This window comes from Micromonospora sp. WMMA1996 (genome assembly GCF_002573675.1).
GTDB classification, from domain to species: domain Bacteria; phylum Actinomycetota; class Actinomycetes; order Mycobacteriales; family Micromonosporaceae; genus Micromonospora; species Micromonospora sediminicola.
In genome coordinates this window covers 4,012,561-4,070,231 of the sequence record NZ_PDHU01000001.1, presented here as the reverse complement: position 1 = coordinate 4,070,231, position 57,671 = coordinate 4,012,561, and the positions used below count along the sequence as shown (strand labels likewise).

The window sequence follows — 57,671 nt, the reverse complement described above, 5'->3', positions numbered from 1 at the left end:
TCGCTGTTCGAGGAGCACGGCTTCCGGGACATCAAGATCTCGGTCAAGCACAACGACCCGGTGGTGATGATCCGCGCCTACCGGCTGCTCGCCGAGAAGTGCGACTACCCGCTGCACCTGGGCGTCACCGAGGCCGGCCCGGCGTTCCAGGGCACGATCAAGTCGGCGGTGGCGTTCGGCGCGCTGCTGGCCGAGGGCATCGGCGACACCATCCGGGTCTCCCTCTCCGCCCCGCCGGTCGAGGAGATCAAGGTCGGCGCCGCGATCCTGGAGTCGCTGGGCCTGCGCGAGCGCGGCCTGGAGATCGTCTCCTGCCCGTCCTGCGGTCGGGCCCAGGTCGACGTCTACAAGCTCGCCGAGGAGGTCACCGCCGGCCTGGAGGGGCTGCCGGTGCCGCTGCGCGTCGCGGTCATGGGCTGCGTGGTGAACGGTCCGGGCGAGGCCCGCGAGGCCGACCTGGGTGTCGCCTCCGGCAACGGCAAGGGCCAGATCTTCGTCAAGGGCAAGGTCGTCAAGACCGTGCCGGAGGCGCAGATCGTGGAGACGCTGATCGAGGAGGCGCTGCGGATCGCCGACGAGATGGGCGCCGAGATCCCCGAGGAACTGCGGGACCTGGTGCCGGGTGGCGCCACGGTCACCGTGCACTGATCCGCTTTCCGCGTCGCCGTGCGGCCGTCCCCTCCCGGGGGCGGCCGCACGCGCCGTCTCAGGGCCGGGGCACGGCGGCGAAGGGGGAGAGGGTGAACCAGCCGGGCACCGCGCGCCGCACCGTCTCCGGCCCGGCCACCTGCACCGCCCCGCTGCGCAACGCGGCCGGCCACTCCAGGTCGCCCAGCCAGACCTGGACCAGGGCGCGCAGGTCCGCGGTGACGGTCACCGCCACGTCGTGCCCGGGGTCGATGTCGCAGACGTCGGCCTCGCCGGCGGCGATGACCAGCCACCAGTCGCGCTGCGTCGTGGGCACGTCGCGGAAGCGGAACCGCACGACGGTACGCCCCGGCGGAACCGCGTCGTGGTCGACGTGCCGGTGCATGTCCCACAGCAGCAGCTTCGGGTCGAGGTCGGCGTCGCCCAGCTCGCCGATCCAGCGCACGCCCCAGGCGCCGAGCGCCTCCAGCACGGGCCGCAGCTCGCGCCCGGCGGCGGTCGGGACGTAGCGCACGTCGCCGCCGTCGACGCGCCGCTCCACGACGCCGGCCCGGACGAGCTGGTGCAGTCGGCGGGACAGCAGCGTGGGCGACATCCGGGGCAGGCCGCGGCGCAGCTCGTTGAAGCGTTCCGAGCCGCTGACCAACTCCCGGACGACGAGCAGCGTCCACCGCTCGTCGAGCAGCTCCATGGCCTTCGCCACGGGGCAGAACTGGTGGTAGGAGGCCCCCATGGGGGCACGCTACGCCCGGCCCGGCAGCCCGGCCAGCGACCTGTCGGGAGCGGTACAGATCTCGTACTGGGGGCCGGGTCGCCCGATGCCTAGCGTCGCTGGCAGGGACGACAGGTGAGGAGCGAGGCGATGATCGAGGAACAGGAGCGGGACGCGGCCGTGAAGGCCGGGCACCGCCGGATGTGGGCGCTGGGTGACTACGCCGCCGTGGCCGCGCAGGTGATCCCGCAGTTGGGGGCGACGCTGGTCCGGGCGGCCCGGGTGGGGCCGGGTGACCGGGTGCTGGACGTGGCCGCCGGCACCGGCAACGCGGCCCTGCCGGCGGCCCGGACCGGGGCGGAGGTGGTGGCCGGCGACCTGACCCCGGAGCTGCTGGCGATCGGCCGGGCGTCGGCCGAGCGGGAGGGATTGACGCTGACCTGGCAGGAGGCCGACGCCGAGGCGCTGCCGTACGCCGACGGCGAGTTCGACGCCGTGCTCTCCTGCGTCGGCGTGATGTTCGCACCCCGGCACCGGGTCGCCGCCGACGAGCTGCTGCGGGTCTGCCGGCCGGGCGGGACGATCGGACTGGTCAACTGGACGCCGCAGGGCTTCGTGGGCCAGTTGTTCGCGGCCATGCGGCCGTACGCGCCCCCGCCGCCGCCGGGCGCGCAGCCGCCCCCGCTCTGGGGCGACGAGGACCACGTCCGGGAGTTGTTCGGCGACCGGGTCTCCTCGCTCACGCTGGGACGGGACGCGGTGGTCGTGAACCGGTTCGCCTCGCCGGAGCAGTTCCGGGACTTCTTCGCCACCCACTACGGGCCGACGGTGGCGGTCTACCGGGCGAACGCCGGCGACCCGGAGCGGACCGCCGGGCTCGACCGCGCGTTGACCGACCTGGCCGCCCGGCACCTGGAGGGCGGCGTGATGCGGTGGGAGTACCTGCTGGTCACCGCGCGCCGCGCCTGACGGCACGCCGATCGTCGCCCGGCCGGCGTGCCGTCCCGGCGGCGGTGTTCACTCGGACTCGGCGAGGATGGCGTACAGCTTGCGCCGGGTCTCGTCGAGCACCTGGGCGGCCCGGGCGCGCTGGTCGTCGGTGCCGGTGGTCATCACCTGGCGCAACGCGTTCATGGCCTGCGCGCCGGCGTCGCGGATGTCGTGCCAGCTGTTGACGGTCTGCTCGGCGAACTCCGCCCAGGGCGGGGTCTGCGCCGCCTCGGTCGCCTCGGCCCGTCCCTGCTCGGTGAGGGCGAACCGCTTGCGCCCGCCGTCCGAGTCGGCGGCCGTGGCGATGACGCCCTCGTCCTCCAGCAGTTGCAGGGTCGGGTAGATCGAGCCGGGGCTGGGCCGCCAGGCCCCGCCGGTGCGGGAGTCGATCTCCTGGATCATCTCGTAGCCGTGCATCGGCCGCTCGGTGAGCAGCGCCAGCACGGCGCCGCGCACGTTCGGCCGCCGGCCGCGTCCGCGGCCCCGGCCACCCCGGCCCCGCCCGTGACCGTGCGGTCCGGGCGGGAACGGCGGCGGTCCCGGGGGTACGGGCGGGAAGCCGAAGCCGCCGTGGCGGTGCATCTCGTCGTGCATGGTGTGCGCGTGTCGACGGAAACCCATCGGGCTCTCCTTCTGTCGTCGTATCACTGATGCATCAACGATATATCGGCAATGCATCGGCGACAAGACGCTGAGGTGAATCGGGGCTGCAAACCGTACGTACGTCTTGTTAAAGTGCCGGAGTGCGCCTGCTACCCGAACCCGGGCCGTCCCGGACCCTCGCCCTGTCCATGCTGATCAACACCGTCGGTCGAGGCACCTGGCTCACCGCCAGCGCGCTCTTCCTCACCCGCTCGGTCGGGCTCACCGTGGCCCAGGTCGGCGTGGCGCTCACGCTCACCGCACTGGTCAGCCTGGTGGCCAGCGCACCGATGGGCTACCTGGCCGACCGGCTCGGCCCGCGCGGTCTCCAGCTGGCGGCGCTGATCGCCTCGGCCGGCTGCACCGCCGCCCTGGTCGCGGTGCGCTCGTTCGCCGGGTTCCTGGTGGTCGGCGTGCTCATGGCCGTCGCCGACTCGGCCAGCCGGGGCGCGCGGGGGGCGCTGATCGCCGGCGTCGTCCCCGCCGACCAGCGGGTCCGCACGCGGGCCTACCTGCGCGCGGTCACCAACGTCGGGATCTCGGTGGGCGCCGTCCTGGCCGGGTTCGCGCTGGCCGCCGACACCCGCGGCGCGTACGTGACACTGATCCTGCTCGACTGCCTCACCTACCTGCTGGCGGCGGCGGTGCTGCTCCGGCTGCCGGCCGTGCCACCGGTGCCGGCGCCCACGCACGGACCCCGGCTGATCGCCCTGCGGGACCGGCCGTTCCTGGCCTTCACCGTTCTCGACGGGCTGATGTCGATGCACTTCTCGCTGACCAACATCGCCCTGCCGCTCTGGATCGCCGGGCACACTGACGCGCCGCGCTGGCTGGTCTCCGCCTGCCTGCTGGTCAACACCGTGGTGGTGGTGCTCTTCCAGGTCCGCGCCTCGCGGGGCACCGAGGAGCTGACCGGCGCCGGCCGGGCCGCCCGCCGGGCGGGCGCGTTCATCGGGGTGGCCTGTGTGCTGTTCGCGGCCGCGGGTGGCGTACCGGCGGCGGTGGCGGTGCCGCTGCTGCTGGCCGGCGCGCTGGTGCACGTGGTGGGGGAGCTGTGGCACGCGGCGGCCGGCTGGGGCGTCTCGTTCGGCCTCGCCCCGGCCCACGCCCACGGTCAGTACCAGGGGGCGTACGGGATGGGCATGCAGCTCGGGTCGATGGTCGCCCCGGTGGTGGTGACCACGCTCGCGATCGGCTGGGGCGTGCCCGGCTGGCTGCTGCTCGGCGGGTCGTTCCTGCTGCTCGGCGTGCTGGTACCGCCGGTGGTGCGGTGGGCCGCGCGCACCCGGCCGCCGGCAGCGGCGCCGGAACCGGTTCCGGCCGGCTGAGCCGCCGCTCACCGGCCGGTCGCCGGGGTGTCCGGTCGGCCCGCGCGCTCCCGGGTCCATCTGGCAGGCTGGTAACCGTGCTCACGGTGCCGGTACGCCAACTGGGGGAGTCGGAGCGCCGCGCGGTCGAGCGGCTGCTCGACCTCGACCCGTACGCGGGCGCGCAGGTCGCCGAGCGGGTGGCGGCGCGCGGGCTGGCCTGGTGGCGGGCCGAGGCGCGGATCCTCGGCTACGGCTCCCGCCGCAACCTGGAGTCGATCTGCTGGTTGGGCGGCAACCTCACCCCGGTGCTCGCGTCGGAGCCGGCGGTGGCCGCGTTCGCCGAGCAGTTGGGCGCGGAGGAGCGGCTCTGCTCCTCGATCGTGGGGCGCGCCGACGCGGTGCTCGGGCTCTGGGACCGCCTCTCCGCGCACTGGGGGCCGGCCCGGGACGTACGCCCGAACCAGCCGCTGCTGGCCACGGACGCCCTGCCCGCCGTGGCGCCCGACCCGCAGGTGCGCCGGGTGCGCAGCAGCGAGGTCGACCGGCTCTTCCCGGCGGCGGTGGCGATGTACACCGAGGAGGTCGGGGTCTCGCCGCTGGCCGAGGACGGCGGGCGCGGCTACCGGCGGCGGGTGACCGAGCTGGTGCGCGCCGGCCGGGCCTACGCCCGCTTCGTCGACGGCCGGGTGGTCTTCAAGGCCGAGTTGGCCGTGGTGACCCGCCGCACCGCGCAGGTGCAGGGCGTCTGGGTGGCGCCCGAGTGGCGGGGCCGGGGCATCGCCGCCGCCGCCATGGCCGCGGTGGTGCGCGACACGTTGGAGCGGGTCGCGCCGACGGTCAGCCTCTACGTCAACGACTTCAACCTGCCGGCCCGGCGGGTCTACGAGCGCTGCGGCTTCCGCCCGGTCGGCACGCTCGCCACCGTGCTGTTCTGAGGATCACCCTCTCCTCGCGTTGCGTCGAACCGGACACCCGGCGCTATGCTGGTCATGTTTTTGTACTGACCAGTCAGTTTAGTTTCGGGAACGGGTGTCATGACGATCGTCGAGGCCAGCGGGCTCGGGCTGCGGACCCGCCGCGGATGGGTCTACCGGGACGTCGACCTCACCGCCGCCGCCGGTGAGCTGCACGCGGTGACCGGGCCTCCCGGCAGCGGGCGCACCTCGCTGCTGCTCGCCCTGGCCGGGCGCTTCCCGCACAGCCACGGCGAGCTGCGCCGCCGGGGACCGGCCGCGCTCGGCCAGGTGGCCGGCGTGCACGAGCCCGACCCGACGCTCACCGTCGCCGAGCACATCACCGAACGGCTGCTGCTGCTCGGCCCGGTCCCGCGCCGCCGCCGCCAGCTCGTCCCGGTCGCCGCCGTGCGGGCGCGCCGGGCCTACCGCCGCGACGCCTACGCCGCCGCCATCGCCGGCGCCGGCTTCACCGACGCCCCGCTCGACCCCGACCGGTACGGCCGCGACCTCACCCCGGTCGAGCGGCAGGTGCTCGGGCTGGTGCTGGCCAGCCTCGGCGGCCCCAGCCTGATCGTCGCCGACGACGTGGACGCCGGCGCCGACCGCCCCGAACGGGAGTGGATGTGGGCCGCCCTGGAACGCCTCGCCGACCAGGGGTACGCGGTGGTCGTCAGCGCCCGCGCCGTCGAACCCGGGGTGTCCGCCACCGCGCACCGCATCGGTGACCCCGCGCTGCCCGCGCCCGCCCTGACCGGTCCCGCCCCGGCCGGTTCCGCCCCGACCGCTTCCGTTCCGACCGCCGAGGTGCCCGCATGAGCGTGCTGCGACTGGCCCTGTTCGAGCTGCGCCGGATGACCCGCGGCCGGCTGCCGCGCGCCGCGCTCGCCGTGCTCACCGTGGTGCCGCTGCTCTACGGCGCGCTCTACCTCTACGCCTTCTGGGACCCGTACGGGAACCTCGACCGGATCCCGGTCGCCCTGGTCAACGCCGACCGGCCGGCCCGGGCCGGCGACGGCACCGAGGTGCACGCCGGGCGGGACCTCGCTGACGAACTGGTCGACCGCAAGGTCTTCGGCTGGACCGTGACCGACCAGGCCGACGCCACGAAGGGCCTGCGCGACGGCCGCTACCACCTGGTCTTCTCCATCCCCGCCGACTTCTCCGCCACGCTGGCCGCCAGCCCCGAGCCGGACCGCCCGGCCCGGCAGGGCGAGCTGAAGGTGGTGAACGACGACGCCACCAACTACCTCTCCGGGCTGCTCGCCCGCTCGGCGTTCAGCGAGATCCGGGCCGCCGCCGCGGAGAGCACCGCCGCCTCGTACTTCGACAAGATGCTCATCGGCTTCACCGACGCCAAGGCCGAGACCGGCCGGGCCGCCGACGGGGCGGGGAAGATCTCCGACGGGCTCGGCACGTCGCAGCGCGGCGCCGGTCAGCTCGCCGACGGGCTGGGGAGCGCCGAGAACGGGGCCGGGCAGCTCGCCGGCGGCCTGAACCAGTCGGTGCAGGGCGCCGACAAGCTGGCCCGGGGCCTCGACCAGTTGCAGACCGGCGCGGCCCAGCTCGCCGACGGCGCCGGCCGGGCCGCCACCGAGACGAGGGCCGCCGCCGCGAAGGTCGACGCCGCGGCCGACCGGTACGAACCGGTGCTGCGCCGCAACGCCGAGAAGATCCAGCGGGCGGCCACCGCCGTCGCCACCGGCGCGCAGCAGCTCGCCGACGGCCTGGACGCGCTACCCGCCAAGGCCGACGAGGTGGTGCGGACGGCGCAGGAGATCTCCGACCGGCTCGACGCGGTCGCGAAGGAACACCCCGAACTCGCCGACGACAGCGACTTCGCCGCCGCCCGCACGGCCGCCGACCGGGCCGTCACCCAGGCGAAGGCGTTGGGTTCCGCGCTGGACCGGACCGACCTGGCCGCGTTGAGGAAGCAGATGACCGACGTCGCGAAGACCGCCCGCGAGGTGGCCGCCGCCGCGCCGCACCTGGCCGACGACGTCGCCTCCGCCCGGGCCAAGGTCGACGAGCTGGCCGGCGGGCTCACCACGCTGGCCCAGGGCAGCGCCAAGCTCCGCGACGGGCTCGGCGACGCGTCCACCGGCGCCGACCAGTTGCGCGGCGGGCTCTACCGGCTCGCCACCGGCGCCCGGGCGCTCGACGGCGGCCTGGCCCAGCTCGGCACCGGCAGCACCAAGCTGGTCGACGGGCTGACCCGGCTGGAGGGCGGCGCCGGCGACCTCGCCGACGGGCTCGCCGCCGGGGAGAAGAAACTGCCCGGGTACGACGACGCGAGCAGTCGCGCCGACGTGCTCGGCGACCCCGTCGGCCTGATCCGCGACTCGCGACACCCGGCCGGCTCCTACGGCGTGGGCTTCGCGCCCTACTTCCTGGCGCTGGCGCTCTGGGTCGGCGCGATGATCACGTACATGCTGTTGCGGCCGGTCAACCGGCGACACGTGATGTCCGGCGCGCCCGGCTGGCGGGTCGTGCTCGCCGGCTGGCTGCCGGCCGCCGCGATCGGCCTGGCCCAGGTCGCGGTGCTCTACACGGTGGTGACGCTCGCGCTCGGACTGCACCCGGAGCACGGCGCGGCGACGTTCGGGCTGCTCGCGCTCACCTCGCTGGCGTTCACCGCGATCATGCAGCTGGTCGGCGTCGCGCTCGGCCCGGCCGGCCGGCTGGCCGCGCTGGCCCTGCTGATGCTCCAGCTCACCTCCTCCGGCGGCACCTACCCGGTGCAGACCTCACCCGGCTTCTTCCAGGCGATCCACCCCTGGCTGCCGATGACGTACGTGGTGGCCGGCCTGCGGCACACCATCAACGGCGGGCCGGCCGGCCCGGTGGTCAACGGGGCGCTGGTCCTGCTCGCCTTCGGACTCGGCGCCATGGTGCTCACCGTCGGGGCGGCGCGCCGGTCCCGCCGGCTGACCCCGGCCAAACTGCACCCCGAACTGACCATGTGAGGATGGGCCGGTGACGGACGGTCGGTCGCGCCGGCGGGAGGACACCCGCCAGCGTCTCTTCGTGGCGGCGGTGGAGCTCATCGCCGAGCAGGGTTTCTCGGCCACCACGGTGGACGACATCGCGGCCCGGGCCGGGGTGGCCAAGGGGACCGTCTACTACAACTTCGAGTCCAAGACGGTCCTCTTCGAGGAGCTGCTGCGGCACGGCATCGGCCTGCTCACCGCCGAGTTCCGGGCCGCCGTCGACGGGCTGCCGCCGCGCGAGGCGCTCGCCGCCCTGGTCCGGGCCGAGCTGGACTACATCCGCCGCTACCGGGCCTTCGCCCAGCTCCTGCTCTCGGAGATGTGGCGCACCAACCGGGAGTGGCAGCAGACGCTGCGGCTGCTGCGCGGCGAGGCCATCGAGGTGATCGCCGAGACGGTCCGGGCCGGCGTGGACAGCGGCGACCTCCCCGCCGACCTGGACGTGCGGACCGCCAGCTCGGCGCTGTTCGGCGTCGGGCTCGTGGTGGCCGTGGACTGGCTGGTCTTCCAGCCCGATCGGCCGATCGCCGACGTGCAGGAGGCACTGCTCGGCATCGTCCGCCGGGTCGCCCATACCTGACCGGAACGCGGTAATTCGTTTGATCCGCACCGGCCGGACGGGAAGGCTGGGTTCACCGCCCCCACCCGTCCGAGTCCGGAGGACTGTCCTATGCGCCTGCTCCGAGATCTCTGGACCACCGCACCCCGGCGGATGGCGGCCGTCCTGCTGCTGATCGTGCTGGGCGCCGGTGGTCAGGCCGCCGCCTCCGCGCTCGCCGGGCCGGTGCTGGTGCACCGCTCGTCCGGCTGGTTCGTCGCGCTCGCCGTGGCGCTCGTCGCCGCCGTCGTGACCGACCTGCTGATCGGGCTGATCATGGCCCGGCTCACGGCCGACTGGTCCGCCGACGTCCGCCGCCGGCTCTGCCGCGTCGCGCTCGGGCAGGACCTGCCGGCCCTGGAGACCACCCCGGTCGGCGAGCTGCTCGACCGGATCGACAACGACGTCTACCAGGTCGCCGCCGAGATGCGGAACACCGGCGTACGCCTGGCGCAGGGCCTCGCCGTCTGCGCGCTCGCCACGGTCAGCGCGCTGGTCGTCTGGTGGCCCGCCGGCGTCGGGATGGTGCTGCTGACCGCGCTGCTCGCGACCACGCTGCGCCGCCCCACCGCCCGGATCGCCCCGGCCCGGATGGCCGAGGAGGAGGCGTGGTCCGACCTCGCCGCCGTGATGGAGGAGGCGGTGCACGGCCAGGACGACGTGCGCACCAGCCTCGCCCGCCCGTACGTGCTGCGCCTCTACGCCCGCCGGGCGGCCGAGGTGATCGCCCGCTGCGGCCGGGTCTTCCGGCTCTCCGCCCGGGTCACCGCGGTGGCCACCGGCGGGGTCCGGGTCGGCATCGCGGCGGTGGTGCTGGCCGGCGCGTGGGCGCTCGCCACCGGCCGGGTGGACGCCGCCCGGCTCACCGCCATCTGGCTGCTGGCGATCGCGTTCGGCGCGACCGTCGAGCACATCGCCCGCTGGGTGCCGCACCTGCAACAGGCGTTCGGCGCCTGGGGGCGGGTGCAACTGCTGGCCGGCGCGCCGCAGGAACCGGTCGGCGGCGTCGCCCCGGCCGACGGCGACCTGACCGTCCGCGGGCTCACCTTCCGCTACCCGGCCGCCGGGGACGAGCGCGGCCCGGCGCTGCGCGACGTGCGGCTCGACTTCGCCCGCGGCCGCTCGTACGCGCTGGTCGGCCGCACCGGATCGGGCAAGTCGACGCTGGCCAAGGTGCTCACCCGGGCCGTGGAGGTGCCGCGCGGCACCGTCTTCCTGGGCGACACCGACGTGGTCGACCTGGACGTCGAGGAGCTGCGGCGGTGGATCGCCGTGGTGCCCCAGCGCACCGAGATCCTGGCCGGCACGCTCGCCGAGAACGTCGCCCTCTTCGACCCGGAACTGCTCGGCGCCGCCGAGCGGGCGCTCGCCGAACTCGGCCTTGCCGGGTGGATCGCCGAGCTGCCCGACGGCGTGCACACCCGCCTAGGAGATGGCGGCCACGTGCTCTCCGCCGGGCAGGAGCAACTGGTGGCGTTCGCCCGGATCCTGGTCCGGGACCCGCACGTGGTGATCCTCGACGAGGCCACCGCGCGGCTCGACCCGGTCACCGAGAACCGGGTGCGCCAGGCCACCGAGCGGCTGCTCACCGACCGCATCGGCATCGTCATCGCGCACCGGCTCTCCTCGGTGCGGCGCTGCGACGAGGTCGTGGTGATGGCCGACGGCGCGGTGCTGGAGGCCGGTCCGCTGCGCGAGTCCGCCCGCTTCGCCGAGCTGCTCGCCACCAGCCACGCCGGCGCGTACGCGGGCGCCGGCGCCCGCCGCGGCGGCGTGGACCTGCTCGACGCGCCCGACGAGTGGGTCGACGACGCGCCGGTGCTGCCGGCCGACGAGCCGCGCCGCGTCGCCGTGCCGCGCGCCGAACCGCCGCCGGCGCCGCCCGCGCCGCCCGCCCGGACCATGCGGGAGATCCTGCGGCTGGGCATCAACGACCCCCGGTACGGCCTGGTGTCGGTCGCCCTGTTCGTGGTGATGACCCTGCTCGGGCTGGACGGCGCGGTGCTGCCCTGGCTCTGGGCCGACCTGGTCGCCGGCGGCGACCCGTGGCTGCCGGCGCTCGGCATCGCCGCCGCGCTGCTGCTGGTGCTGCCGCTGCCCTACCTGACCAACCTGTGGTTCCCGCAGTGGTGGATCCGCCAGATGCTGCGGATCAGCGCCCGGCTGGTGCACGGGCAGACCGGCGCGCGCCGGGTCAGCGGGCACACCCCGGCCGAGGTGGTGGCCCAGGGCGGCGACACCGACCGGGTGGTGCAGCTCGCCGACAACCTGATGGACCAGTTCATCTCGGTGGCCATCGTGCTCACCATGACGCTGGTCACCGGCAGTGTCGTACCGGCGCTGTTCTTCGTCGGCACGATGGTGGCCTCCGGCCTGGCGGCCACGCTGTTCGGGCCGAAGCTGGAACGCACCGCCGCCGGCACCGTCAAGGCGCGGGCCGCGTTCGCCACCGCGCTGGTCTCCGCGCTCTCCGCCGCCCGGACGGTGAAGCTGGCCGGCGCCACCCGCCCGGTGCTGCGCCACCTCGCCGGGCTGGACGCGGTGCGCAGCGAGCGGCAGCGGCGGGAGATCGCCATGCAGGTGTGGGCCCGGTCCACCCCGTCCGTCGCCAGTGGACTGCTGCCGATCGGGGCCTGGGCGCTCTACCTGGCCGGTGAGTTGTCCGCCGGCGCCACGCTGGTCGCCGTCTCCACCCTCGGCGCGGCCCGCTGGTTCGCCTGGACCACCGCGGCGCTGGTCTCCCAGTACCCGTCGGCGCGGGTGTGGACCCGGCGCACGGTGGCGATGACCGGGACGGCCACCTACTCCGCGGAGGTGCCCGGGCTCGACCTCGCCGCCGGCACCGCGCCGGCGCCCGAGCCGCCGCCCCGGCACCCGCTGCGTCGGCTGGAGCTGGCCGGCTTCGGCGCGCTGCACTCCGACGGCACGCTGGCCGTCCGCGACGTCGACCTGGTGGTCGAGCGCGGGCAGCTGGTGCTGGTGGTCGGGCCGGTCGGCGCCGGCAAGTCCTCGCTGCTGCGCGCGCTCGCCGGCATCGTGCACCACGTCGGCGCGCTGCGCTGGAACGGCGAGCCGGTCACCGAGCCGGAGATGTTCCTGCGCCCCAACCAGGTCGGCTACGTGGGGCAGCTGCCCCGGGTGCTCTCCGGCACCGTGGCCGAGAACATCGCGCTCGGCCACCAGGTCGACGCCGCCGGCGCGGTCTCCACCGCCCAGCTGGAACACGACCTGGCCGCCGCCGGGGGCGGGCTCGGGCTGCTCATCGGGCACAAGGGGACCCGGCTCTCCGGCGGGCAGCTCCAGCGGCTGGCGCTGGCCCGGGCGCTCGCCCCGCGTACCGAGCTGCTGGTCGCCGACGACGTGTCGTCGGCGCTGGACGTGACCACGGAGCTGGCGCTCTGGGCGGCGTTGCGCGAGCACGGGGTGACAGTGGTCGGCTCGACCGCCAAGCGGGCCGCGCTGGTCCGCGCGGACCACGTGGTGGTGCTGGTCGACGGCGTGGTCGCGGCCCAGGGCGCCTGGTCCGACCTGGAGGCCCGCTGGTCGCACCTGGCCGGCTGACCACCGTCCGCCCCGCCCGTCGCGGCGGGGCGGACGGGTGGCGTCAGAAGGCCCGGGCGTACTGGTCGGGCCAGGCCGGGGTGGCGCCCAGTTTGGCGGCGGCGCGGCGCGGCCAGTACGGGTCGCGGAGCAGTTCCCGGCCCAGCAGCACCAGGTCCGCCTCACCGCCGGCGACGATCTGCTCGGCCTGCTCGGGCTCCACGATCAGGCCCACCGCGCCGGTGGGCACGCCGGCGTCGCGGCGGATCCGGGCGGCCAGCGGCACCTGGTAGCCGGGGCCGACGGGCACGGACGCCCGGGCCGCCGCGCCACCGGAGGAGGTGTCGACCAGGTCCACGCCGGCCGCCGCCAGCTCGCCGGCGAGCACCACGCTGTCCTCGACGGTCCAGCCGCCGTCGGTCCAGTCGGTGGCGGAGATTCGGGTCAGCACCGGCACGGCCTCGCCGACCTCGGCGCGGACCGCGCGGGCCACCTCCAGGGTGAACCGCATCCGGGCGGCCCGGTCTCCGCCGTAGCCGTCGGCGCGCCGGTTGGTCAGCGGGGAGAGGAACTCGTGCAGCAGGTAGCCGTGCGCCGCGTGGATCTCCACCGCGGCGAAGCCGGCGTCCAGCGCCCGCCTCGCGGCGGCGGCGAAGGCGGCCACCACGGCGGCGATGCCGGCCTCGTCGAGCGCGGCCGGTGTGCGGTAGTCGGGGACGAACGGGTCGCCGCCCGGGCCGACCGGCGTCCAACCGCCCTCGGCGTCCGGCACGCCGCCGTGGCGCGGGGCCCACGGCCGGTACGTGGAGGCCTTGAACCCGGCGTGTGCGAGCTGCACCGCCGGCACCGCGCCCTGGCCGGCGACGAACGCGGTGACCGGCCGCCACGCGTCGACGTGCGCGTCGGACCAGAGCCCGACGTCCTGCGGGGTGATCCGCCCCTCGGGGACCACGGCGGTCGCCTCGCTGAGCACCAGCCCGGCGCCGCCGACGGCCCGGGAGCCGAGGTGGACGCGGTGCCAGTCGGTGGGCAGCCCGTCCGGGCCGGCGCTGTACTGGCACATCGGCGCCATCGCGATCCGGTTGGGCAGCGTGACGCCGCGCAGGGCGAGCGGCGTGAACAGGGTGCTCATGCGGTTCTCCTCGGGTCATGGAACCGGGTGCGTCCCTCGTCGCCGCGGCGACCAGGAACGCACCCGGATCAGGATGCTCAGGCGGGTACGGGGGCGAGGCGCTCGGCGGCCGGCTCGACGGGCTCGACCAGGTCCCGCTTGCCGGCGGAGTCGTACGCGGCCCGGTCGAGCGTGCCCTCGCGGGCGGCCACGATGGTCGGCACCACGGCCTGCCCGGCCACGTTGGTGGCGGTCCGCATCATGTCCAGGATCGGGTCGATGGCCAGCAGCAGGCCGGCGCCGGCCAGCGGCAGGCCCAGCGTGCTCAGGGTCAGCGTGAGCATGACGATCGCACCGGTCAGGCCGGCGGTGGCGGCCGAGCCGACCACCGAGACGAACGCGATCAGCAGGTAGTCGGTGACGCCGAGGTCGACGCCGAACACCTGCGCCACGAAGATCGCGGCCAGCGCCGGGTAGATGGCGGCGCAGCCGTCCATCTTCGTGGTGGCGCCGAACGGCACGGCGAAGGAGGCGTACTCGCGGGGGACGCCGAGGCGCTCGACCGAGCGCTGGGTCACCGGCATGGTGCCCACCGAGGAGCGGGACACGAAGGCCAGCTGGATGGCGGGCCAGGCGCCGGCGAAGAAGCGCAGCGGGTTGAGTCGGCCGGCCGCGGCGAGCAGCGCCGGGTAGACGACGAACAGCACCAGGGCGCAGCCGACGTAGACGGCGGTGGTGAACTTCGCGAGCGGGGCCAGCAGGTCCCAGCCGTACGAGGCGACGGCGTTGCCGATCAGGCCGAGGGTGCCGAGCGGGGCGAGCCGGATGACCCACCAGAGCGCCTTCTGCACGATGGTGAGCACCGCGCGGTTGAGCGACACGAACGGCTCGGCGGCGTCCCCGACGAGCAGCGCGGCCGCGCCCACCACCAGGGCGAGGAAGACGATCTGCAGGACGTTGCCCTCGACGAAGGCGCCGACCGGGTTGGTCGGCACGATGCCGGTGAGGAAGTCGATCCAGGAGCCGGTGGTCTTCGGCGCGCTGGCGCCGGCCGGGTCCAGGTTGACGCCCCGGCCGGGGTTGGTGAGCAGGCCGAGGCCGATGCCGAGGCTCACCGCGATCAGCGCGGTGACGCCGAACCAGAGCAGCGTCTTGACGGCCAGCCGGGCGGCGTTGGCCACACCGCGCAGGCTGACCACGCTGACCACGATGGCGGTGAAGACCAGCGGCGGCACGGCCAGCTTGAGGAGCTGGACGAAGAGGCCGCCGACGGTGTCGAGGGTGCTGGTCAGCCAGGCGAGGTCGTTGGCGCGGGCGAGGAAGCCGAGCGCCACGCCGAGGACGAGGCCGAGCAGGATCTGCACGGAGAAGGGAATTTTGCGCAGGGCGGAAGCCATGAGATGCGTCCAAGGAGTCCGGGGCGGGAAGGGGGTCGTCGCGGGAGCGGAGCTACGCCGGACAGACGCCGCTGGCCTGCCGTCGGAGGTCGACGTACAGGCGCTCGGTGAGGCACCAGACATTGGTCATCGCCGGCCGACGTTACTCCCGTCGCGCCGTGGATGGAAGGACCGCTCCCCGTGAGGCCCCTTACACACGCAGAGGATCGCGGTGCCCAGACCCCACGCCGCGACCACCCCCAGCAGCACCCGCTCCAGCACCCCCACCAGCGCGCCCCGCCCGACCAGGAGCATGGCCAGCCCGACCGCGCCGGACAGCGGCAGCGCCAGCGCCGCGCCGAGCGCCGCGACCCGCCGCAACGCCGTACCGGCCGCCGGGGAGAGCAGCACCGCCAGCATGGCGAAGACCACCGCGGCGGTCGCCGCGATGCTGGCCCCGCCGTGCACCAGGTCAGCCACCGTGGCGGCCTCGAACGGTGGTAGCGGGCAGCCGGTGCTGCACGTGACCGCGCCGGAGAGCACCGTGGCGACGGCGCCGGTGCCGAGCAGCCCGGGCGCCGCGCGCACCGCCGGCGGCAGCGCCGCGGCGAGCAGCAGCAGCGCCGCGGCCAGGGCGAAGACCCCGATCCGGTACGTCCCGGCGTACCCGCTGTCGGTGACACCGGCCTCGCTGACGTACCCGGTCAGGCCCGGACCGGGGCCGGCGACCAGCGCGACCGTGACCGCGACCACGCCGGCCACCAGGCAGGCGGCGGCGGACCCGGCGGCGACCCGGCGCGAGGTGCGGTCAGCCACGCCCGTGCGGCGTGGTCCAGCCGGACAGGTCCGGACCGAGCGGCACGATCCGGGTCGGGTTGATCATGTCGTGGGTGGCGTAGTAGTGCCGCTTGATGTGGTCGAAATCCACCGTCTCGCCGAAGCCGGGGGTCTGGAACAGGTCCCGGGCGTAGGCCCAGAGCACCGGCATCTCGGTCAGCTTCTGCCGGTTGCACTTGAAGTGCCCGTGGTAGGCCACGTCGAAGCGGACCAGCGTGGTGAACAGCCGGACGTCCGCCTCGGTGATCGCGTCCCCCATCAGGTAGCGCCGCCCGGCCAGCCGCTCGCCCAACGCGTCCAGCCGGGCGAACAGGGCCGTGAACGCCTCGTCGTACGCCTCCTGCGAGGTGGCGAAGCCGCACCGGTAGACGCCGTTGTTGACGTCCCGGTGGATCTCCGCCATCAGCGCGTCCATCTCCGGGCGCAGCTCGACCGGGTAGAGGTCCGGCGCGTCCGGGGCGTGGAACCGTCGCCACTCGGTGGAGAGGTCGAGCGTGAGCTGCGGGTAGTCGTTGGTGACGATCCGCCCGGTGAGCGTGTCGACCAGCGCCGGCACGGTCACCCGGCCGGTGTAGTCGGGATCGGTGGCGAGGTAGGCGTCGGAGAGGAAACCGATGCCCAGCACCGGGTCGAAGCCGTCCGGGTCGAGGGCGAACCGCCACCCGCGCTCGTCCCGGATCGGGTCGACGGTGCCCAGCGAGATCACCTCGTCCAGGCCGAGCAGGCTGCGCACGATCCGGGCCCGGTGCGCCCACGGGCAGGCCCGGCACCAGACCAGCCGGTACCGGCCGGCCTCCAGCGGCCACCGCCCCTGCTCGTCCGGCCCGCCGCCCTCCGGCGAGGTGGAGTGCGGAGTGACCCGCCCGGTGAACCGGTTGGGTTGGCGGACGAACGCGCCGCCGCCGCTGGTCTCTGCGCTGAACTGGGCCCCGGCCATGCCGCCAACCTATCCGCTGCGGGCGCGGATATCCTGGCGCCGGGTGCCCCCGTGACCCGGCGGGCGACCCGCCGACCGACCCCTTCCCACCCCCGAAGGACGTGCGCGCGATGACCGTGGCCTACCTCGTTGCCGGAGTTCGCACCCCGATCGGCCGGTACGCCGGCGCCCTCGCCGGGGTCCGCCCCGACGACCTGGCCGCGCACGTCATCCGCGAGCTGGTGACGCGCCACCCGTCCGTCGACTGGGCCCGCACCGACGACGTGATCCTCGGCTGCGCCAACCAGGCCGGCGAGGACAACCGCAACGTGGCCCGGATGGCCGCGCTGCTCGGCGGCCTGCCGCCGGAGGTGCCGGGCAGCACCGTGAACCGGCTCTGCGGGTCCGGCCTGGACGCGCTCGCCACCGCCGCCCGGGCGATCGTGGCCGGCGAGGCCGACCTGCTGGTGGCCGGCGGCGTGGAGAGCATGAGCCGCGCGCCGTTCGTGATGCCGAAGGCGGCCACGCCGTTCGCCCGCACCGCCGAGGTCTACGACACCACCATCGGCTGGCGGCTGGTGAACCCGCTGATGGAACGCGGCTGGGGCATCGACTCGATGCCGGAGACGGCGGAGAACGTGGCCGCCGAGTACGGCGTGGACCGGGCGGCGCAGGACGCGTTCGCGTACCGCTCGCAGCAGCGGGCCGCGAAGGCGCAGGCCGACGGCCGGCTGGCCGAGGAGATCGTGCCGGTGACCGTGCCGGCCGGCAGGCGGGAGACGAAGCTGGTCGAGGTCGACGAGCACCCGCGGGAGACGTCGCTGGAGAAGCTGGCCGCGCTGCCCACCCCGTTCCGGTCCGGTGGCACGGTGACCGCCGGCAACTCCTCCGGCGTCAACGACGGCGCGGTCGCGCTGCTGGTCGCCTCCGCGGCCGCCGTCGAGCGCTACGGCCTCACCCCGCTGGCCCGGGTACGCGGCGCGGTGGCGGCCGGCGTGCCGCCGCGGATCATGGGGATCGGCCCGGTCCCGGCCACCCGGAAGCTGCTCGACCGCCACGGCGTGGACCTCGCCGACGTCGACGTGGTGGAGCTGAACGAGGCGTTCGCCGCGCAGTCCGTGGCCGTGCTGCGGGAGCTGGGCCTGCCCGAGGACGCCGAGCACGTCAACCCGAACGGCGGGGCGATCGCGCTGGGTCACCCGCTGGGCGCCAGCGGCGCCCGGCTGGCGTTGACCGCCGCGCTGGAGCTGCGGCGTCGGGGTGGCCGGCGGGCGCTGGCGACCATGTGCGTCGGCGTCGGGCAGGGCATCTCGATGCTGCTGGAGTCGGCCGACTGAGCCTCACCGGCGGCATCGCCGCCGGTGGATCTCCCGTTGCTGGTCGTCCGCGCCTAGAGTGGGCTGGACCACATGATCCGCCTCGTGGCGGCGAACGACCTGGGGGACCGAGCGATGCAGACGCCGGACGGACTTCCCGCCGAGATCGACCTGACCCGGCCGAGCGCCGCCCGGGTCTACGACTACTTCCTCGGCGGCGCGCACAACTTCGAGATCGACCGGCAGCTCGCCGAGCAGATCGCGGCCATGACGCCCAACCTGGCGGCCACCATGCGCTCCGGGCGGGAGTTCCTGCGCCGGGCCGTCCGGGTGCTGCTCGACGCCGGCATCGACCAGTTCCTCGACATCGGTTCCGGCATTCCCACCGTGGGCAACGTGCACGAGGTCGCCCAGGCCGCCAACACGCAGGCCCGCATCGTCTACGTGGACATCGACCCGGTCGCGGTGGCGCACAGCCACGAGCTGCTGGCCGGCAACGACCGGGCCACCGCGATCCTGGCCGACCTGCGGGAGCCGAAGCTGATCCTGGACCAGGCCCGGGCCAGCGGCCTGATCGACTTCGACCGGCCGCTGGGCATCCTGCTCGCCGGCGTGGTGCACTTCATCCCGGACGCGGACCGCCCGGCCGACATCCTCGCCACCCTGCGGGCCGCCGCCGCACCGGGCAGCTTCCTGGTCGTGTCGCACTCCACCTTCGAGGACCAGCCGCAGGAGATGCTGGACGCGCAGCGGCTGTCGGCGCGTACCGCCACCGAGATCACGCTCCGCTCGCGGGCCGAGATCACCGGCTTCTTCGGCGACTGGACGATCCTCGAACCGGGCGTGGTGCACATGCCGCTGTGGCGGCCCGACTCGCCGTCCGACGTGGACGAGCACCCGGAACGCTTCGGGGCGTTCGGTGGCGTGGCCCGGCACGACCGCGCTGCCGGCTGAGCCGACATGCGCACCCCGGAGAACGACGGGGGTGACGTCAGCCGTCCCGGCGCCGCCGCGTACGCCGCGGAATGGGCCCGGGCGGTGCGACGCATCGGGTTCGTGCCGCTGAGCGCGGTCGAGACCGAGCGTCTGCTGGTGCCGCTCACCGAGCGGCTGGGCCGGGCGTTGCTCGCCCCGACCTTCTCCGCCCGGCCCGCGGAGGAGGTCGGGCGTGCCCTGGTCGAGGCGCACCTCACCGAGCCCGGCGTGCTCGACTGGTCGGTGCAGGCCCTCGGCGACCGGTTCCTGCCCTGGGTGCTGCCGGCCCGGGAGGAGTCGCCCGAGCTGCGGGAACGGGTCGCGCTGTTGCAGGGCGCGCTCGCCGCCGGGTTCGCCCGGGCCCTGCGCGACCGGGTGTTCAGCCAGCAGGAGCGGATCGCCCGTTCCGCCTGGCAGGCCCGGGACACCGTGGAGCAGGCGCTGCGCGACAGCGAGGCACGCTTCCGGGCGGTCTTCACCGGCGCGGCCATCGGCATCGGCATCGCCGGCGTCGACGGGCAGATCATCGAGGTGAACCAGTCCTTCGCGGACATGCTCGGCTACACCGTCGGCGAGCTGCGGCGGATCAACGTGGCCGCGTTGTTCCACGCCGACGACGCGGCCGGCATGTGGGAGGTCTACCAGGAGCTGATCGAGGGCAAGCGGGACAGCGCCCGGGTGGAGAAGCGCTACTACCGCAAGGACGGCAGCGTGGTCTGGACCGACCTGGCCGTCTCGCTCATCCGCTACGACGACGGCCGTCCCCGCTTCACCGTCGCCATGATCGAGGACATCACCCAGCGGTACGAGCTGCAGCAACGACTGCGCTTCCAGGCGTTGCACGACCCGCTGACCGGGCTGCCCAACCGGACGCTGTTCTTCGAGACGTTGGGCGACGTCTTCGACGCGGCCGGGCCGGAGCAGCGCGTCGGGCTCTGCTTCATCGACCTGGACGGCTTCAAGGCGGTCAACGACAGCCTCGGCCACGACCTGGGCGACCGGCTGCTCAAGGTGATCGCCCGGCGGCTGAGCGACTGCGTGGCCGGTCGGGGGCACCTGGTGGCCCGGATGGGCGGGGACGAGTTCGTCATCCTGGTCGACTCCGACGGCGGCATCGACGACGCGGTGGAGGTGGCCGAGCTGGCCCTGGCCGCGGTCTCCGCGCCGGTGCACGTGGGCGACCAGCAGCTCGCCGTCTCGGCCAGCATCGGCATCGTGGAGTGCCCGGCGGCGGAGACCAGCGTCGCGGAGCTGATGAAGGCCGCGGACACCACGCTCTACTGGGCCAAGGCCGAAGGGCGGGGCCGCTGGGCGGTGTACGACCCGGAGCGCAGCGCCGCCGACATCGCCCGCTCCTCGCTGGCGTCGAACCTGCCGGCCGCGCTGGACCGGGGCGAGTTCGTGCTGCACTACCAGCCGATCGTGTCCCTGCTGGACGGCACGATGGTGGCGGTCGAGGCGCTGGTCCGCTGGCAGCACCCGGAGCTGGGGCTGCTCGGGCCGGACCGGTTCATCGGGCTGGCCGAGGAGACCGGCCTGATCGTCCGGCTCGGCGCCTGGGTGCTGCGCCAGGCATGCCGGGACGCGGAGGGCTGGCGGCGGGCGTTCCCGTCGACCACGCCGGTGGTGAGCGTCAACCTGGCCGCCCGGCAGGCCGACGACCCGGCCATCGTGGAGACCGTGGCCGAGGCGTTGCAGCACACCGGGCTGCCCGCCGCGCTGCTCCAGCTGGAGCTGACCGAGAGCGCGGTGATGGGCAGCGCGGGCGAGCCGCTGCGTGCCCTGCACCAGCTCGCCGACCTCGGGCTGCGGCTGGCCATCGACGACTTCGGCACCGGCTACTCGAACCTGGCGTACCTGCGCCGGCTGCCGATCCACTGCGTGAAGCTGGCCGGCCCGTTCGTCGAGGGGATCCGGGGCGACGGCGCGGACGCGGTCGCCGACCACCGGGACGAGCGGATCGTCGACGCGCTGGTCCGGCTGGCCCACGCGCTGGAGCTGTCGGTGACGGCCGAGGCGGTGGAGACCGAGGTGCAGGCCGAACGGTTGCGGGCGCTGCGCTGCGACACCGGGCAGGGCCGCCTGTTCGGCGCCCCCATGCCCGCCGACGGCATCCGCGCCCGCCTGGAGGGGTAAGGAAGGGCCCCCTGTTAACGCTTCCGGTAGAGGCGGGGGCCCCGCTTAACACCTCGATCATGCAGCGCCTGTGCAGAGAAGAGAGAGAACTCGTGAGTCTGAGCGATTCGCAGGCAGTGGTGTCGGTGGTGGCCGCGCTGGCGATCCTGGCCGGCCTGGCCGGGGTGGTGGTGCCGGGGCTGCCGGCGCTGCCGCTGTGCTGGGGCGGCGTGCTGGTCTGGGCGATCTTCGCCGATGCCGGCCCGGGCCGCTGGGCGGTGCTCGCCGCCGCCACCGTGGTCGCCGCCGGCGGTACCGTGGTCAAGTACCTCTGGCCGGGGCGGAACCTCAAGCGCACCGGCGTACCCACGTCGTCGCTGCTGGCCGGCGGACTGCTCGGCCTGGTCGGGTTCTTCGTGATCCCGGTGGTCGGTCTGCCGATCGGCTTCATCGGCGGCATCTGGGGTGCGGAGCGGCTGCGGCTGGGCAGCAACCAGCTGGCCTGGCCGGCGACGGTGCAGGCGCTCAAGGCGACCGGGTTGTCCATGCTCGTCGAGTTCTCCGCCGGCCTGGTGATCGCCGCGCTCTGGGTGGCGGGCCTGCTGTTCGCCTGACCCGCGGTTCCCCGTCGCGGGGGAGCGCCCTGGCTCGCCGGCGGGAGGCCGTCGGCCGGGCGGATTCCTAGCGTCGGTGGCATGGTTCTCCTCAGCCCCGCCGCCGACGCGCGGACGGCCCGGGTCCGGGCGCTGCTGCTCCTGTCGCGTCCGTGGTTCTGGCCGCTCGGCTGGGCCGCCGCGTATGCCGGCTCGGTGCTCGCCACCCACCGCTGGCTGCCGCCGGCGGCGACGCTGCCGCGCTCGCTGGCCGCCCTGGTGGTGCTCGGGCCGTTGCTCTGGACCGCCGTGCTCGCCGTCAACGACCGGTACGACCTGCCCAGCGACCGGCGGAACCCGCGCAAGGCCAGCGCCCCACTGGTCACCGGCGTGCTCACCGCGGCCGATCTGACGCGCTGGCACCACGGTGCCGCGCTCGCGGCGCTCGTGCTCGCCGCCACGGCGGTCGGACCGGCCTTCGCCCTCGGCACGGCGGTCGTGCTGTGGCTCGGGTGGCTCTACAGCGCGCCGCCGGTGCGACTGAAGACCCGGCCGGGCCTGGACGTCGCCGCCAACGCCCTCGCCGTCGGGGTCCTCGCGCCACTGGCCGGCTGGTCCCTGCACCGGCCGGTCACCGGCTACCCGCTCCTCGTGGCGCTGCTGGGCCTGTTCCTGGTCGCCGCGCTCTACCTGCCGACGACCGTGCTGGACGTCGCCGCCGACCGCGTCGCCGGGGACGTCACCGCGGCGGTGCGCTGGGGTACGCGGGCGTGTCGACGCGCCGGCCTGGTCCTCTGGTCGGCGGCGACCGTGGTGTGGCTCGCGGTCTGCCACCTCGACCTGCTGGTCCGGCGGGAGTCGTGGCTGCTTCAGGACCTGTGGGCGCCGGTGCTGGTCGCCGGCTACGCCGTCGCCGTCCGTCGGCCCACCATCGCCCGGCTGGCCGGGGTCTGCCTGCTCTTCGCGGTGCCGGCCGCCGACTTCCTCACCGCCTGGATCACCGTCGGCCGGACGTGAGAGTGCGGCGGCGCGGGGCGTCCGGGGGTACGGCGGATCGCCGTACATCAGTGAGAGAGAGGTGGACGCCGCGCGCCGCCGCGGACCGGGCGTTGCCGAGCGCCCGGCGCCGGCCCGTCGGGTCGGGCCTGGTCACGGCTTCAAGCATGCCCCGGGCGGGAAGCGGGGACAACGCAATTACCCGGGACGCGTATTGACCACCTTGATCGGCGGGAGCAGACTGCGAGCACTCGTACGGGGACTTCGCCTCGAGGAGGTGTGCAGTGGCCACGACGCCCGCGCCGACCGCCGAGCAGCCGATGGACGACGACGCCCGACGACTCGCCGAACTCGGCTACAAGCAGGAGTTGCGCCGCAAGTGGAGCGGCTTCTCCAACTTCGCCATCTCGTTCTCCATCATCTCGATCCTGGCCGGCTGCTTCACCACGTTCGGCCAGGCGTGGAACAACGGCGGCCCGGTGGCGATCTCCTGGGGCTGGCCGCTGATCTCGCTGTTCATCCTGATCATCGGGTTCTGCCTGGCCGAGCTGGTCTCGGCGTATCCCACGGCGGGCGGGATCTACTGGTGGGCGGCGACCATGGGCCGGCCGGTGCACGGCTGGTTCACCGGCTGGCTCAACCTGATCGGGCTGGTCGCGGTGACCGCGTCGGTCGACTACGGCTGCGCCACGTTCCTCAACCTGACGCTGTCGGCGCTGTTCGACGGCTGGGCCGGCACCGGCCACCAGACGTTCGGGCTGTTCGTGGTGATCCTCGCCCTGCACGGGCTGATCAACATCTACGGGCACCGGATCATCGACGTACTCCAGAACGTCTCGGTCTGGTGGCACGTGGCCGGCGCGGCCGCGGTGGTGCTGATCCTGGTCCTGGTCCCGGACGACCACCAGAGCTTCCGCTTCGTGTTCACCGAGCGGTTCAACAACTCCGGCTTCGGCGACGGGGACACCGGCGGGCTGGCGTTCTGGTTCTACATCCTGCCGCTGGGCTTCCTGCTCACGCAGTACACGATCACCGGCTTCGACGCCTGCGCGCACGTCTCCGAGGAGACCCGGGGCGCGTCCAAGGCCGCCGCGCAGGGGCTGTGGCGGTCGATCTTCTATTCCGCCGTCGGCGGCTGGATCCTGCTGCTCGCGTTCCTGTTCGCGGCCACCGACGTGGACGCGATCAACTCCGCGGGCGGGTTCTCCGGGGCGATCTTCGAGACTGCGCTGACGCCGTTCTTCTTCAAGGCCGTCATCATCATCTCCACCATCGGGCAGTTCTTCTGCGGGATGAGCTGCGTGACCTCGATGTCGCGGATGGCGTACGCGTTCAGCCGGGACCGGGCGGTGCCCGGCTGGCGGCTGTGGTCGAAGGTCAACCGCAACGGCACGCCGGTCAACGCCATCATCGGCGCCACGCTGGCCGGGCTGGTGCTCACCCTGCCCGCGCTCTACCAGCGCGGCGGCATCCCGGTCGCGTTCTACGCGGTGGTGTCGGTGGCGGTGATCGGGCTCTACCTCTCCTTCGTCATCCCGATCTTCCTGCGGCTGCGGATGGGGGACCGGTTCACCCCGGGGCCGTGGACGCTCGGCCGGCGCTACCGGCTGCTCGGCTGGATCGCGGTGGTGGAGATCGCGGTCATCTCGGTCTACTTCGTCCTGCCGATCGTCCCGGCCGGCGTGCCGGGTCACCCCGACTTCTCCTGGACCGCGGTGAACTACGCCCCACTGGCGATCGGTGGCGTGCTGCTCGGCGTCGCTATCTGGTGGTACGCCTCGGCCCGCAGGTGGTTCACCGGCCCCCGTCGTACGGTCGAGGAGCAGGCTCCCACCCCGCCGGCCTGACCCCGTCGCGCGCGGGTCGTGCGGCGGCGGTCGGTGGACGGGACCGCCGGGCCGACAGGTTGCCTTCGAGTGCGCTCGAACTCGTAACGTCGGGTTCGACGACCGGAGCCGGAGGCGGCCCGCACCGACCGGGGCGTGAACCTGAGGAGAGACGGATGACCACCGACACCATTCCCACCCGGCAGCTCTGGACCGACGGGCCCACCGTCGGCGCCGTCGGACTCGGCTGCATGGGTATGAACTGGGCCTACGGTGACGACCCCGGGGCGGAGGACCCGGACCAGGTCATCGGCCACGCTCTCGACCTCGGGGTCACCTTCCTCGACACCGCCGACATGTACGGCCCCTTCACCAACGAGGAGGTCGTCGGCAGGGCCGTCGCCGGCCGGCGCGACGAGGTCGTCCTCGCCACCAAGGGCGGCAACGTCGTCACCGACACCGACGGGGACAACTTCCCCATCGTGCAAGACGGCCGGCCCGAACACCTGCGGCAGGCCATCGACGCGTCCCTGCGCCGGCTCGGAGTCGACCACGTCGACCTGTACTACCTGCACCGGCCCGACCCGAACGTCCCCGTCGAGGACAGCATCGGCGCCATGGCCGAGATGGTCGCCGCCGGCAAGGCCCGTGCCCTCGGGGTCTCCGAGTTCACCGTCGACCAGCTCGACCGCGCCCACGCCGTACACCCGATCAGCGCCGTCCAGTCGGAACTGTCCCTGTGGACCCGCGACCACCTCACCACCAGCCTCGACTGGTGCGTCCGCCACGGTGCCGCGTTCGTGCCGTTCTCCCCGCTCGGCCGCGGATTCCTCACCGGCCGATACCGGGACACCGTCTTCGCCGCCGACGACTTCCGCGGCCGCCTGCCCCGTTTCCACCAGGACAACCGCGCCGCCAACCTCGCCCTCGTCGACCGGGTCGGAGCCATCGCCGCCCGGCACCACGCCACCGCCGGACAGGTGGCCCTCGCCTGGACCCTGGCCCAGGGCGACCACGTCGTGCCGATCCCCGGTACCCGTCGCCGCGCCCGGCTCGACGAGAACGCCGCCGCCGCCCGGCTCCGGCTCACCGACACCGACCTGGCGGAACTCGACGCTCTGCCGGCACCCGCCGGCACCCGCTACTGACCTGGGCGCCACCGGCGACCGACGGGCTGTCCGCGTACCCCAGGGGTCTCAGGCCGAGGGCTGGCGGTGGGTGGGCGGGAAGCGGAGGACGCGGTCGTCGTCGGCTGCCGGCGGGACGCCGCGCGGCTCGCGGTTGCTGGTGGTCACCCAGAGCGCGCCGTCCGGGGCGACCGCCACGGTACGCAGGCGGCCGTACGTCCCGACCAGTTCCGCCACCGGTACGCCGACGTTGCCGGCGGCGTCGACCGGGATCGCCCAGAGCCGGGTGCCGCGCAGCGCGGCCACGTAGAGCGTGCCCCGGCTGAACGCGGCGCCGCTCGGTGAGGCCTGGGCGGGCGGCCAGACGACCACCGGGTCCCGGAACCGGGGGTCGCCGGCGACGCCCTCCACGATCGGCCAGCCGTAGTTGCCGCCCGGCACGATCCGGTTCACCTCGTCCCAGGTGCTCTGGCCGAACTCGGTGGCGAACAGCCGGCCGCCGCGGTCCCAGGCGAGCCCCTGCACGTTGCGGTGGCCGTAGCTGTAGACCGGCGAGCCGGGGAACGGGTTGTCCGCCGGCACGCCGCCGTCCGGGCGGATCCGCAGGATCTTGCCGTTGCGGCTGGTCAGGTCCTGGGAGCGGGCGGGCACCCCGGCGTCGCCGACACCGGCGTAGAGCATGCCGTCGGGGCCGAACGCGATCCGCCCGCCGTCGTGGGAGGTGGCCCGAGGGATGCCACTGACCAGCACCTGCGGGGCCCGGTCCGACCGGAGCCGGAACCGGACGACCCGGATGTCGGTGGCGGTGGTGTAGCAGGCGTAGACCCAGCGGTCCCGGCGGTAGGTGGGGGAGACCGCGAGCCCGAGCAGGCCCGCCTCGCCGCCGGCCACCACGTCGGGGATCCGGGCGACCTGCCGGGCCGGGCGGCCGGGACGGATCCGCAGGATCGTGCCCTGGTTCCGCTGCGCCACCAGCGCGCTGCCGTCGGGCAGGAAGTCCAGACCCCACGGCACCTCCAGTCCGGTGGCGACCACCCGGGGTCGGGTCAGGTCGGGCCCGGATCCGACGGCCCGCCGACCGACGGCGCGCAGGTCGATCGGGACCGACCGCCGGTCGACGGCGCCGGCGGTGGTGGTGGAGCGTTCGGACGCGGCGGCGGGCTGCCGGTCGGCGCGGGCGTCGGTGGCGCCCAGTGCGATCACGAGGACGGCGGCGACGGCCGCGACGATCCGACGACGCATGTGCACTCCTGGCGTTTCGCCCCCGACCTCGTCGGGGCATTGACGGTGATCCGGTTTGCCAGTAGACCTTGGTGATGGAGGCCCCCTGATGAAGAGAACGCCGCTCTCGCTGGAACAGTTGCGGGTCGCCGTCACCGAGGGTGAGATCGACACGGTGGTGCTCGCCCTCACCGACATGCAGGGCCGGTTGCAGGGCAAGCGGTTCCACGCGCCCTACTTCCTCGACCAGGTGGTCACGAACGGCAGCGAGGGGTGCAACTACCTGCTCGCCGTGGACGTGGACATGAACACCGTCGACGGGTACGCGATGTCGAGCTGGGAACGCGGCTACGGCGACTTCGCCATGCGCCCCGACCTGGACACGCTGCGCCGGATGCCCTGGCAGCCCGGCTCCGCGCTGCTGCTGGCCGACCTGGAGTGGCTGGACGGCTCCGGCCCGGTGGTCGCCTCGCCCCGGCAGATCCTGCGCCGGCAGCTCGACCGGCTGGCCGCGCACGGGCTGACCGCGTACGCCGGCACCGAGCTGGAGTTCGTGCTCTACCGCGACTCGTACGAGCAGGCGTGGTCGCGCGGCTACCGCGACCTGACCCCGGCCAACCAGTACAACGTGGACTACTCGCTGCTCGGCACCGCGCGGGTGGAGCCGCTGCTGCGCCGCATCCGCACCGAGATGGCCGCCGCCGGGCTCACCCCGGAGAGCGCCAAGGGCGAGTGCAACCTCGGCCAGCACGAGATCGCCTTCCGCTACGACGAGGCGGTGCGCTGCGCCGACCACCACGTCATCTACAAGAACGGTGCCAAGGAGATCGCCGCCCAGGAGGGCATGGCGATCACGTTCATGGCCAAGCCGAACGAGCGGGAGGGCAACTCCTGCCACATCCACTTCTCGCTGCGCGACGCCGCCGGCAAGTCGGCGATGCTGGGCGACGGGCCGGCACACCTGAGCGTGACCGGGCAGCGGGTGCTGGCCGGGCTGCTCGCCACCATGCGCGAGTTCAGCCTGCTGTTCGCGCCGAACATCAACTCCTACAAGCGTTACCAGCCGGGCTCCTTCGCGCCGACCGCGCTGCGCTGGGGCACCGACAACCGCACCTGCGCGCTGCGGCTGGTCGGGCACGGGCAGGGGATGCGGGTGGAGAACCGGGTGCCGGGGGCGGACGTCAACCCGTACCTGGCGATCGCCGCGCTGGTGGCCGGCGCGGTGCACGGCATCGAGAACGAGCTGGAGCTGGCGGACGAGTGCACCGGCAACGCGTACGACGACCCGGAGGCCGAGCGGGTCCCCGGCACGCTGCGCGACGCGCTCGACCTGTGGCAGCGCTCGGAGGTGGCCCGGACGGCGTTCGGCGACGAGGTGGCAGACCACTACGCCAACCAGGCGAAGGTCGAGCTGACCGCCTTCGACGCCGCCGTCACGGACTGGGAGCTGCGGCGTGGCTTCGAACGCCTCTGACCCCGCCGCCCCGCTCTCCGCGATCTTGCACTTGTGGCCCGTAACTCGCGGCATGGGTGGCTTTTGTCCGGGCACCAACTGCAAGATCGCCGAAGAGGGGGGCGGGCGTGGGTGAGGTGATTTCGCCGGTTGACGGGGGGCGGATCGGGGAGGTCGCGTCCGCGACCGTGGCGGACGTGGATGCCGCCATCGCGCGGGCGGCTGCCGCGTTCGAGACGTGGCGTCGGGTGGCGCCGGGCGACCGGGGGCGGCTGCTGCGGAGGTTCGCCGCCCAGGTCGACGCGCATCTGGAGGAGTTGGCCCTCCTGGAGGTGCGCAACGCCGGGCACACCATCGGCAACGCGCGTTGGGAGGCCGGCAACGTCCGTGACGTGCTCGACTACTACGCGGGCGCGCCGGAACGGCTGACCGGCCAGCAGATCCCGGTGCCCGGCGGGCTCGACGTCACGTTCCACGAGCCGCTCGGCGTGGTCGGCGTGATCGTGCCGTGGAACTTCCCGATGCCGATCGCCGGCTGGGGATTCGCCCCCGCGCTCGCGGCCGGCAACACGGTGGTGCTCAAGCCGGCCGAGCTGACCCCGCTGACCGCGCTGCGCCTGGCCGAGCTGGCCCGCGACGCCGGGCTGCCCGACGGCGTGTTCACCGTGCTGCCCGGGCCGGGCGGCGTGGTCGGCGAACGGTTCGTCACCCACCCGGCCGTCCGCAAGATCTGCTTCACCGGCTCCACCGAGGTCGGCACCCGGATCATGGCCGGCTGCGCCGCCCAGGTGAAGCGGGTGACGCTGGAACTGGGCGGCAAGTCGGCGAACATCGTCTTCGCCGACGCCGACCTGGCGAAGGCGGCGGCCACCGCCCCGTCCGCGGTCTTCGACAACGCTGGCCAGGACTGCTGCGCCCGCTCCCGGATCCTGGTCCAACGCCCGGTGTACGACCGCTTCCTGGAACTGCTCGAACCGGCCGTGCGGGCGTTCCGGGTGGAGGACCCGGCCCGCGAGACCGCCGAGATGGGCCCGCTGATCTCCGCCGGGCACCGGGACCGGGTCGCCGGGTACGTCGACGACGCGGACGTGGCCTTCACCGGCTCGTGCCCCGACGGCCCCGGCTTCTGGCACGCCCCGACCGTGCTGCTCGCCGGCTCCCCGGCGGACCGGCACTGGCGGGAGGAGATCTTCGGCCCGGTCGTCTCGGTGCTCCCGTTCGACGACGAGGCGGACGCGATCCGGCTCGCCAACGACACCGAGTACGGCCTCTCCGGCTCGATCTGGACCCGGGACGTGGGCCGTGCCGTCCGGGTGGCCCGGGCGGTGGAGTCGGGCAACCTGAGCGTCAACTCGCACTCCTCGGTGCGTTACTGGACCCCGTTCGGCGGGATGAAACGCTCCGGCCTCGGCCGCGAGCTGGGCCCGGACGCGCTGCACGCCTTCACCGACGTCAAGAACGTGTTCATCGGCACCGAGGAGTGATCACAGTGCAGGGACGGCTTCAGGACCGGGTGGCCGTGGTGACCGGCGCGGGCAGCGGCATCGGGCTGGCCACCGTGCGGCGCTTCGCCGCCGAGGGTGCCCGGGTGGTCTGCGTGGACATCGACGCCGACGCCGGCACCCGGGCGGCGCGGGAGGTGAACGGGGAGTTCGTCGCCGCGGACGTGGCCGACGAGACGGCGGTCCGTGACCTCTTCGACGGCGTGGTGGACCGGCACGGCCGGGTGGACGTCGCCTTCAACAACGCCGGCATCTCCCCGCCCGACGACGACTCCATCCTGGAGACCGGGCTGGACGCCTGGGAGCGGGTGCTGCGGGTCAACACCACGAGCGTCTACCTGTGCTGCAAGCACGTCATCCCGCACATGCGCCGGCAGGGCAAGGGCTCGATCATCAACACCGCCTCGTTCGTGGCGCTGATGGGCGCCGCCACGTCGCAGATCGCGTACACGGCGAGCAAGGGCGGGGTGCTGGCGATGACCAGGGAGTTGGGCGTGCAGTTCGCCCGCGAGGGCATCCGGGTCAACGCGCTCTGCCCCGGGCCGGTGGCCACCCCGCTGCTGCTGGACCTGTTCGCCAAGGACCCGGAGCGGGCCGCCCGGCGTCTCGTGCACGTGCCGATGGGCCGGTTCGGGGACCCGACCGAGATCGCCGCCGCGGTGGCGTTCCTGGCCAGCGACGACGCCTCGTTCATGACCGCCGCGCAGTTCGTGGTCGACGGCGGCATCACCGGCGCGTACGTGACGCCACTGTGAGCGCGAGGAGTGAGCCGGGGTTGCGAGCCCCGCAGTCGCGATCCGGGCCAGCGCTGTGAGCGCGAGGAGTGAGCCGGGGTTGCGAGCCCCGCAGTCGCGAACCGGGCCAGCACTGTGAGGCGACGGCCGGTCATCGGCGTCACCGCGTACGTCGAGCCGGCCGGCTGGGCGGTGTGGCGGGACGTGCCGGCGACGCTGGTGCCGCACGCGTACGTCCGGGCGGTGACCGCGGCGGGCGGCCGGGCGGTGGTGCTGCCCCCGGACGACGTCGACGCCGACGTGCTCGGGCTGCTGGACGGGCTGCTGCTGGCCGGCGGCGCGGACGTCGGCCCGGAGCGCTACGGGCAGCCGCCCGACCCGCGCACCGAGAGCCGGCCGGACCGCGACGCCGGCGAGGTGGCGCTGCTGACCGCCGCGCTCGCCGCCGACCTGCCGGTGCTGGGCGTGTGCCGGGGGATGCAGCTGCTGGCCGTCGCGTACGGCGGCAGCCTGCACCAGCACCTGCCGGACGTGGTCGGGCACGACGGGCACCGGCCGGCCCCCGGGGTCTACGGGTCGCACCCGGTGCGCTTCGCCCCGGGCAGCCGGGCCGGGACGGTGATGGCCGGTGTGGACCGGGTCAACTCGTACCATCACCAGGCGGTGGCCGACCCCGGCGGCCTGGCGGTCACCGGCTGGGCCGACGACGGGGTGGTGGAGGCGCTGGAGGATCCGGCGCGGCGCTTCGTGCTCGGCGTGCAGTGGCATCCGGAGAACGAGGCCGATCCTCGGCCGGTCACGGCGCTGGTCCAGGCCGCGGTGTCGCGCAGATCACAGCCGGCCGGCCCGGGGCCCCGCCCGACTCGCCCCCGCCCGCCGGTTACGTCAGGATGAGGCGGAGGTAACCAGCGTCCGCCGGTGCCGGTGCGTTACGTTGCTCCTCCGCCGGGGTAGTAGGCGGGGACGGTCGGCGTAACCACGCCGGCCGTCGTGGACATGGCCGGAGCGGGAGGCTGCATGGGCTCGGCCCAGGGGGGCGGGGACGTCGGTCGATCGTCCCCGGCGGCCGGCGAGGCGTCTTTCCCACCGTTGCTGACCGCGGCGTTCGCCGCCGGCGGCGAGATGGGCGAGCGGCTGCGCGGCTTCGACTGGGCCACCACCCCGCTCGGCACCCCGGACCGCTGGCCGGCCGCGCTCTGCCACGCGGTGAGCACCATGCTGGCGTCCCGCGCCCAGATGGTGGTCTTCTGGGGTGCGGAGCACCGGGCCTTCTACAACGACGCCTACCGGCCCACCATCGGCGACAAGCACCCGGCGGTGATCGGGCAGTCCGCCCGGCTGCACTGGGCCGAGACCTGGGACGTCCTCGGCCCGCTGCTCGACGGGGTGCGCGGCACCGGCGTGCCCTACCGGGGCGAGAACCATCCCTTCGTGATCAACCGGCACGGCTTCCTGGAGGACGTCTACTTCGACGTCTCGTACGACCCGATCCGGGACGCCGACGGCACCGTCGAGGGGATCTTCTGCTTCGTCAACGAGACCACCGGCCGGGTGCTCGGCGAGCGCCGGCTGCGGGCCCTGGCCGAGCTGGGCAACGAGCTGGGCGACGTGCCGAGCACGCTCGAACTGGGCCGGGCCGTCGCCCGGGTGCTCGACGCCCACCGGGACGACGTGCCGTTCAGCGCGCTCTGGCTCACTGAGCCCGGCGGCGCCGCCGTGCTCGCCGGCTGCACCGGCACGGATCCGGCCACGGTCGCCGGGCCGCCCCCGGGAATGAGCGCCGGCGAGGAGCTGACCGCGCCGCGCTGGATCGCCACCGCCGACCTGCCCGCCGCCGTCCCGGCCGACGCCGCCGACCAGGCGCTGCTGCTGCCGCTGACCGCCACCAACGAGCCGGCCGGAGTGCTGCTGCTCGGGGTGTCCCGCCGGCTCCCGTTCACCGACGACTACCGCGACTTCGTCGACCTGGTCGCCGCGCAGGTCTCCCGGGCGGTCGGCAAGCAGCGGGCGTACGAGCAGGAGCGGGCCCGGGCCGCCGAGCTGGCCGCGCTCGACCGCGCCAAGACCAACTTCTTCGCCAACGTGAGCCACGAGTTCCGCACCCCGCTCACCCTGGTCCTCGGTCCGCTGGAGGACATGCTCGCCGACCGGGAGCTGCCCGACCGCTACACCGATCGCCTGACCATGATGCACCGCAACGGGCTGCGCCTGCTCAAACTGGTCAACACCGTGCTCGACTTCTCCCGGCTGGAGTCCGGCCGGCTGGCCGCCCGCTACCAGCCCACCGACCTGGCCGACCACACGTCACGGCTGGCCAGCACGTTCCGCTCGGCCACCGAACGGGCCGGACTGCGCCTGGTGGTCGACTGCCCGCCGCTGCGCGCGCCGGTCTACGTGGACCGGGACATGTGGGAGAAGATCGTCCTCAACCTGATCTCGAACGCGGTCAAGTTCACCTTCGACGGCGAGATCCGGGTCCGGGTCCGTTCCGGCGACGGGGCCGCCGTGCTGGAGGTGACCGACACCGGCGTCGGCATCGCGCCGCAGGAGCTGCCGCAGGTCTTCGAGCGGTTCCACCGGGTGGCGGGTGCCCGCTCCCGTACCCACGAGGGCACCGGCATCGGGCTCGCCCTGGTCCGTGAGCTGGTCGAGATGCACGGCGGCACGGTGACCGCGAGCAGCGTCGTCGACCGGGGCACCACCTTCACGGTGACCGTGCCGTTCGGCTACGCGCACCTGCCCGCCGACCGGGTGTCCGCGCTGTCCCCGGTGCCGCTGAGCGAGCCGGAGCAGGCCCGGCTCCACGTCGCCGAGACGGCGCTCTGGACCGACGAGGTGGCCCGACCGGCCGGGCTGCCCGAGCCGTCCGGGACGCCGGGCGCCGCCGGCCGGATCCTGGTCGCCGACGACAACCCCGACCTGCGCGAGCACGTCGGCCGGCTGCTCTCCCCGGCCTACGAGGTGGTGGCCGTGCCGGACGGCGTGGAGGCGCTGCGGCTGGCCGTCGACACCCCGTTCGACCTGGTGCTCAGCGACGTGATGATGCCCCGGCTGGACGGCTTCGGGCTGGTCGCCGCGCTGCGCGCCAACCCGGTCACCCGGCACGTGCCGATCGTGCTGCTCTCCGCGCGGGCCGGCGCCGCCGAGGAGGTCGCCGGCCTCTCGGCCGGCGCGGACGACTACCTGACCAAGCCCTTCTCCAGCCAGGAACTGGTCGCCCGGGTCCGGGCCAACGTCGAGCTGGGACAGTTGCGCGGGCAGATCATCCGCCGGCTGCGGGCGCTCGCCGACGCCGCGGTGGCGATCAACACCGCCCGGTCCACCGCCGAGGTGGTCCGGGTCGCCGCCCGGCACGCGCTCACCCTGGCCGAGGCGGACCGGGTGCTGGTCACCGCGACCGGCGCCCGCCACGAGGAGGACGCCGGCGGCGACCTGCCCGCCGAGCCGTCAGTGGTGCTGCCGCTGACCGGGACCACCGGCGAGCAGCTCGGCGAGCTGCGGGTGTGGCGGGGCGAGGGGGGCGGCGCCGAGCAGGCGGCGCTGACCGAGCTGGCCCGGCTGGTCGGCGTACGGCTGGAGAACGCCCAGCTCTACGAGGCCGAGCACCGGATCGCCACCACGCTCCAGCACAGCCTGCTGCCGCGTACGCTGCCGCAGCTGCCCGGCGCGGTGGTGGCCAGCCGTTACCTGCCCGGCAGCGCGGACGTCGAGGTCGGTGGCGACTGGTACGACGTGATGGGCGCGCCCGACGACGAGATGGTGCTCGTCATCGGCGACGTGGTCGGCAAGGGCGTGCGGGCCGCCGCCGCGATGGGCCAGCTCCGCAACGCGCTGCGGGCGTACGTCCTGGAGGGCTACGACCCGGGCGAGGCGCTGACCCGGCTCAACCAGCTGGTCCACTCCACCGGCAGCGGCTCCTTCGCCACGGTGGTCTGCCTCAGCTTCTCCCCGCGCGACGGCCGGCTGCGGTACGCCAGCGCGGGTCACCCCTCGCCCCTGCTGATCCGAGGAGACGACGTGGCGTTCCTGCACGATCGGGCCCTCGGACCGCCGGTCGGGGCGATCCCCGGCACCACCTACCGGACCGTCGAGGGCGAACTCGCCCCCGGCGGCCGGTTGCTGCTCTACACCGACGGTCTGATCGAGGACCGGACGGCCGGCATCGACGCCGGGCTCGGGCAGCTGCGGCGCGACGCGACCGCGCGCGGCGAGCACGTAGCCGACCTGGTGGACGCGGTGGTGGAACGGGTCGCGGGGCGGACCCGGCACGACGACGTGGCGGTGCTCGCGCTGGAGGCGGCCGAGTTGAACCGCTTCGCGCTGCGCCTGCCCGCCGACCCGACCCGACTCAGCGTGCTGCGCAAGCGGCTGGAGGACTTCCTCGTCGCCCACCAGGTCGGCGAGACGGACCTGTTCGACCTCACCGTGGCGATCTCCGAGGCCGCGGCGAACGCGATCGAGCACCCGATCGACCCGGTCGACCCGTCGATCGAGGTGGAGGTGACCATCGCGGACCGCACGGTCACGGCGACGATCCGGGACAGCGGGCGGTGGCGCGAGTCCAGCGGGTCGAGCTTCCGCGGGCGCGGGCTGGCGCTGATCCAGGCGCTCGGGGAGATGAGCGTGACCCGCACCGAGGACGGCACCGAGCTGACGCTGCGCCGCCGGCTGACCGGGACGGACTGAGCGTCGGCCTCCCCGTCGGTCACCTTCGGGGCAGGCGGGTGGCGAGATCCCGCACCGCCGCGCGGTACGTCTCGTCGAACCGGAACAGGTGGCGTTCGATCGGTGGAGGCACGGTGTCGCCGGGCGCGATGGTCAGCGCCGCCGGGTCGCGTACCAGTCGATCGACGCCGGCGGCGGGATCGTCCGACGCCCTCCGGTCCGAGGGGAAGACCGGACCGCCGACCGGGTCGGTGCGGCGCCACAGGTTGGTCCAGCGCCAGTCGAGGTCGGCGCCGATCCGCCGCAGCATCACGTCGTTGATGTAGGCGGGGAACACGCGGGCGTAGAGCCGCTGCAGCGGGGACGCGAAGGTGAGCAGCGCGAGCCGGGAGCGCGTGGCCGGGGGAAGTTGCAGGGCGGTCACGGCCGCGAGGACGCTGCCGTGACTCTGCCCGGCGAGGACGACGGTGTCCCCGGTGGCGATCAGGTGGCGGACCCGGCGGGTCAGGTCGGGCACGGCCCGTTCGGAGTAGCAGGGCGCGGCGAGCGGGTGGGCGCCCCGCGGCCAGAAGGTCGCCAGTTCCCACAGGATGCCGATCAGGCGGATGCCCCTGGACCGGTAGGCGAACAGGCCGAGAACGCCCAGCAGGAGGGCGAAGGTGCCGATCAGGTAGGCGCCGACGTCGGTGACGAAGACGACCGGCCGCGCCAGTGGTTCACCGCCGAGCAGACGGGCCAGGTCACCGGGGCCGTCGTGCACGATCGCCGATCCCGCGGCACCGAGCGCGATGGTCGCCAGCGCGGCGTACGCGGCCGGCGCCAGCGGCCCGAGCTTGTCCGCCAACTGTGCCGAGACGACCGCGTCGCGTACGGCGTGCACGCGTGCGGGAGGCACCCGGTCCAGGTCGGCGTACTCGGCCCGCAGGGTCCGCATGACCGCGGCCCGGCGCGCCGACCGTCGCCAGAGTCTGCGGGTCAGGACGACGACCGCCGCGAGGACCACCGCCAGGAAGAACCCCAGGGCAGCCCAGCGGAAGGCCACGGGTGGAGTGAGCGGCGGAGCCCCTGGTGGAGTGGGACGCGCCGGAGTGGGGCTGGATCCGCGGTCGAGGTAGTCGGCGGAGAGATAGACCAGGCCGGAGGAGTAGGAGACGGCGAACCCGATCGCGACGAGGATGAGCACCGGCGCCGCGAGCCCGCGCAGCACGGCGGACCCGTTGACATGGTGCCGCCGGGCCGAGACGACCAGGGCGGCCAGCGCGGTCAGCAGCGCCATCTGACTGACGTACACGGTCGCCACGAGCACGTCGTAGCCGGGCAGGTTGTCCGCGGCGTTCCAGGAGTCCCGCGGGACGAGCGAGTAGGCGAGAACGGCTGCGGTCAGGATGCCCGAGGTGCGAGCCAGCGCCCGGGTCACGGCGGTGGTGCGGGCGGTGCTGGTGCGACGCTCGATGCCCGGCAGGCAGCAGATGGCCATCGCCGCCGCGGTGACGAGCAGCACGGCGGCGAACAGGAGGTAACCGGCGAACCGTCGGTCGTGCGGCACCAGCGCGCTGAGGACGGCAGTGTCGAGCGTGCCCAGGGCCGCCACCAGGTGAACGGCGCGGAGATGTCGGACCAGACTGCGGTTGTCCCAGAACGCGGGGTCGTCCAGGCCCTCGATCTCGGTGTCCCCGCCGTCGGGCGCCCCGGTCTCGGGCAGTTGCCAGGTCCGGCTACCCAGGCGCCACAGCGCGGTGATCGCCGCCAGCGGGAGCAGGGCGAGGATGGCGAGTTCCCAGCCGGCGGGCAGCCCGGCCAGCCAGGAGACGAAACGGCGGTCCTGGTAGCAGCGCGGATAACTCAGGCACTGCCAGGCGAGCAGATCGAGAGCCACGCCGACGACCGCCAGCACGTACATCATGGTCAGCGAGACGCACAGGAGCCGGACCACCGCACGGGCCGGCGCTCCGGCACGACCGGTCAACGGCAGGGCCCAGAGCGCGATGTTGCCGAGCATGAAGGGCAGCAGCAACACCAGGGAGAACGTCCGACCCGCCGTTCCGCCGGTCAGGCCGTTCCACCGGTAGGCCTCCAGACGCACGTTCCCGGCCGGCTGCTGGTCCTCCGGGCCGGCGCCAGGACGGTAGAAGCCCGCCTCCACGTCACCGGCGACGAGATGGGCGGGCCGCTCGCCCAGGATCCGGTCGGAGCTGTAACCACCCACGCCGTGCACCCGCAACTCGATCAGACCCACCCAGCCACCGCTTCCGCGTCGAGGACGCGGGTGCCTACCCCTTCACCACCGGGACATGCGCGGGTGATCCCGCCGTCCAGCCTCGGTTTCCGCCCGGACCGGAGTGACGGAAGCCGTAGCGTGGTGGTGGTGAGACGAGGGGATCCGGCGGGCCCGCGCGCGACCCACGACCCGGTCGTAGCGGCGTGGGGCGCGGTGCGGCGGACCGGCTCCGCCACGGCCCGCGACCGACTGGTGCGGCTGCGACTGAGCCTGCTCGTGGCGGTCCAGTCGGGCGTGGCCGCGGCCGGCGCGTGGTGGATCGCCAACGACGTGTTGGACAATCCCCAGCCCCTGTTCGCGCCCGCCGTGGCGGTGGGCACCATCGCCAGTTCGGTGGGTCAGCGCTTCCGCCGGACCCTGTTCCTGGTCGCCGGTGTCGCGGTCGGCATCACCCTCGGCGACCTGTTGGTCTCCTGGGTGGGGCAGGGCCACGTGCAGATCGGTGTCATCGTGGCGGCGTCGATCCTGTTCGCCGTGCTGCTGAGCGGCGAGGGGTCGTTCGTGACCCAGGTCGGTGGCAGCGCCATGGTGATCGCGGTGCTGGCCCCGGCCAACACGAATTTGGCGGTGCCGCGCTTCGTCGACGGCATCGTCGGCGGGGTGGTGGGCATCCTCGTCGCGCTGGTGGTGCTCCCCCTGCACCCGATCCACCGGATCCGGCGCGCCGGTCGACCGTTGCTCGACCGCATCGCCACCGAACTGGACCGGGTGGCCGAGGCCGCCCGGAATCGGGACGCCGAGCTGGCCAAGCGGGCCCTCGACACACTGCGCGGCGTCGACACCTCGGACCTGGACACGGCGCTGTCGGCGGCCGTCGAGGTCGTCCGCATCTCACCGCTGCGGTGGCACAACCACAACTCGCTGGAGGGCTGGAGGCACGGCGCCGCACTGATGATGCGCTCCCTGCTGCAGAGTCGTGACCTCGCGCTCAACCTGGAGAGCGCGCTCCGTAGCGACGAGCCGGTACCGCCCCGGCTCGCGGACGCCGTCGACAGCCTCGCCGAGGCCGTCCGGCACGTGGCCGTGGAGTGGTCGCCGTCGGCCAACCGGCCGTCCCGGTCCCAACGAGCCGCGATGACGGCCATCCGTCAGGCTCAGGAGGCACTCACCAGCGGGCTGCGGATCGGTGGCGTCAACCTGGCGAACGACATCAGCATCATCGCCGTGAACACCATCCGCGCGAGCGGTGTGAGCAAGCACGACGCCGAGACGCTACGGCGCGACCTCGCCCCCGACACCGCCACGGACCCCGGCGAGCGGAAGCCGGCACCAGATCGCCCGCAGGCCGGGCCGGCCGGCCCGCTGACGCACGGTGCGGAAGATCCGCCCTGAACCGGCAGCCGGTTCAGGTGTCCGCCAGCCAGTCCTGATCGCCCAGGCCGGAGATCTCCAGCACGCGTCGGACCTGCCGGGACGGCAGCACGACGAGCGCGCCCGGGAAGCGCTGGGACAGCCGCACCACCGCGTGGATGGCGGCCGAGTCGAAGAAGGTGACCGCGCGCAGGTCGAGCGTGAGCCGCTTGGCGGGCTCGCGGAGCGCGCTCTGGAACATGGTGTCCGCGGTCGCCATGTCGACCTCGCCGGTCACCAGGACACGGAGGTGGTCGCCCTCGCCCTCCGCCGTCACGGTGAAGACGGGCGGTGCACCCCCTTGATCCACGCAGCAACAATGGCACAGCGTTTGCGGCACGGCAACAACCTGGTGGGCGGGGCCGTGGCGGGGGTCACGGGGGTGCCGGCGATAGTCTGAGGACATGACCGTCCGTGCGCCGCTGACCCCCGGCACGCTCTCCCCGTGGCGAGCGGTCCCCGCCCACATTCCGCGCCCCGAGTACGTGGGGAAGAAGCGCCCGCAGGAGTGGCGCGGGTCCCACGTGCAGACGCCGGAGACCATCGAGAAGATGCGGGTGGCCGGTCGGCTCGCGGCCCGGGCCACCCAGCTCGCGGGTGAGCACTGCAAGCCGGGGGTGACCACCGATGAGATCGACCAGGTGGTGCACGAGTTCCTCTGCGACCACGGCGCCTACCCGTCGACGCTGGGCTACAAGGGCTTTCCCAAGTCCTGCTGCACCAGCGTCAACGAGGTGATCTGCCACGGCATCCCCGACTCGACGGTGCTCCAGGACGGCGACATCGTCAACGTCGACGTCACGGCCTACCTGAACGGGGTGCACGGCGACACCGACGCGACCTTCTGCGTCGGTGAGGTGGGCGAGGAGGCCCGCCTGCTGGTCGAGCGGACCCACGCGGCGATGATGCGCGGCATCAAGGCGGTCGCGCCGGGCCGGCAGATCAACGTCATCGGCCGGGTGATCGAGTCCTACGCCAAGCGCTTCGGCTACGGCGTGGTGCGCGACTTCACCGGCCACGGCATCGGCGAGGCCTTCCACAGCGGCCTCTACGTCCCGCACTACGACAGCCCGCGCCCCACCGACCTGATGGAACCTGGGATGACCTTCACCATCGAGCCGATGATCACCCTCGGCACCCACCAGTACGACATGTGGGACGACGGCTGGACGGTGGTCACCAAGGACCGGAGGTGGACGGCGCAGTTCGAGCACACCATCGTCGTGACCGACGACGGCTACGAGATCCTGACCCTGCCGTGACCGACACCCCGGCGGCGCTGCGCGAGGCGCACCACGCGGACGTGTCCGGCGGCTGGCTGCGGCCGGCGGTCTTCGGCGCCATGGACGGTCTGGTCACCAACATCGCGCTGATCGCCGGTGTCGGTGGCGGCGGGGTGTCCCCGCGCAGCGTCGTGCTCACCGGCACGGCCGGCCTGGTGGCCGGCGCCATCTCGATGGGTCTGGGCGAGTACACGAGCGTCCGGTCCGCCAACGAGCAGGTGGCCGCCGAGGTGGCCAAGGAGCGGCGGGAGCTGGAACGGCACCCGGAGGCGGAGGCCCGCGAGCTGGCCGACGCGTGGGTGGCCCGCGGGCTGCCCCGCGACCTGGCCACCCAGGTCGCCGAGGCGGTGCGCGCCAACCCGGAGGAGGCGCTGCGCGTCCACGTCCGGGAGGAGTTGGGCGTCGACCCCGACGACCAGCCCAGCCCGTGGGCGGCGGCGATCTCGTCGTTCATCTGCTTCTCGATCGGCGCCCTGGTGCCGCTGCTGCCGTACCTGCTCGGCTTCACCAGCCTGTGGCTGGCCCTCGGCGTCGGCGGCGTGGGGCTCTTCCTCGCCGGGGCGATCGTGGCCCGGTTCACCTACCGCGCCTGGTGGAGCGGCGGCCTGCGGCAGCTGCTGCTCGGCGCGCTGGCAGCCGGCGCGACCTATCTGATCGGCGCGCTGATCGGGGTTGGTGGCGGTATCGGCTGACGGCCCCGCGCTCAGCCGTCCAGCAGGTCGTCGACGGTGCCGTCGACCGGCCGGCCCCGGGCGGCCAGTTCCTCGGCCTGCCGGGTCAACACCGCGCCCACCTCGGTCATGTCCGCCCCGGCCAGCCCGGTCCGCCGCACCGCGTCCCCCGGATCGCGGAAGTAGGTGCGACTGAACAGCCCCTGCACGGTCGCGGCGGCCAGCCGGGCCTCACCGAGCACGAGCAGCGCCTGGTCGGTCTCGTACCACTCGGCCAGCCGCAGCGCGCGGGCGTGCGCCGCGCTGCCCCGGTACCAGGCCTGCCGCGCGGCGGTGGTGAACTCGGCCGGTCGGGCCCGGGCCAGCCGGGCGAGGTGCTCGTCGCGCAGCTTCGGCAGCCAGCCGGTCGGATCGTGCAGGGCGCGGGTGGTGACGTACCGGTCAGCCGCCAGCGGCCAGCCCGCCGTGATCGTGGTCGCCCGCCGCAGGTAGTCGTCCGCCCCGGCCACGGTCAGGTCGACCAGCACCCCGTCGACGCGGCGGGTGGACGGCCTCGGCCCGGCACCCGGTCGGTAGGTGGCGACGAGCAGCCCCACCTCGCTGTCCCCGCCGCCGTCGTCGTCGCCGTGCGCGAGCGGGCCGTGCACCGCGACCGCGAGCACGTCGGCCGGGAAGCGGCGGAGGACGGCGTCCCCTACCCGCTCGGCCACCCGCCACCGCGGGTCGTCCAGACTCCGTTCGGCGGTCAACGTCCACCTCCATCCGGCGAACAACGCGGCGGCCTCCAGCCACCCCAGTCAGGTCGGCCCGCGCACCCACCTCGCCGCGACCCCGGTGGCAAGGGGGCACCGCGAGGAGGCTCAGACCCGTGCCGTCCGCCGGACCCCTAGGACCGGTTGGCGGTTGGGGCCAGGCGGAAGACCTTGATCTCGCGGCCACCGGCCCGCTCGACGTACGTGCGGTACGCGGGCCACTCCTGCACCAGCCGCTGGAACAGCCGTTCCCGTTCCTCGCCGGTGACCTGCTCGGCGGTGACCGGGATCCGGCGGCCCTTGACGTCCACCTCGGCGCCCGGGTGGGCCATCAGGTTGAACGTCCAGGACGGCTGGTGGCGTTGCCCCCAGTTCGAGCCGATCACCACGTAGGCGTCGCCGTCGGGGACGTAGACCAGGGGGTTGCTGCGGGGCTTGCCGGAGCGGCGGCCGGTGGAGGTGAGCACCAGTGTGGGCACCAGCCCGAAGGCGACCACGCGACCCTTCGTCAGCCGGCCGACGAGCCGGTCGGCGGGGACGAGCAGACGCATGGTGGTGGCGAACCACTGCTGGTGACCGAGGCGGCGGGTGAGGGATCCCAGAGCGGTCACCCGTCCAGTCTGCCGCCCCCGCCGCGCCCCGTCACCCCCCTGCGGACCCCGGTCAGTCGAGGCGACGTTCGACCGGCAGGCGGGAGCGGGTGAGCAGCGCCGCGCCCAGCATCGCCACCAGCGGCACCACCACCAGCACCGTCATGGTCTGGCCGGGCACGGTCAGCGGGTACGGCGGCTGCACCGGCCAGGACTGCGCGTACCGCTGGTTGAGCGCGGCCAGGATGACGGCGGCCGAGCCGAGCCCCGCCACGATGCCCAGCGCCGAGCCGATGCCCGCGATCACCCCGGCCTGCCAGAGCGACAGCACCCGGCGTACCCGGGGGTCGGCGCCGACCGCGGCGAGCGTGGACAGGTCCCGGCGGCCCTCGGCGGCGGCCAGGCCGGTGGCGACCGCGGCGGCGCCGAGCGTGATCACCCCCGACGCGGCGGCCAGCAGGAGCAGCAACGGCCGCTGGTTCGACGGCGGTTGTGCGGTCGCCATCTGGGCGGACAGCTCGACGACCGCGGCCAGTTCCTCGGTCAGCCGCTCACGCTGCCGCTCGGTGGGCGGGCCGGTGGTGTCCACCAGGTAGCCCAGCGGCTCGGCGGCCAGGCCGAGCGTGGTCGCGGCGGCGGGGGAGAGCACCAGCCGGTCGACCGGGAGGCCGCCGCGCAGGACGTACCCGGGCAGGTGCCGGACCGTCGTCCGGCTGTCCGAGGTGCGGTTGACCTCCAGTCGCACCTGCCCGTCCACCAGGTGCCGGGGGTCGGTGACCACGACGCCACCGGCGGCCAGGGCGCGGCGCGCGGCGGCCAGCTCGTCGGCCGGGGCGCCGGTGAGCGCGGCCAGCGCGCCGCCGTCGTCCACCAGCGTCGGCAGCGAGACGTCGTCCGGCTCCCGGAACGGCTGGACGCAGCGGGGGTCGTGCCGGGTCGAGGCGGGACCCTCCTCGTACGGCCCGTACGGGCACCGTTCCGCCGGCGGACGCACGGCGACGGCCATGCAGTAGTCGTCCGGGCCGGCGGGGCGGGCGCACACCGCACCGGCCACCGTGCTGACGGTGGCGCCCGGCAGCACCGTCCGCACCCGCTCGGCGACCGCGCCGGCCGCCGGCGGCGAACCGGTCGCCGGCCCGCCGGCGGGCATGAGGATCATGTTGCCCGGTGGCAGGCCGGGCTGCCAGAGCGCCTGGCTGCGGGCGTCGTCGCTGGCCAGGTAGACGCCGAGCGCCACGCTGCCGGCGACCGCCGCCATCACGGCCGAGATGGCCGGCGCGGCCGACGACCGGTTGCGGCTGGCGTCGCGCAGCGCGAGCCGGGGCGTCAGCGGCAGCAGTCGCCCGGCCCGGGCGAGCAACCCGACCAGCATGGGCGTGCAGAAGACCAGCCCCAGCTCGCCGAGGGCCACGCCGGCCAGCACCCCGGTGGGCGAGGTCCGGGAGGCGGCGTACGCGGCCAGCGCGGTGCCGGCGGCGGTCAGCAGGAGCCCGAGCAGCAACCACCGGCGGCCCGGCCGGGGTGGTTCGCGCCGCCCGGCCAGGCCGGACACCACGTCCTGCCGGGACGCGGCCCAGGCCGGCGCGAGCGCCGCGAGCACCCCGGCCAGCACCGCCACCGCGGCGATCGCGGCCAGCGCGGTCGGGAAGACCCGGTACGCGGCCATCCGCTCCTGGAGCAGGTACTGCTCGACCAGCGGTCGCGCGGCGATCGCCGTCCCGACGCCGAGCAGCAGGCCGAGGGCGGCCCCGCCGGCGCCGAGCACCACCCCGTCGGCGAGCACGATCCGGCGCAGGTGCGCGGCGTCGCCACCGGCCACCGCGACCAGCGCGAGGTCCCGTCGCCGGCGGCGGACGCCGACCGCGAAGGCCGGTCCGACGAGCAGCACCACCTCCAGCAGGCCCAGCCCGCCGACCAGCGCCACGCTGCCGGTCTGCTCGACGTCGGGGATGGACGGACCGCGGGCCAGTTCCTGCCGCCCCGGCAACCTGGTACGGGTGGTCACCTGGACGCCCTGCGCGTTCAGCCGGTCGACGAGCGCGGGGTCCACCGAGCCGGGCAGGTCCACCAGCCAGCTCGACTCGGCCGGTGGACTGTCCGGGGCGAGGTCGGCCAGCGTGACCATCTCGCGCAGGTTGTCGGGGAACTCGACCACGCCGACCACCCGGTAGGTGGTGCCGTCGGTCGTGCGCACCGGCGCGCCGACGCGGGTGTCCAGCCGGCGCAGCGCGGCCGCGTTGACCGCGATCTCGTCCGGGCGCGTCGGGGGGCGGCCCTCGCGTACCCGGGCCAGCGGCCGGGCGAGCGGATCGGTCAGGTCGACGGCCCGGGCGTCCATCGACCTGACCTTGCGCCCGATCCGGGTCTCGAACGACAGCCACCAGCGGACCCGGGTGACCCGGCTGCCGGCGGGCAGGAGCGCCCGCAACTCGTCGGCGGTGACCGGGCGGGTCCGGGGGACCGGGTCGTCCCCGACCGACCAGGCCGACTCGCCCCAGGCGTCCTGCGTGACCGGGGACAGGTCGGTCCAGCGCAGCTCGGCGTCGGCGCCGCCGAGCCGGCGGTCGAGCCGTTCCGCCCGGGTCAGGTCCGACATGTCGTAGCTGGCGGCGGTGAAGCTGAGGCCGAGGACCGGCAGCGCGATCATCGCCAGCACCAGCAGCGTGCGCCGCCGGGACCGCAGCGCCTCGCGCCGGGCGATCCGCAGCGCGGGCCGCCACGACCGGAGCGCGGCGGCGAACCGCCCGCGGTTCACCGGCTGCTGCCGCTGAGCAGGTGCTCGACCCCGACCAGCGGGGCGGTCGAGTCGACCAGCACCCCGTCGCGCAGGAACACCACCCGGTCGGCCCAGCCGGCGTGGCGGGCCTCGTGTGTGACCAGCACGCCGGCCGCGCCGGCGTCCACCCGGCGGCGCAGGAGGTGCAGCACCGCCTCGCCGGCCTGGGAGTCCAGCGCCCCGGTCGGTTCGTCGGCCAGCACCAGCCGGCGCTCGCCGACCAGCGCCCGGGCGATCGCCACCCGCTGCTGCTGGCCGCCGGACATCTGGTCCGGGAAGCGGTCGGCCAGGCCGGCGACGTCCACCTCGCGCAGCGCGGCCAGGGCGAGCCGGCGGGCCGCCCGCACCCCGGTGCCGTCCAACTCCAGGGGGAGGGCCACGTTCTCCACCGCGGTCAGGCTGCCGAGCAGGTTCAGGTCCTGGAAGACGTACCCGATCCGGCGCCGGCGCAGGCGGGCCAGCTCGCGGGCGGCGAGCCCGCCGAGCGCCTCGCCCTCGACCAGCACCTCACCGGCCGTGGGCCGGTCCAGGCCGCCGGCCAGCGCCAGCAGGGTGGACTTGCCGGAGCCGGAGGGGCCCATCACGGCCACCATCTCGCCGGCGGCCACGGTGAGGCTGACGCCGCGCAGCGCGTGCACGGCGGCCTCGCCGCCACCGTGCGTGCGGTGCACCGCACGCAGCTCCAGCACCCCGTCGGTCGGGTTCATCCGCGCCTCCCGTGCCGCCTCACCGGCGGGCTTCGTCGCCGGCCCGGTCCACCGCCTCGGGGTGGTCCGCCGGTCGGGCCGGCGCCGGGCGGTGCCGGACCAGGCTGGTCTCGCAGTGGTCGAGCCAGCGCACCTCGGCCTCGGCCTGGAAGATCATCGCGTCCAGCACCAACCGCCAGGGCAGATCCTCCGGCTTGTCGCTGGCGTACTTCAACCGGGTGAACTCCTGCAGGGCACGCATGGTGGCGCTGCGCTGGGTCTGCACCACCGCGCGGACGTCCACGCCGGGGGTGGTCAGCGCCAACGCCAGCTTGATCGACAGCTCGTCCCGGGGCCGGTCCGCGCGGCTGATCGGCGTGGCGAACCAGAGCGCCAGGTCCGCGCGCCCGGCGTCGGTGATCTCGTACGGCCGCTGCCCGCCCTCGTTCTCCGGCAGTGGGCGGACCAGTCCGTCGCGTTCCAGCCGCGCGAGCGTGGTGTAGACCTGCCCGATGTTCAGCGGCCAGGTCGACCCGGTCGACTCCTCGAACGCGGCACGCAGCTGGTAGCCGTACATCTGGCCGCGTTCGAGCAGGGCGAGCAGGCCGTGACGGATGGACATGGCGTGGAGTATGCATACCTGGTATGCGGCCCGCAACCGCGGGGCTCCAGCGGGTGACCGGGCCCGCGCTCAGGCCGTGCGGCCCGGGAAGGCGACGGTGACCGGAGTCACCCCCGCCGTACGCCGCCAGCGGGTGGCCCGCAACGCGCAGTCGGTGAGCGCGGCAAGTGCGGTGTTGCGGTCGGGGCCGGTGGTGTGCGGCAGCGCGGCCCGCCAGTGCCCGGCGGTCCGCTCCTCGATCTCCACCGCCAGCCGCAGCGCGCCGGCCCGGTCGGTCACCGGGAAGGGCAGCGCGTAGCCGGCCCGGTCGGCGGGCACCTGGCCGGAGCCCTCGGCGAGTTGGAGGAGCAACGCGTCGCGCCGGGACCGGTGGGCCGCCTCGGCGGCGCGGGCGGCCGTGCGGGCCGCGTCGGTGAGGTGCACGCCGATCACCCCGTACGCCCAGATCGCCGCGTACTCGGCGGCGAGCGCGTCGGCGAGGGCCTGGGTCGGGCCGCTGGTCGGGCTCGGGGCGTACCGGCCGGGCAGGGCCTGGCGGCCCTCGCTGCGCTCGGTGCGTTCGCTCACGCTGTGCAAGCCGGGCGTGCGCTCACGGCCCTCGCTGCGCTCGGTGCGTTCGCTCACGCTGTGCAAGCCGGGCGTGCGCTCACGGCCCTCGCTGCGCTCGGTGCGTTCGCTCACTTCAGGGCCTCCACGTGGGTGGCCCGGGCGGCGGCGATCGAGCCGAGCAGCGCGGCCCGCTCGGCCGGCGCGGCGGCGCACGCCTTCGCGGCGTTGGTCCGGCCCTGCTGCTCGGCCCGGCGCAGGTCGGTCAGCACCCCGTCCGGCTCGGTGACCGGCGCGCCCGACGGGTCGGCCGCCGGCGTGCCGGAGGGCGCCGGCCGACCGATCACCCGGCGCAGTTCGTCGGCGTGCGCCCGGTGCGCGTCGGCGATCGGGGTCAGCCGCGCGGCGAGCGCCGGCGCGGCGGTCGCCGCCGCCCGGTAGCGGGCCTCCAGGGCGAGCGCCTCGGCCGCCAACGGCTCCAACGCGTCCGGCGGCGACGGCTCGTCGTCACGGTCGAAAAGATCACAACCAGTCAGCGGCGCGGTCGCGCCACCCAGCGCCACGAGCGCGCCCGCGCGCAGCAGGCGACGCCGGGAATGCCCCGCTCTGACCTGGTCGGATGGTGTTCTGCCGGTCCCCACCGCACAAGTCAACACCATCTCCGCCGCCCCGTGGGGCAGGGTCGTCGGTGCGCCGCCCGGGCCGCCGCCGCGCCCAAGCGTTACGCTCTGCGCAGCCACCGGGCGCGGACGCCCCGGTGGCGTACCGGCATGGCGGGACGACCGCCCGCGCCGGCGCGGGACCAACACGGCCCGGTGGGCCGTGGCAACAGCAGAGAGGTACGCGGAATGACGCAGCGTGGCCGTGCCACCCGGCCGACGGGGCCCAGCGGACGGCCTCGCCGGTCCGACGGCCCCCGCGGCGCGGACCGGGGCGGCGCACCCCGCGGCGACCTCGCCGCGCGCCGGACCCGGCTGCGCGAGGTGATCGAGCCGGTGGTCACCGCTGCCGGCTACGACCTGGAGGACCTCTCCGTCTCCCGGGCCGGCCGGCGGCACGTGGTCCGGGTGATCGTGGACGCCGACGGCGGGATCAACCTGGACGCCGTCGCGGACGTGTCCCGGGCGGTCTCCGCGGCGCTGGACGCGGCCGAGGAGGCCGGCGGCGACATCGTCGCCGGCGAGTACCAGCTGGAGGTCAGCTCCCCCGGTGTGGACCGTCCGCTCACCCTGCCCCGGCACTGGCGACGCAACGTCGGCCGGCTGGTCAAGGTCACCGTGCGCGGCGGGGCCGGCGACCGGCAGCTCACCGGCCGGGTGACGGCCGCCGACGACGAGCGGGTGGAGCTGGAGAGCGACGCCGGGCCCGTCACGCACGCGTACGCCGAACTGGGCCCCGGCCGGGTCCAGGTGGAGTTCTCCCGCCTGGACGACGAGGACCTCGGTGACGACACCGACATCGACGACGACGACGAAGATCTGGAGGACGAGGAGAGGTGAACATCGACCTCGCGGCGCTGCGCGCCCTGGAGCGCGAGCGGGAGATCCCGTTCGACACGATCCTCGCGGCGATCGAGACCGCGCTGCTGACCGCCTACCGGCACACCGACGGCGCCGAGGCGCACGCCCGGGTGGAGATCGACCGCAAGAGCGGGGCCGCCTCGGTCTACGCGCAGGAGCTGGACGCCGACGGCACGGTGACCCGGGAGTGGGACGACACCCCGCACGACTTCGGTCGGATCGCCGCCATGACCGCGAAGCAGGTGATCCTCCAGCGGCTGCGGGAGGCCACCGACGAGGTGCACTTCGGCGAGTACGTCGGCCGCGACGGTGACCTGGTCACCGGCGTGGTGCAGGCGCACGAGACCCGCCGGGAGAAGGGCATCGTCAGCGTCGACCTGGGCAAGTTGGAGGGCGTCCTGCCCCAGTCCGAGCAGGTCCCCGGCGAGCGGTACGAGCACGGCGAGCGGATCCGCTGCGTCGTGGTGCACGTCGCCAAGGGAATGCGCGGGCCGCAGATCACGCTGTCCCGTTCGCACCCGGCGCTGGTGAAGAAGCTGTTCGCGCTGGAGGTGCCGGAGATCGCCGACGGCACGGTGGAGATCGGCGCGATCGCCCGTGAGGCAGGTCACCGCACGAAGATCGCCGTCCGGTCGACCGCTTCCGGCGTCAACGCCAAGGGCGCCTGCATCGGCCCGATGGGCCAGCGGGTCCGCGCGGTGATGAGCGAGCTGCACGGCGAGAAGATCGACATCATCGACTGGTCGGACGACCCGGCCACCTTCGTCGGCAACGCGCTCTCGCCGGCCAAGGCCCTGCGGGTCGAGGTGGTCGACCTGGCCAGCCGTACCGCCCGGGTCACCGTCCCGGACTTCCAGCTCTCGCTCGCGATCGGCCGGGAAGGGCAGAACGCCCGCCTCGCGGCCCGCCTGACCGGTTGGCGGATCGACATCCGCTCCGACGCGGAGACCGCCGGCCCGTCCGCGCGGGGCGGAGCTGATCACGTCCCGGAGCCGGGCGGCGCGATCTCGAGCAGCTAGGGGTAGACTTGCTCAGTGGCACGACGCGCGCTGCCGGAGCGCACCTGTGTGGGCTGCCGGAAACGAGCGCCGGCCAGCGAGTTGCTGCGGGTCGTCGCGGTCGGTGACAAGGCTGGTCAGACCAGTCTTCGGCCCGATCCGGCCCGCAGACTGCCGGGTCGGGGAGCGAACATGCACCCCAATCCGGCCTGCTTCGCGCAAGCGGTGCGGCGCCGCGCCTTCGGGCGGGCGCTGCGCGTCACCGGGGTCCCCGACCACGGTGCGCTCGCGGAGCACGTCGACGCGCAACCCCCGACGACCGGTCAAGCCCGTCCGGTCGAGGGTCGCTAGCAAGGTAGGACGACCGACATGAGCACACGATGAAGTCCCTGAAATGACCAGGCTTCAAGTGCACGAGTGAGGTCGCTGCGGGTGCTGCCCGCACGACCTCGGAGTGAGGAGTGCAGTGGCAGGAAAGGCCCGCGTACACGAGCTTGCCAAGGAGCTCGGGGTCGAAAGCAAGACCGTTCTCGCCAAACTCAAGGAGATGGGCGAGTTCGTGAAGTCCGCGTCCAGCACCGTCGAGGCGCCTGTCGCCCGACGGCTGCGGAGCGCGTTCGTAGCCGGTTCCTCGGCGCCCGCCGCCCCGCCGGCGGCCGCGCCCAGCGGACCGGCACCGACCCCGACGCCCACCCCGACCCCGGGCGCTCCCCGGGTCTCGGCCCGGCCGACGCCGCCCCGGCGTCCGGCCGCGCCGGCTCCAGGACCGAAGCCCAAGGGCCCGGTCCCCGGCCCGCCGCAGCCGGCGACCCCGGTCGCCAAGCCGGCGAGCGCGCACGACATCGAAGTGGCGGCCGCCGAGGCGCGTGCCGCCGCGCTGAAGGCTGAGCAGGAGGCCGCGGTCAAGGCCGCGCAGGCCGCCCGCCAGCAGCAGCGTGAGACCGTTCGCCGGGAGCCTCCGGCCGAGGGCGGTCCCCGCCCCGGTCCGCGTCCCGGCCCGAACGCCATGCCGCCGCGTCCGGGTTCCCCGGCCGCCGGTCGGCCCGGTGGCCCGGGCCAGGGTCCGGGTGCCCGGCCCGGTGGTCGTCCGCCGGCGCGGGGCGCCGGTAACAACCCGTTCGGCATCCAGGGTGGCCAGCAGCAGCGGCCGCCGGCCGCGGGTGCGGGCGGTCCCCGTCCCAGCCCGGCCGGGATGCCGCCGCGGCCGAGCCCGGCGTCCATGCCGCCGCGGCCCAGCCCGGCGTCCATGCCGAGCCAGCGCCCGACCACGGGTCGCCCCGGCGGCCCCGGTGGCGGTCGTGGCGGTCCCGGTGGCGGCGCGGGTCGTCCCGGTGGCGGCGGCGGTGGCGGTCGTGGCGGTCCCGGTGGCGGCGGCGGTGGCGGTGGCTACCGCGGCGGTCCCGGTGGCGGCGGCGGTGGCGGTGGCTACCGCGGTGGCCCCGGTGGCGGTGGCGGCGCACCCGGTGGCGGTTTCCGTCCGCCGGCCGGCGGCGGTGGCCGTCCGGGTGGCGGCGGTCGTGGCCGTGGCGGCGGCGCCGCGGGTGCCTTCGGGCGTCCGGGTGGTCGGCCGACCCGTGGTCGCAAGTCCAAGAAGCAGCGCAGACAGGAGTTCGACAACCTGTCGGCCCCGACCATGTCCTCGGGTGCTCCCCGTGGCCAGGGTCAGGTCGTCCGGCTGTCCCGTGGCGCCTCGCTGTCGGACTTCGCCGACAAGATCAACGCCAACCCGGGTTCGCTGGTCCAGGAGATGTTCAACCTGGGCGAGATGGTGACCGCGACGCAGTCGTGTTCCGACGAGACCCTGCTGCTGCTGGGTGAGCACCTCGGCTTCGACGTGCAGATCGTCAGCCCGGAGGACGAGGACCGCGAGCTGCTCGCGCAGTTCAACATCGACCTCGACGCCGAGGTCGCGGCGGACCGCCTGGTCAGCCGTGCGCCGGTGGTGACCGTCATGGGTCACGTCGACCACGGTAAGACCAAGCTGCTCGACGCGATCCGCAAGGCGAACGTGGTGGCCGGCGAGGCGGGTGGCATCACCCAGCACATCGGCGCCTACCAGGTGCACGTCCCGCACGAGGGCGAGGACCGCGCGGTGACCTTCATCGACACCCCGGGTCACGAGGCGTTCACCGCCATGCGTGCCCGTGGTGCGCAGGTCACCGACATCGTGATCCTCGTGGTCGCGGCGGACGACGGCGTGATGCCGCAGACCATCGAGGCGCTCAACCACGCCAAGGCGGCGGACGTGCCGATCGTGGTCGCGGTCAACAAGGTCGACAAGCCCGAGGCGAACCCGGACAAGGTCCGCCAGCAGCTGACCGAGTACGGCCTGGTCGCCGAGGAGTACGGCGGCGACACGATGTTCGTCAACGTGGCCGCGAAGCCCGGTATCGGCATCGAGGAGCTGCTCGAGGCCGTCCTGCTGACCGCCGACGCGTCACTGGAGCTGACCGCTCCGATCGACGGGCCGGCGCAGGGTGTGGCCATCGAGGCGCACCTGGACAAGGGCCGGGGCGCGGTGGCGACCGTGCTCGTGCAGAAGGGCACCCTGCGTGCCGGCGACTCCATCGTCGCCGGTGGGGCGCACGGCCGGGTCCGGGCCATGCTGGACGAGAACGGCAAGCCGGTCGACGAGGCCGGGCCGGCGCGTCCGGTCATGGTGCTCGGTCTGACCACGGTGCCGGGTGCGGGTGACACCTTCCTGGCCGCCGAGGACGACCGGACCGTTCGGCAGATCGCCGAGCAGCGGCAGGCGCGGCGGCGGGCGGCGTCGTTCGCCAACTCCCGTGGCCGGGCCACTCTCGAGACGCTCATGGAGCAGCTCAAGGAGGGCGAGAAGACCTCGCTCAACCTGGTGCTCAAGGGCGACGGCTCCGGTTCCGTGGAGGCGCTCGAGGACGCGCTGTTCAACCTCGACATCCCCGAGGAGGTCCAGCTCCGGATCATCCACCGGGGCGTGGGCGCGATCACCGAGAGCGACGTCATGCTCGCGAGCGCCTCGAACGAGGCGGTCACGATCATCGGCTTCAACGTGCGGGCCGCCAACAAGGTCCGCGAGATCGCCGACCGCGAGGGCGTGGAGATCCGGTACTACACGGTCATCTACCAGGCCATCGAGGAGATCGACGCCGCGCTCAAGGGTCTGCTCAAGCCGGAGTACGAGGAGGTCGAGCTGGGCACCGCGGAGATCCGCGACGTCTTCCGCTCGTCCAAGATCGGCAACATCTCCGGCTGTATCGTCCGGTCCGGTCTCATCCGCCGCAACGCCAAGGCGCGGCTGCTGCGGGACGGGGCGGTCGTGGCGGACAACCTCACGATCAGCTCCTTGAAGCGGTTCAAGGACGACGCGACCGAGGTCCGCGAAGGCTTCGAGTGTGGTCTGACGCTGGGCGGTTACAACAACGTCCAGGTCGGCGACATCATCGAGACCTTCGAGATGCGGGAGAAGCCGCGCGCCTGAGCGGTGTGACATGACGACGGCCGGGGCCCCAGGGCCCCGGCCGTCGCCGTTTCCGCAGGCTGGAACAATCTCCGGCGTGCCCAGGTACGCGCTGCTGCTCGCCCCGTCCGCCAACCGCGTCTACGCCGACGCCGCCGGCCGGCTGACCCGCGCCGAATTGGAGATCTTCGCCGGCTCCGGGATGCTCGACGTGGCCCCCGCCGACGTCGCGGCGGAGCGGATCGGCGGGGTGGAGTACCTGACCTTCACCGCCCCCGAGCCCGGGCTCGGCACCCGCGACCTGGCCCACCTGGCGAACCTGTCGGCGGCGTACGCGCTCTTCGAGCGGGTCGGCGACGACCTGCTCCGGCCGGTGCCGCTGCACCCGCTGGCGCACTACGACTCCGACCTGATCACCATCCAGAAGTACGCCGGCAAGACCAACGAGCAGTTCACCCGGCTGCTGCTCAACGTCACGCTGCTCGCCTCGGCCGCCGCGCCCCGGATGCTCGACGGCGGGCTGGTGGTGCTGGACCCGCTCTGCGGCCGGGGCACCACGCTCAACCAGGCGCTCATGTACGGCCACGACGGCATCGGGGTCGAACGCGACCTCCAGGACGTGGAGGCGTACACGGCGTTCCTGCGTACCTGGTTGCGCCGCAAGCGGCTCAAGCACACGGCGGAGACCACGTCGGTGCGCCGGGACCGCAAGCTGGTCGCCCGCCGCTTCGAGGCGGTGCTCTCCCCGTCCCGGGACGCGCACCGGGCCGGCGTCACCCAGCGGGTCGTCGTGCTGAACACCGACACCACCCGGTCCCGCGAGGTGCTGCGGCCCCGCTGCGCCGACGTGATCGTTACCGACGCGCCGTACGGGGTGGCCCACGGCAGCCGCACCGGGCAGGGGTTGTCCCGCAGCCCGCTGGAACTGCTCAGCGCCGCCGTACCGGTGTGGCGGGAGCTGCTGCGGCCGGGCGGCGCGGTGGGGTTGTCCTGGAACACCCACGTGGCGCCGCGCGCGGCGGCGGAGGCGGTGCTGACCGACGCCGGTCTGCGGGTGGTCGACGGGCCCGGCTGGCGGGACCTCGCCCACCGGGTCGACCAGGCGATCGAGCGGGACGTGCTGGTGGCGGTCGCCCCTTAATCGCGTGCCGGGCGGTGCCCGCCCGCGTACCGTTGCTCGCCGTGTATACCGGAACCGCGCTGTTCGACCTGTTGCTCCCGGGCGACTCCCGCTCCCTGAAGGCCAAGCGGTCCTACGTCCGGCCGATCGTCGCCGCGCTGCGCAAGTTCGAGGTCTCCGCCGCCGAGGTGGGCGCGCTCGACCTGCACGGCCGGGCCGAGATCGGGGTGGCCGTGGTGGCCGCCGAGCCGGCCCACGTCCGCGAGGTGCTCGACTCCTGCGAGCGGCTGGTCGCCGCCCGTCCGGAGACCGAACTGCTGTCGGTACGCCGCCGCCTGCACGGCGCGGACGACTGACGCCGTCGGCGCGTCGCGCGGCAGCCCGGCCGTGCCGCGCGACGCCCGACCGGACGCGGGTAATGTTCTTCGACGTTGGGCGGTCGGACCCGGCGGCGCCCGGCGTCGTCCGTCTCCGGCCGACGGCTCCCGATCACGGCACGGCGCCCGACGCGCCGGGCACGGGGTCGGGGCCGGTGAACCGTGATCGTGGAGGTGGGGACATGTCGGATCCGGCCAAGGTACGCCGGCACGCGGAGCGCATCCGTGAACTGGTCGCGTCGCTGGTGCGGAGCCAGATCAAGGACCCCCGGCTCGGCATGATCACGATCACCGACGCCCGGATCACCGCCGACCTGCGCGACGCCACCGTCTTCTACACCGTGCTCGGCGACGCGGCGGCCCAGGCGAGCACCGCCGCCGCGCTGGAGAGCGCCAAGGGCATGCTGCGCAGCACCGTCGGCAAGGCCCTCGGGCTGCGGCACTCGCCGACGCTGACCTTCGTCCTCGACGACGTGCAGGACCAGGTCAAGCACATCGACGACCTGCTCGCGGCCGCGCGCAACGCCGACGCCGAGGTGCAGCGGCTGGCCGCCACGTCCTCCTACGCGGGCGAGGCCCAGCCGTACCGGGTCGAGGACGAGGACGAGGACTCGCCGGCCGGGAACGCCGCGGCCGGGGACGAGCCGACCGGGGACGACGAACCGCGCGGCGGCGACCGCCGGTGACCGGGGCCGGCCCTGGTCCCACCGACGCCGAGTGGGCGGCCGCCGTCGAGGCGGTACGCGGGCTCCCCGCCGACGCGCGGGTGCTCCTGATCTGCCACGTCAACCCGGACGGGGACGCGCTCGGCAGCATGCTCGGCTTCGGGCTGGGGCTGCGCCGGCTCGGCGTACGCCATCTCCAGGCGACCTTCCCCGGCCCACCCGGCGTCCCCGAGCCGTTCCGCTGGCTGCCCGGCGTCGAGCTGCTGGTGCCGCAGGACGACGCGTACCCGGATCCGGACCTGGTGATCTGTTTCGACGCGGCCGGCGACTCCCGGCTGGGCGACCTGGTCGACCGGCTGGGCCGGGCGGGCACGTCGCTGGTGCTCGACCACCACGCCTCGAACACCGGCTTCGGCCGGATCAACCTGGTCGACCCGCACGCCGCGGCCACCTCCGTGGTCGCGCTGGGCCTGCTGGACCGGCTCGGCGTCCCGCTGGACGCGGAGATGGCGACCGGGCTCTACGTGGCGCTGACCACCGACACCGGCTCGTTCCGCTTCGAGGCGACCACCCCGGCGGTGCACGAGATGGCCGCCCGCCTGCTCGCCACCGGCATCCGCCCCGGCGACATCTCCCGGCGGATCTTCGACACCCGCCCGTTCGGCGCCGTGCGGCTCTTCGGCGAGGTGCTCGGCCGGGCCACGCTGGAACCCGCCGCCGCCGCCGGGCACGGCCTGGTCTGGACGTACGCGACCCACGACGACCTGGCCCGCCACGACCAGCCGGCGTACGTGCTGGAGGCGCTGATCGACTCGGTGCGCTGCACCGCCGAGGCGGACGTGAGCTGCGTGGTCAAGCAGTCCGGCGACGCCGAGTGGGCGGTCTCGCTGCGCAGCAAGGGCGCGGTGGACGTGAGCCGGGTGGCGGTGGCGCTCGGCGGCGGCGGGCACCGGTTCGCGGCCGGCTTCACCGGCCGGGGCCCGCTCGACGAGGTGGTCGGGAACATCCGCGCCGCGCTCGGCGCCGAGGTGCTCACCCCGCACTCCTGACCGGCCCGCCTCCCGCCTGCTTCTCCGACACCGTCGCCCGGTCCTGCCGTGTTTGTCGTGGCGGCGTCTCCGCCCGCCGGATGCCGCCGCCACTTGCCGCTCCCGGTCCTGGCGTGTGTTTCGTGGCGGCGTCTCCGCCCGCCGGATGCCGCCGCCACCTGCCGCTCCCGGTCCTGGCGTCGGGTTGATCGGCCCCCGTCGCGGGCTCGGCCCCGACCCCGCCAGCTCCCCGACGTCGTGGCTTTCAGTCGGGCGTAAGCGCGGATTGCGTCGGCTGTCCGCTTCTTGGGGAGATCTTGGAAGTTCGGGGTCCCTCTGGGGGCCGTTTGCTTCCAAGATCTCGGCGAGCGGGCGAGCGGGCGAGCGGGCGAGCGGGCGACCGGGCGAGCGGGCGAGCGGGCGGGCGAGCGGGCGAGCGGTGGGGAGGGAAGGGAGCGCACAGGCAGTGCGTCCGTGTTCCGGAGATGTCCCGGCGCCGGTGGTAGGTGAGGGGTGTCTGCCAGGTCGGGAGGCACCCATGGCGTTCCACTGACGGGGTTGGCGGGCGCTGGGTGGAACGTGGTGGGTGTCTCCGCGGCCGGGAGGCACCCATGGTGTTCCACTCGCGGGGTTGGCGGCCGGTGGGTGGAACGTCATGGGTGTCTGCGGGGTCGGGATGCGCGCGGTCTCCACCCGCCCGGGTGCGTGGACTGGGGTGGCTTGTCCGGTTCAGCGGTGGTGGGCGGCACCCCGGGCGCGGAATTGGCGGCGGGTCGGCGGCGTTGTAGACGGGTGAACGACCGAGCAGGCAGCGAACCCCTGAGCCGCCACCCCCGTCCCCGGGGAATGACGGCAGGCCGCCGGTCGTTACACATCATCCCGGCGCCGCGTGCAGGCCCCCCGCCCCGCGAGCCAGCCGGACATCCCCGGCCCCGTGAGCTGGCCCCCCGGCTCCACGAGCGTGCCGGATCCCCCTTCAAGACTTTTCGCGCGCCTGACGGTGCCCACCCCCCCCGGGTGTGTTGACCCCCGAATGGAGCCCCCTCATGAACACGATCCTGCGCAAGAGCATTCTCGGTATCGCTGGTCTGGCCTTCACCGGTGGCGTGTTCGCCGGTCCGGTCGCCGCCCACGCCGACACCCCGGCCCACGCCGCCGCCAAGCCCGTCGCGGTCGCGTCCGTGCAGGGTGAGCAGTCGCGCATCACCCTGAACGACGAGCAGACCGCCAACGCCAAGGCGATCATCGCCGCGACGAAGAAGGCCGGTCTGCCGGAGCGGGCCGCGGTCATCTCGATCGCCACCGCCCTGCAGGAGTCGAAGCTGGAAAACCTCGGCCACCTCGGCGACCGCAACGACCACGACTCGCTGGGCCTGTTCCAGCAGCGCCCCTCCTCCGGTTGGGGCACGCCGGAGCAGATCACCGACCCCGAGTACTCCACCCTGGCCTTCCTCAAGGGCCTGAAGCAGGTCGACGGCTGGGACAAGATGCCCCTGACCGACGCCGCCCAGACCGTCCAGGTCAGCGCGTACCCGGACGCCTACGCGCAGTGGGAGAAGCAGGCCACCGACATCGTGAACCAGCACTGGACCAAGTGACACCGAAGGCCGGCACCCCGAAACCGGGGTGCCGGCCTTCGTCGTATTCGACGGAATCACGAGGCGTGCCGGTCTTCCCGCGTTACGTCACGCTGGGGACAATCGGGTGATGGATCATCCCCGCGAGCTCACCGTCGATGCGCCCCGGGTCTGGGACCGGCCGGTCGTCTCCGTACCGGTGCTGATCTGCCTCTCCCTGGTCGGTGGTCAACTGCCGTCGTTCTCG

48 protein-coding genes and 1 pseudogene (2 of these 49 only partly in view) are annotated in these 57,671 nt (G+C 74.3%); 33 read left to right on the top strand and 16 right to left on the bottom strand.

Features of this window, described 5'->3' with window-relative positions; genetic code table 11:
• Window positions 1-648 carry the 3' portion of a flavodoxin-dependent (E)-4-hydroxy-3-methylbut-2-enyl-diphosphate synthase gene (gene ispG, locus COO58_RS18700; protein ID WP_091580121.1) on the top strand. Its footprint begins 528 nt before the window's first position, so the window shows 648 of its 1,176 coding nt (coding positions 529-1,176); its start codon lies beyond the left edge, outside the window; it ends in the stop codon at window positions 646-648.
• Between the two features lie 58 nt (window positions 649-706).
• Here ispG and COO58_RS18695 read toward each other — a convergent pair whose 3' ends face one another.
• Window positions 707-1,381 (bottom strand): helix-turn-helix domain-containing protein, encoded by a 675-nt coding sequence (locus COO58_RS18695; RefSeq protein ID WP_098745954.1) that lies wholly within the window; start codon window positions 1,379-1,381, stop codon window positions 707-709.
• Between the two features lie 129 nt (window positions 1,382-1,510).
• Between COO58_RS18695 and COO58_RS18690 the strand changes: the two genes are divergently transcribed.
• On the top strand, window positions 1,511-2,329 hold the full coding sequence (locus tag COO58_RS18690) for a class I SAM-dependent methyltransferase (protein ID WP_098745952.1): 819 nt from the start codon (window positions 1,511-1,513) through the stop codon (window positions 2,327-2,329).
• Window positions 2,330-2,377: 48 nt separating this feature from the next.
• On the opposite strand, the gene COO58_RS18685 is transcribed toward COO58_RS18690, so the two are convergent.
• The gene (locus COO58_RS18685; RefSeq protein WP_098745949.1) at window positions 2,378-2,971 is read right to left on the bottom strand and encodes a PadR family transcriptional regulator; all 594 of its coding nucleotides are present in this window, start codon (window positions 2,969-2,971) and stop codon (window positions 2,378-2,380) included.
• Between the two features lie 122 nt (window positions 2,972-3,093).
• Here COO58_RS18685 and COO58_RS18680 point away from each other — a divergent pair, with 122 nt between their 5' ends.
• The 6 genes from COO58_RS18680 to COO58_RS18655 all read left to right on the top strand — a co-directional run bounded on the left by COO58_RS18680 (window position 3,094) and on the right by COO58_RS18655 (window position 12,404).
• Window positions 3,094-4,320: an MFS transporter gene (locus COO58_RS18680; protein WP_098745947.1), complete on the top strand. Its 1,227-nt coding sequence runs from the start codon at window positions 3,094-3,096 to the stop codon at window positions 4,318-4,320.
• A gap of 77 nt (window positions 4,321-4,397) precedes the next feature.
• Window positions 4,398-5,237, top strand: a complete 840-nt coding sequence (locus COO58_RS18675; protein ID WP_098746442.1) for a DUF4081 domain-containing GNAT family N-acetyltransferase — start codon at window positions 4,398-4,400, stop codon at window positions 5,235-5,237.
• Window positions 5,238-5,336: 99 nt separating this feature from the next.
• Complete coding sequence (locus COO58_RS18670; protein ID WP_098745945.1) at window positions 5,337-6,074, top strand: ABC transporter ATP-binding protein; 738 nt, start codon at window positions 5,337-5,339, stop codon at window positions 6,072-6,074.
• On the top strand, window positions 6,071-8,221 hold the full coding sequence (locus COO58_RS18665) for a YhgE/Pip family protein (RefSeq protein ID WP_098745943.1): 2,151 nt from the start codon (window positions 6,071-6,073) through the stop codon (window positions 8,219-8,221). The genes COO58_RS18670 and COO58_RS18665 overlap by 4 nt, the downstream gene beginning before the upstream one ends.
• Window positions 8,222-8,231: 10 nt before the next feature.
• Window positions 8,232-8,825: a TetR/AcrR family transcriptional regulator gene (locus COO58_RS18660; RefSeq protein WP_091580095.1), complete on the top strand. Its 594-nt coding sequence runs from the start codon at window positions 8,232-8,234 to the stop codon at window positions 8,823-8,825.
• Window positions 8,826-8,915: 90 nt separating this feature from the next.
• Window positions 8,916-12,404, top strand: a complete 3,489-nt coding sequence (locus tag COO58_RS18655; protein WP_098745940.1) for an ABC transporter ATP-binding protein/permease — start codon at window positions 8,916-8,918, stop codon at window positions 12,402-12,404.
• A 43-nt stretch (window positions 12,405-12,447) separates the two neighbouring features.
• Here COO58_RS18655 and COO58_RS18650 read toward each other — a convergent pair whose 3' ends face one another.
• From COO58_RS18650 to COO58_RS18635, 4 genes are all read right to left on the bottom strand, one after another.
• Window positions 12,448-13,515, bottom strand: coding sequence for an NADH:flavin oxidoreductase/NADH oxidase (locus COO58_RS18650; RefSeq protein ID WP_091580087.1), 1,068 nt, complete (start codon window positions 13,513-13,515; stop codon window positions 12,448-12,450).
• A gap of 77 nt (window positions 13,516-13,592) precedes the next feature.
• Complete coding sequence (locus COO58_RS18645; RefSeq protein ID WP_176558896.1) at window positions 13,593-14,879, bottom strand: dicarboxylate/amino acid:cation symporter; 1,287 nt, start codon at window positions 14,877-14,879, stop codon at window positions 13,593-13,595.
• Between the two features lie 138 nt (window positions 14,880-15,017).
• Window positions 15,018-15,686 carry a DUF998 domain-containing protein gene (locus COO58_RS18640; RefSeq protein ID WP_091580078.1) on the bottom strand — a complete coding sequence of 223 codons (669 nt, stop codon included), beginning with the start codon at window positions 15,684-15,686 and terminating at the stop codon, window positions 15,018-15,020.
• Window positions 15,679-16,644, bottom strand: a complete 966-nt coding sequence (locus tag COO58_RS18635) for a glutathione S-transferase family protein (RefSeq protein WP_091580074.1) — start codon at window positions 16,642-16,644, stop codon at window positions 15,679-15,681. Before COO58_RS18635 ends, COO58_RS18640 begins: the two co-directional genes overlap by 8 nt.
• A gap of 110 nt (window positions 16,645-16,754) precedes the next feature.
• Between COO58_RS18635 and pcaF the strand changes: the two genes are divergently transcribed.
• The 7 genes from pcaF to COO58_RS18600 all read left to right on the top strand — a co-directional run bounded on the left by pcaF (window position 16,755) and on the right by COO58_RS18600 (window position 25,592).
• Window positions 16,755-17,960 (top strand): 3-oxoadipyl-CoA thiolase, encoded by a 1,206-nt coding sequence (pcaF, locus tag COO58_RS18630; RefSeq protein WP_098745938.1) that lies wholly within the window; start codon window positions 16,755-16,757, stop codon window positions 17,958-17,960.
• Window positions 17,961-18,074: 114 nt separating this feature from the next.
• Window positions 18,075-18,893, top strand: a complete 819-nt coding sequence (locus COO58_RS18625; protein WP_091584013.1) for an SAM-dependent methyltransferase — start codon at window positions 18,075-18,077, stop codon at window positions 18,891-18,893.
• Between the two features lie 6 nt (window positions 18,894-18,899).
• On the top strand, window positions 18,900-21,050 hold the full coding sequence (locus tag COO58_RS18620) for a bifunctional diguanylate cyclase/phosphodiesterase (RefSeq protein WP_091580065.1): 2,151 nt from the start codon (window positions 18,900-18,902) through the stop codon (window positions 21,048-21,050).
• Between the two features lie 92 nt (window positions 21,051-21,142).
• Complete coding sequence (locus COO58_RS18615; RefSeq protein WP_098745936.1) at window positions 21,143-21,643, top strand: DUF456 domain-containing protein; 501 nt, start codon at window positions 21,143-21,145, stop codon at window positions 21,641-21,643.
• 81 nt (window positions 21,644-21,724) lie between these two features.
• Window positions 21,725-22,639, top strand: a complete 915-nt coding sequence (locus COO58_RS18610) for a UbiA family prenyltransferase (protein ID WP_098745935.1) — start codon at window positions 21,725-21,727, stop codon at window positions 22,637-22,639.
• A gap of 263 nt (window positions 22,640-22,902) precedes the next feature.
• Window positions 22,903-24,465, top strand: coding sequence for an amino acid permease (locus COO58_RS18605; RefSeq protein ID WP_098745933.1), 1,563 nt, complete (start codon window positions 22,903-22,905; stop codon window positions 24,463-24,465).
• Between the two features lie 155 nt (window positions 24,466-24,620).
• Window positions 24,621-25,592, top strand: a complete 972-nt coding sequence (locus COO58_RS18600) for an aldo/keto reductase (RefSeq protein WP_098745932.1) — start codon at window positions 24,621-24,623, stop codon at window positions 25,590-25,592.
• Between the two features lie 48 nt (window positions 25,593-25,640).
• Here COO58_RS18600 and COO58_RS18595 read toward each other — a convergent pair whose 3' ends face one another.
• Window positions 25,641-26,813 (bottom strand): sorbosone dehydrogenase family protein, encoded by a 1,173-nt coding sequence (locus COO58_RS18595; protein WP_098745930.1) that lies wholly within the window; start codon window positions 26,811-26,813, stop codon window positions 25,641-25,643.
• An 88-nt stretch (window positions 26,814-26,901) separates the two neighbouring features.
• On the opposite strand from COO58_RS18595, the gene COO58_RS18590 reads away from it, so the two are divergent.
• The 5 genes from COO58_RS18590 to COO58_RS18570 all read left to right on the top strand — a co-directional run bounded on the left by COO58_RS18590 (window position 26,902) and on the right by COO58_RS18570 (window position 35,167).
• A complete protein-coding gene (locus tag COO58_RS18590; protein WP_098745928.1) occupies window positions 26,902-28,266 on the top strand; it encodes a glutamine synthetase family protein in 1,365 nt (454 codons plus the stop codon).
• Window positions 28,267-28,382: 116 nt separating this feature from the next.
• On the top strand, window positions 28,383-29,729 hold the full coding sequence (locus tag COO58_RS18585; protein WP_369700206.1) for an aldehyde dehydrogenase: 1,347 nt from the start codon (window positions 28,383-28,385) through the stop codon (window positions 29,727-29,729).
• A gap of 5 nt (window positions 29,730-29,734) precedes the next feature.
• Window positions 29,735-30,502: a 3-oxoacyl-ACP reductase gene (locus COO58_RS18580; protein ID WP_091584009.1), complete on the top strand. Its 768-nt coding sequence runs from the start codon at window positions 29,735-29,737 to the stop codon at window positions 30,500-30,502.
• 114 nt (window positions 30,503-30,616) lie between these two features.
• On the top strand, window positions 30,617-31,375 hold the full coding sequence (locus COO58_RS18575) for a gamma-glutamyl-gamma-aminobutyrate hydrolase family protein (RefSeq protein WP_091580038.1): 759 nt from the start codon (window positions 30,617-30,619) through the stop codon (window positions 31,373-31,375).
• A 123-nt stretch (window positions 31,376-31,498) separates the two neighbouring features.
• On the top strand, window positions 31,499-35,167 hold the full coding sequence (locus tag COO58_RS18570; protein ID WP_098745926.1) for a SpoIIE family protein phosphatase: 3,669 nt from the start codon (window positions 31,499-31,501) through the stop codon (window positions 35,165-35,167).
• 19 nt (window positions 35,168-35,186) lie between these two features.
• On the opposite strand, the gene COO58_RS30285 is transcribed toward COO58_RS18570, so the two are convergent.
• A complete protein-coding gene (locus tag COO58_RS30285) occupies window positions 35,187-37,382 on the bottom strand; it encodes a hypothetical protein (RefSeq protein ID WP_176558839.1) in 2,196 nt (731 codons plus the stop codon).
• A gap of 129 nt (window positions 37,383-37,511) precedes the next feature.
• On the opposite strand from COO58_RS30285, the gene COO58_RS30280 reads away from it, so the two are divergent.
• Window positions 37,512-38,756 carry an aromatic acid exporter family protein gene (locus COO58_RS30280; RefSeq protein ID WP_176558838.1) on the top strand — a complete coding sequence of 415 codons (1,245 nt, stop codon included), beginning with the start codon at window positions 37,512-37,514 and terminating at the stop codon, window positions 38,754-38,756.
• 13 nt (window positions 38,757-38,769) lie between these two features.
• Here the strand turns inward: COO58_RS30280 and COO58_RS18555 are convergent, their stop codons facing one another.
• A complete protein-coding gene (locus COO58_RS18555) occupies window positions 38,770-39,084 on the bottom strand; it encodes an STAS domain-containing protein (RefSeq protein ID WP_255292668.1) in 315 nt (104 codons plus the stop codon).
• Between the two features lie 94 nt (window positions 39,085-39,178).
• On the opposite strand from COO58_RS18555, the gene map reads away from it, so the two are divergent.
• Entirely contained in the window at window positions 39,179-40,036 is an 858-nt protein-coding gene (gene map / locus COO58_RS18550; RefSeq protein ID WP_091580016.1) for a type I methionyl aminopeptidase, read from the top strand.
• The gene (locus tag COO58_RS18545; RefSeq protein ID WP_091580011.1) at window positions 40,033-40,749 is read left to right on the top strand and encodes a VIT1/CCC1 transporter family protein; all 717 of its coding nucleotides are present in this window, start codon (window positions 40,033-40,035) and stop codon (window positions 40,747-40,749) included. The genes map and COO58_RS18545 overlap by 4 nt, the downstream gene beginning before the upstream one ends.
• An 11-nt stretch (window positions 40,750-40,760) precedes the next feature.
• Here COO58_RS18545 and COO58_RS18540 read toward each other — a convergent pair whose 3' ends face one another.
• The 7 genes from COO58_RS18540 to COO58_RS18510 form a co-directional block, all read right to left on the bottom strand.
• Window positions 40,761-41,477 (bottom strand): hypothetical protein, encoded by a 717-nt coding sequence (locus tag COO58_RS18540; RefSeq protein ID WP_091580008.1) that lies wholly within the window; start codon window positions 41,475-41,477, stop codon window positions 40,761-40,763.
• Between the two features lie 137 nt (window positions 41,478-41,614).
• The gene (locus COO58_RS18535; RefSeq protein WP_091580004.1) at window positions 41,615-42,091 is read right to left on the bottom strand and encodes a nitroreductase family deazaflavin-dependent oxidoreductase; all 477 of its coding nucleotides are present in this window, start codon (window positions 42,089-42,091) and stop codon (window positions 41,615-41,617) included.
• A 52-nt stretch (window positions 42,092-42,143) separates the two neighbouring features.
• Window positions 42,144-44,825: an ABC transporter permease gene (locus tag COO58_RS18530; RefSeq protein ID WP_098745920.1), complete on the bottom strand. Its 2,682-nt coding sequence runs from the start codon at window positions 44,823-44,825 to the stop codon at window positions 42,144-42,146.
• A complete protein-coding gene (locus COO58_RS18525) occupies window positions 44,822-45,553 on the bottom strand; it encodes an ABC transporter ATP-binding protein (RefSeq protein ID WP_091579995.1) in 732 nt (243 codons plus the stop codon). Before COO58_RS18525 ends, COO58_RS18530 begins: the two co-directional genes overlap by 4 nt.
• A gap of 19 nt (window positions 45,554-45,572) precedes the next feature.
• Complete coding sequence (locus COO58_RS18520; protein WP_091579992.1) at window positions 45,573-46,154, bottom strand: PadR family transcriptional regulator; 582 nt, start codon at window positions 46,152-46,154, stop codon at window positions 45,573-45,575.
• A 69-nt stretch (window positions 46,155-46,223) separates the two neighbouring features.
• On the bottom strand, window positions 46,224-46,682 hold the full coding sequence (locus COO58_RS18515; protein ID WP_091584005.1) for a ferritin-like domain-containing protein: 459 nt from the start codon (window positions 46,680-46,682) through the stop codon (window positions 46,224-46,226).
• Between the two features lie 149 nt (window positions 46,683-46,831).
• Window positions 46,832-47,284, bottom strand: coding sequence for a hypothetical protein (locus COO58_RS18510; protein ID WP_176558895.1), 453 nt, complete (start codon window positions 47,282-47,284; stop codon window positions 46,832-46,834).
• 264 nt (window positions 47,285-47,548) lie between these two features.
• Here COO58_RS18510 and rimP point away from each other — a divergent pair, with 264 nt between their 5' ends.
• The 10 genes and pseudogenes from rimP to COO58_RS18460 form a co-directional block, all read left to right on the top strand.
• Window positions 47,549-48,199 (top strand): ribosome maturation factor RimP, encoded by a 651-nt coding sequence (gene rimP, locus COO58_RS18505; protein ID WP_091579984.1) that lies wholly within the window; start codon window positions 47,549-47,551, stop codon window positions 48,197-48,199.
• Complete coding sequence (gene nusA / locus COO58_RS18500) at window positions 48,196-49,239, top strand: transcription termination factor NusA (RefSeq protein ID WP_091579980.1); 1,044 nt, start codon at window positions 48,196-48,198, stop codon at window positions 49,237-49,239. Before rimP ends, nusA begins: the two co-directional genes overlap by 4 nt.
• Window positions 49,240-49,254: 15 nt before the next feature.
• Window positions 49,255-49,591 (top strand): annotated as a pseudogene (locus tag COO58_RS18495) (YlxR family protein).
• A 93-nt stretch (window positions 49,592-49,684) separates the two neighbouring features.
• A complete protein-coding gene (gene infB / locus COO58_RS18490; protein ID WP_098745918.1) occupies window positions 49,685-52,678 on the top strand; it encodes a translation initiation factor IF-2 in 2,994 nt (997 codons plus the stop codon).
• A 76-nt stretch (window positions 52,679-52,754) separates the two neighbouring features.
• The gene (locus COO58_RS18485) at window positions 52,755-53,798 is read left to right on the top strand and encodes a TRM11 family methyltransferase (RefSeq protein ID WP_098745916.1); all 1,044 of its coding nucleotides are present in this window, start codon (window positions 52,755-52,757) and stop codon (window positions 53,796-53,798) included.
• Window positions 53,799-53,839: 41 nt separating this feature from the next.
• Window positions 53,840-54,133: a DUF503 domain-containing protein gene (locus tag COO58_RS18480; RefSeq protein WP_013284668.1), complete on the top strand. Its 294-nt coding sequence runs from the start codon at window positions 53,840-53,842 to the stop codon at window positions 54,131-54,133.
• A 203-nt stretch (window positions 54,134-54,336) separates the two neighbouring features.
• Window positions 54,337-54,840, top strand: a complete 504-nt coding sequence (gene rbfA, locus COO58_RS18475) for a 30S ribosome-binding factor RbfA (RefSeq protein WP_091579967.1) — start codon at window positions 54,337-54,339, stop codon at window positions 54,838-54,840.
• Entirely contained in the window at window positions 54,837-55,868 is a 1,032-nt protein-coding gene (locus COO58_RS18470) for a bifunctional oligoribonuclease/PAP phosphatase NrnA (protein ID WP_091579962.1), read from the top strand. Before rbfA ends, COO58_RS18470 begins: the two co-directional genes overlap by 4 nt.
• Before the next feature lie 1,025 nt (window positions 55,869-56,893).
• On the top strand, window positions 56,894-57,445 hold the full coding sequence (locus COO58_RS18465) for a hypothetical protein (RefSeq protein ID WP_098745915.1): 552 nt from the start codon (window positions 56,894-56,896) through the stop codon (window positions 57,443-57,445).
• Window positions 57,446-57,554: 109 nt separating this feature from the next.
• A protein-coding gene (locus tag COO58_RS18460) for a hypothetical protein (RefSeq protein ID WP_091579953.1) crosses the window boundary here: on the top strand, window positions 57,555-57,671 show its beginning. The gene runs 291 nt beyond the window's last position; 117 of the gene's 408 nt are visible here — the first part of the coding sequence; the start codon lies at window positions 57,555-57,557; its stop codon lies off the right edge, out of view.

Coding starts and splice junctions, on each gene's coding strand:
- COO58_RS18635 (WP_091580074.1), bottom strand. CDS start 16,644: ATGGCCGGGGCCCAGTTCAGCGCAGAGACCAGCGGCGGCGGCGCGTTC.
- COO58_RS18670 (WP_098745945.1), top strand. CDS start 5,337: ATGACGATCGTCGAGGCCAGCGGGCTCGGGCTGCGGACCCGCCGCGGA.
- COO58_RS18520 (WP_091579992.1), bottom strand. CDS start 46,154: ATGTCCATCCGTCACGGCCTGCTCGCCCTGCTCGAACGCGGCCAGATG.
- COO58_RS18665 (WP_098745943.1), top strand. CDS start 6,071: ATGAGCGTGCTGCGACTGGCCCTGTTCGAGCTGCGCCGGATGACCCGC.
- COO58_RS18625 (WP_091584013.1), top strand. CDS start 18,075: ATGCAGACGCCGGACGGACTTCCCGCCGAGATCGACCTGACCCGGCCG.
- rimP (WP_091579984.1), top strand. CDS start 47,549: ATGACGCAGCGTGGCCGTGCCACCCGGCCGACGGGGCCCAGCGGACGG.
- COO58_RS18570 (WP_098745926.1), top strand. CDS start 31,499: ATGGGCTCGGCCCAGGGGGGCGGGGACGTCGGTCGATCGTCCCCGGCG.
- COO58_RS18610 (WP_098745935.1), top strand. CDS start 21,725: ATGGTTCTCCTCAGCCCCGCCGCCGACGCGCGGACGGCCCGGGTCCGG.
- COO58_RS18590 (WP_098745928.1), top strand. CDS start 26,902: ATGAAGAGAACGCCGCTCTCGCTGGAACAGTTGCGGGTCGCCGTCACC.
- COO58_RS18695 (WP_098745954.1), bottom strand. CDS start 1,381: ATGGGGGCCTCCTACCACCAGTTCTGCCCCGTGGCGAAGGCCATGGAG.
- COO58_RS18600 (WP_098745932.1), top strand. CDS start 24,621: ATGACCACCGACACCATTCCCACCCGGCAGCTCTGGACCGACGGGCCC.
- COO58_RS18525 (WP_091579995.1), bottom strand. CDS start 45,553: ATGAACCCGACCGACGGGGTGCTGGAGCTGCGTGCGGTGCACCGCACG.
- COO58_RS18620 (WP_091580065.1), top strand. CDS start 18,900: ATGCGCACCCCGGAGAACGACGGGGGTGACGTCAGCCGTCCCGGCGCC.
- COO58_RS18650 (WP_091580087.1), bottom strand. CDS start 13,515: ATGAGCACCCTGTTCACGCCGCTCGCCCTGCGCGGCGTCACGCTGCCC.
- COO58_RS18655 (WP_098745940.1), top strand. CDS start 8,916: ATGCGCCTGCTCCGAGATCTCTGGACCACCGCACCCCGGCGGATGGCG.
- COO58_RS18685 (WP_098745949.1), bottom strand. CDS start 2,971: ATGGGTTTCCGTCGACACGCGCACACCATGCACGACGAGATGCACCGC.
- rbfA (WP_091579967.1), top strand. CDS start 54,337: ATGTCGGATCCGGCCAAGGTACGCCGGCACGCGGAGCGCATCCGTGAA.
- pcaF (WP_098745938.1), top strand. CDS start 16,755: ATGACCGTGGCCTACCTCGTTGCCGGAGTTCGCACCCCGATCGGCCGG.
- COO58_RS18595 (WP_098745930.1), bottom strand. CDS start 26,813: ATGCGTCGTCGGATCGTCGCGGCCGTCGCCGCCGTCCTCGTGATCGCA.
- map (WP_091580016.1), top strand. CDS start 39,179: ATGACCGTCCGTGCGCCGCTGACCCCCGGCACGCTCTCCCCGTGGCGA.
- COO58_RS18690 (WP_098745952.1), top strand. CDS start 1,511: ATGATCGAGGAACAGGAGCGGGACGCGGCCGTGAAGGCCGGGCACCGC.
- COO58_RS18465 (WP_098745915.1), top strand. CDS start 56,894: ATGAACACGATCCTGCGCAAGAGCATTCTCGGTATCGCTGGTCTGGCC.